General features: G+C 38.2%; 56 protein-coding genes, 1 other RNA gene and 1 riboswitch. Of the genes, 24 read left to right on the top strand and 33 right to left on the bottom strand.

What is annotated here, in order from left to right; translation table 11 throughout:
* The first annotated feature begins 5 nt into the window (after positions 1–5).
* From AC5YDM_RS02160 to AC5YDM_RS02145, 4 genes are all read left to right on the top strand, one after another.
* Positions 6–704: an HAD-IA family hydrolase gene (locus AC5YDM_RS02160; protein ID WP_496150495.1), complete on the top strand. Its 699-nt coding sequence runs from the start codon at positions 6–8 to the stop codon at positions 702–704.
* The gene (locus AC5YDM_RS02155) at positions 688–1125 is read left to right on the top strand and encodes an RNA-binding S4 domain-containing protein (protein ID WP_496150494.1); all 438 of its coding nucleotides are present in this window, start codon (positions 688–690) and stop codon (positions 1123–1125) included. The genes AC5YDM_RS02160 and AC5YDM_RS02155 overlap by 17 nt, the downstream gene beginning before the upstream one ends.
* A 146-nt stretch (positions 1126–1271) precedes the next feature.
* Complete coding sequence (recA, locus tag AC5YDM_RS02150; RefSeq protein ID WP_496150493.1) at positions 1272–2315, top strand: recombinase RecA; 1044 nt, start codon at positions 1272–1274, stop codon at positions 2313–2315.
* 75 nt (positions 2316–2390) lie between these two features.
* Positions 2391–3074 carry a regulatory protein RecX gene (locus AC5YDM_RS02145; protein ID WP_496150492.1) on the top strand — a complete coding sequence of 228 codons (684 nt, stop codon included), beginning with the start codon at positions 2391–2393 and terminating at the stop codon, positions 3072–3074.
* Between the two features lie 114 nt (positions 3075–3188).
* On the opposite strand, the gene ffs is transcribed toward AC5YDM_RS02145, so the two are convergent.
* Positions 3189–3285: signal recognition particle sRNA small type (ffs, locus tag AC5YDM_RS02140), an RNA gene on the bottom strand.
* A gap of 285 nt (positions 3286–3570) precedes the next feature.
* On the opposite strand from ffs, the gene AC5YDM_RS02135 reads away from it, so the two are divergent.
* Positions 3571–4395 (top strand): YbgF trimerization domain-containing protein, encoded by an 825-nt coding sequence (locus AC5YDM_RS02135; RefSeq protein WP_496150491.1) that lies wholly within the window; start codon positions 3571–3573, stop codon positions 4393–4395.
* Between the two features lie 148 nt (positions 4396–4543).
* Here AC5YDM_RS02135 and lpxA read toward each other — a convergent pair whose 3' ends face one another.
* The 12 genes from lpxA to rimO form a co-directional block, all read right to left on the bottom strand.
* Positions 4544–5332 carry an acyl-ACP--UDP-N-acetylglucosamine O-acyltransferase gene (gene lpxA / locus AC5YDM_RS02130; protein WP_496150490.1) on the bottom strand — a complete coding sequence of 263 codons (789 nt, stop codon included), beginning with the start codon at positions 5330–5332 and terminating at the stop codon, positions 4544–4546.
* The gene (fabZ, locus tag AC5YDM_RS02125) at positions 5329–5814 is read right to left on the bottom strand and encodes a 3-hydroxyacyl-ACP dehydratase FabZ (RefSeq protein ID WP_496150489.1); all 486 of its coding nucleotides are present in this window, start codon (positions 5812–5814) and stop codon (positions 5329–5331) included. The genes lpxA and fabZ overlap by 4 nt, the downstream gene beginning before the upstream one ends.
* 2 nt (positions 5815–5816) lie before the next feature.
* On the bottom strand, positions 5817–6887 hold the full coding sequence (lpxD, locus tag AC5YDM_RS02120) for a UDP-3-O-(3-hydroxymyristoyl)glucosamine N-acyltransferase (RefSeq protein WP_496150488.1): 1071 nt from the start codon (positions 6885–6887) through the stop codon (positions 5817–5819).
* A gap of 3 nt (positions 6888–6890) precedes the next feature.
* On the bottom strand, positions 6891–7370 hold the full coding sequence (locus AC5YDM_RS02115; protein ID WP_496150487.1) for an OmpH/Skp family outer membrane protein: 480 nt from the start codon (positions 7368–7370) through the stop codon (positions 6891–6893).
* 60 nt (positions 7371–7430) lie between these two features.
* Positions 7431–9938, bottom strand: coding sequence for an outer membrane protein assembly factor BamA (bamA, locus tag AC5YDM_RS02110; protein ID WP_496150486.1), 2508 nt, complete (start codon positions 9936–9938; stop codon positions 7431–7433).
* A 38-nt stretch (positions 9939–9976) separates the two neighbouring features.
* Positions 9977–11332: an RIP metalloprotease RseP gene (rseP, locus tag AC5YDM_RS02105; protein ID WP_496150485.1), complete on the bottom strand. Its 1356-nt coding sequence runs from the start codon at positions 11330–11332 to the stop codon at positions 9977–9979.
* A 1-nt stretch (position 11333) separates the two neighbouring features.
* Positions 11334–12527, bottom strand: coding sequence for a 1-deoxy-D-xylulose-5-phosphate reductoisomerase (gene ispC / locus AC5YDM_RS02100; protein ID WP_496150484.1), 1194 nt, complete (start codon positions 12525–12527; stop codon positions 11334–11336).
* Positions 12528–13352, bottom strand: coding sequence for a phosphatidate cytidylyltransferase (locus AC5YDM_RS02095; RefSeq protein ID WP_496150483.1), 825 nt, complete (start codon positions 13350–13352; stop codon positions 12528–12530).
* Positions 13352–14104: a polyprenyl diphosphate synthase gene (uppS, locus tag AC5YDM_RS02090; RefSeq protein ID WP_496150482.1), complete on the bottom strand. Its 753-nt coding sequence runs from the start codon at positions 14102–14104 to the stop codon at positions 13352–13354. Before uppS ends, AC5YDM_RS02095 begins: the two co-directional genes overlap by 1 nt.
* Before the next feature lie 8 nt (positions 14105–14112).
* The gene (gene frr / locus AC5YDM_RS02085; protein ID WP_496150481.1) at positions 14113–14667 is read right to left on the bottom strand and encodes a ribosome recycling factor; all 555 of its coding nucleotides are present in this window, start codon (positions 14665–14667) and stop codon (positions 14113–14115) included.
* A 78-nt stretch (positions 14668–14745) separates the two neighbouring features.
* Positions 14746–15474 (bottom strand): UMP kinase, encoded by a 729-nt coding sequence (gene pyrH / locus AC5YDM_RS02080; RefSeq protein WP_496150480.1) that lies wholly within the window; start codon positions 15472–15474, stop codon positions 14746–14748.
* Between the two features lie 57 nt (positions 15475–15531).
* Entirely contained in the window at positions 15532–16875 is a 1344-nt protein-coding gene (gene rimO / locus AC5YDM_RS02075; protein WP_496150479.1) for a 30S ribosomal protein S12 methylthiotransferase RimO, read from the bottom strand.
* Between the two features lie 359 nt (positions 16876–17234).
* On the opposite strand from rimO, the gene glnL reads away from it, so the two are divergent.
* Both glnL and glnG read left to right on the top strand, forming a co-directional pair.
* Positions 17235–18344: a nitrogen regulation protein NR(II) gene (gene glnL / locus AC5YDM_RS02070; protein ID WP_496150478.1), complete on the top strand. Its 1110-nt coding sequence runs from the start codon at positions 17235–17237 to the stop codon at positions 18342–18344.
* Complete coding sequence (glnG, locus tag AC5YDM_RS02065) at positions 18331–19827, top strand: nitrogen regulation protein NR(I) (RefSeq protein WP_496150477.1); 1497 nt, start codon at positions 18331–18333, stop codon at positions 19825–19827. Before glnL ends, glnG begins: the two co-directional genes overlap by 14 nt.
* Before the next feature lie 63 nt (positions 19828–19890).
* On the opposite strand, the gene prpC is transcribed toward glnG, so the two are convergent.
* Both prpC and prpB read right to left on the bottom strand, forming a co-directional pair.
* Positions 19891–21027: a bifunctional 2-methylcitrate synthase/citrate synthase gene (prpC, locus tag AC5YDM_RS02060; RefSeq protein ID WP_496150476.1), complete on the bottom strand. Its 1137-nt coding sequence runs from the start codon at positions 21025–21027 to the stop codon at positions 19891–19893.
* Positions 21028–21031: 4 nt separating this feature from the next.
* Complete coding sequence (gene prpB / locus AC5YDM_RS02055) at positions 21032–21916, bottom strand: methylisocitrate lyase (protein ID WP_496150475.1); 885 nt, start codon at positions 21914–21916, stop codon at positions 21032–21034.
* Positions 21917–22129: 213 nt separating this feature from the next.
* On the opposite strand from prpB, the gene AC5YDM_RS02050 reads away from it, so the two are divergent.
* Both AC5YDM_RS02050 and argF read left to right on the top strand, forming a co-directional pair.
* A complete protein-coding gene (locus tag AC5YDM_RS02050; RefSeq protein WP_496150474.1) occupies positions 22130–22783 on the top strand; it encodes a TetR/AcrR family transcriptional regulator in 654 nt (217 codons plus the stop codon).
* A gap of 126 nt (positions 22784–22909) precedes the next feature.
* Positions 22910–23824, top strand: a complete 915-nt coding sequence (gene argF, locus AC5YDM_RS02045) for an ornithine carbamoyltransferase (RefSeq protein ID WP_496150473.1) — start codon at positions 22910–22912, stop codon at positions 23822–23824.
* 68 nt (positions 23825–23892) lie between these two features.
* Here the strand turns inward: argF and AC5YDM_RS02040 are convergent, their stop codons facing one another.
* On the bottom strand, positions 23893–25185 hold the full coding sequence (locus tag AC5YDM_RS02040; RefSeq protein ID WP_496150472.1) for an MFS transporter: 1293 nt from the start codon (positions 25183–25185) through the stop codon (positions 23893–23895).
* Positions 25186–25600: 415 nt separating this feature from the next.
* On the opposite strand from AC5YDM_RS02040, the gene AC5YDM_RS02035 reads away from it, so the two are divergent.
* Entirely contained in the window at positions 25601–26083 is a 483-nt protein-coding gene (locus AC5YDM_RS02035; RefSeq protein ID WP_496150471.1) for a hypothetical protein, read from the top strand.
* A 46-nt stretch (positions 26084–26129) separates the two neighbouring features.
* On the opposite strand, the gene AC5YDM_RS02030 is transcribed toward AC5YDM_RS02035, so the two are convergent.
* From AC5YDM_RS02030 to argC, 5 genes are all read right to left on the bottom strand, one after another.
* Positions 26130–26483 carry a YnfA family protein gene (locus tag AC5YDM_RS02030; protein WP_496150470.1) on the bottom strand — a complete coding sequence of 118 codons (354 nt, stop codon included), beginning with the start codon at positions 26481–26483 and terminating at the stop codon, positions 26130–26132.
* A 119-nt stretch (positions 26484–26602) separates the two neighbouring features.
* On the bottom strand, positions 26603–28879 hold the full coding sequence (gene clpA, locus AC5YDM_RS02025; protein ID WP_496150469.1) for an ATP-dependent Clp protease ATP-binding subunit ClpA: 2277 nt from the start codon (positions 28877–28879) through the stop codon (positions 26603–26605).
* A 9-nt stretch (positions 28880–28888) separates the two neighbouring features.
* Positions 28889–29317, bottom strand: coding sequence for an ATP-dependent Clp protease adapter ClpS (gene clpS, locus AC5YDM_RS02020; RefSeq protein ID WP_496150468.1), 429 nt, complete (start codon positions 29315–29317; stop codon positions 28889–28891).
* Positions 29318–29330: 13 nt separating this feature from the next.
* Entirely contained in the window at positions 29331–30080 is a 750-nt protein-coding gene (locus AC5YDM_RS02015; RefSeq protein WP_496150467.1) for a DUF6776 family protein, read from the bottom strand.
* Positions 30081–30159: 79 nt separating this feature from the next.
* Positions 30160–31209: an N-acetyl-gamma-glutamyl-phosphate reductase gene (gene argC / locus AC5YDM_RS02010; protein WP_496150466.1), complete on the bottom strand. Its 1050-nt coding sequence runs from the start codon at positions 31207–31209 to the stop codon at positions 30160–30162.
* 238 nt (positions 31210–31447) lie between these two features.
* On the opposite strand from argC, the gene AC5YDM_RS02005 reads away from it, so the two are divergent.
* Complete coding sequence (locus AC5YDM_RS02005) at positions 31448–32098, top strand: hypothetical protein (protein ID WP_496150465.1); 651 nt, start codon at positions 31448–31450, stop codon at positions 32096–32098.
* A gap of 13 nt (positions 32099–32111) precedes the next feature.
* On the opposite strand, the gene AC5YDM_RS02000 is transcribed toward AC5YDM_RS02005, so the two are convergent.
* Positions 32112–32792: a M48 family metallopeptidase gene (locus AC5YDM_RS02000; protein ID WP_496150464.1), complete on the bottom strand. Its 681-nt coding sequence runs from the start codon at positions 32790–32792 to the stop codon at positions 32112–32114.
* Positions 32793–32895: 103 nt separating this feature from the next.
* Positions 32896–33567, bottom strand: a complete 672-nt coding sequence (gene rpiA, locus AC5YDM_RS01995) for a ribose-5-phosphate isomerase RpiA (protein ID WP_496150463.1) — start codon at positions 33565–33567, stop codon at positions 32896–32898.
* 107 nt (positions 33568–33674) lie between these two features.
* On the opposite strand from rpiA, the gene ilvA reads away from it, so the two are divergent.
* From ilvA to AC5YDM_RS01980, 3 genes are all read left to right on the top strand, one after another.
* Positions 33675–35213 carry a threonine ammonia-lyase, biosynthetic gene (ilvA, locus tag AC5YDM_RS01990; protein ID WP_496150462.1) on the top strand — a complete coding sequence of 513 codons (1539 nt, stop codon included), beginning with the start codon at positions 33675–33677 and terminating at the stop codon, positions 35211–35213.
* A 226-nt stretch (positions 35214–35439) separates the two neighbouring features.
* Positions 35440–36096, top strand: a complete 657-nt coding sequence (locus AC5YDM_RS01985; protein ID WP_496150461.1) for a potassium channel family protein — start codon at positions 35440–35442, stop codon at positions 36094–36096.
* Positions 36096–37445: a TrkH family potassium uptake protein gene (locus AC5YDM_RS01980; protein ID WP_496150554.1), complete on the top strand. Its 1350-nt coding sequence runs from the start codon at positions 36096–36098 to the stop codon at positions 37443–37445. The genes AC5YDM_RS01985 and AC5YDM_RS01980 overlap by 1 nt, the downstream gene beginning before the upstream one ends.
* A gap of 99 nt (positions 37446–37544) precedes the next feature.
* Here AC5YDM_RS01980 and AC5YDM_RS01975 read toward each other — a convergent pair whose 3' ends face one another.
* The gene (locus AC5YDM_RS01975) at positions 37545–37868 is read right to left on the bottom strand and encodes a hypothetical protein (protein ID WP_496150553.1); all 324 of its coding nucleotides are present in this window, start codon (positions 37866–37868) and stop codon (positions 37545–37547) included.
* 227 nt (positions 37869–38095) lie between these two features.
* Between AC5YDM_RS01975 and AC5YDM_RS01970 the strand changes: the two genes are divergently transcribed.
* From AC5YDM_RS01970 to AC5YDM_RS01950, 5 genes are all read left to right on the top strand, one after another.
* Positions 38096–38995, top strand: coding sequence for a LysR substrate-binding domain-containing protein (locus AC5YDM_RS01970; RefSeq protein WP_496150460.1), 900 nt, complete (start codon positions 38096–38098; stop codon positions 38993–38995).
* A 91-nt stretch (positions 38996–39086) separates the two neighbouring features.
* Entirely contained in the window at positions 39087–40172 is a 1086-nt protein-coding gene (gene trmA, locus AC5YDM_RS01965; protein WP_496150459.1) for a tRNA (uridine(54)-C5)-methyltransferase TrmA, read from the top strand.
* Between the two features lie 243 nt (positions 40173–40415).
* A complete protein-coding gene (locus AC5YDM_RS01960; RefSeq protein ID WP_496150458.1) occupies positions 40416–40649 on the top strand; it encodes a hypothetical protein in 234 nt (77 codons plus the stop codon).
* Positions 40650–40847: 198 nt separating this feature from the next.
* Positions 40848–41084 carry a hypothetical protein gene (locus AC5YDM_RS01955; RefSeq protein WP_496150457.1) on the top strand — a complete coding sequence of 79 codons (237 nt, stop codon included), beginning with the start codon at positions 40848–40850 and terminating at the stop codon, positions 41082–41084.
* 280 nt (positions 41085–41364) lie between these two features.
* The gene (locus tag AC5YDM_RS01950; RefSeq protein ID WP_496150456.1) at positions 41365–41955 is read left to right on the top strand and encodes a lecithin retinol acyltransferase family protein; all 591 of its coding nucleotides are present in this window, start codon (positions 41365–41367) and stop codon (positions 41953–41955) included.
* Between the two features lie 307 nt (positions 41956–42262).
* On the opposite strand, the gene AC5YDM_RS01945 is transcribed toward AC5YDM_RS01950, so the two are convergent.
* The gene (locus AC5YDM_RS01945; protein ID WP_496150455.1) at positions 42263–43987 is read right to left on the bottom strand and encodes a glutamine--tRNA ligase/YqeY domain fusion protein; all 1725 of its coding nucleotides are present in this window, start codon (positions 43985–43987) and stop codon (positions 42263–42265) included.
* Positions 43988–44153: 166 nt separating this feature from the next.
* Between AC5YDM_RS01945 and AC5YDM_RS01940 the strand changes: the two genes are divergently transcribed.
* The 4 genes from AC5YDM_RS01940 (at position 44154) to nfsB (ending at position 46865) form a co-directional block, all read left to right on the top strand.
* Positions 44154–44663: a peptidylprolyl isomerase gene (locus AC5YDM_RS01940; RefSeq protein ID WP_496150454.1), complete on the top strand. Its 510-nt coding sequence runs from the start codon at positions 44154–44156 to the stop codon at positions 44661–44663.
* Between the two features lie 75 nt (positions 44664–44738).
* On the top strand, positions 44739–45458 hold the full coding sequence (locus tag AC5YDM_RS01935) for a UDP-2,3-diacylglucosamine diphosphatase (protein ID WP_496150453.1): 720 nt from the start codon (positions 44739–44741) through the stop codon (positions 45456–45458).
* A 146-nt stretch (positions 45459–45604) separates the two neighbouring features.
* The gene (locus tag AC5YDM_RS01930; RefSeq protein WP_496150452.1) at positions 45605–46024 is read left to right on the top strand and encodes a hypothetical protein; all 420 of its coding nucleotides are present in this window, start codon (positions 45605–45607) and stop codon (positions 46022–46024) included.
* 187 nt (positions 46025–46211) lie between these two features.
* Positions 46212–46865 (top strand): oxygen-insensitive NAD(P)H nitroreductase, encoded by a 654-nt coding sequence (gene nfsB, locus AC5YDM_RS01925; RefSeq protein ID WP_496150451.1) that lies wholly within the window; start codon positions 46212–46214, stop codon positions 46863–46865.
* Positions 46866–46929: 64 nt separating this feature from the next.
* On the opposite strand, the gene AC5YDM_RS01920 is transcribed toward nfsB, so the two are convergent.
* From AC5YDM_RS01920 to pyrG, 8 genes are all read right to left on the bottom strand, one after another.
* Complete coding sequence (locus AC5YDM_RS01920) at positions 46930–48174, bottom strand: D-amino acid dehydrogenase (RefSeq protein ID WP_496150450.1); 1245 nt, start codon at positions 48172–48174, stop codon at positions 46930–46932.
* Between the two features lie 146 nt (positions 48175–48320).
* Positions 48321–48410: riboswitch (glycine riboswitch) on the bottom strand.
* 82 nt (positions 48411–48492) lie between these two features.
* Positions 48493–49629, bottom strand: a complete 1137-nt coding sequence (gene rodA, locus AC5YDM_RS01915) for a rod shape-determining protein RodA (RefSeq protein ID WP_496150552.1) — start codon at positions 49627–49629, stop codon at positions 48493–48495.
* A 153-nt stretch (positions 49630–49782) separates the two neighbouring features.
* Positions 49783–51042, bottom strand: coding sequence for a D-amino acid dehydrogenase (locus AC5YDM_RS01910; protein ID WP_496150449.1), 1260 nt, complete (start codon positions 51040–51042; stop codon positions 49783–49785).
* A 239-nt stretch (positions 51043–51281) separates the two neighbouring features.
* Positions 51282–52019, bottom strand: coding sequence for a 2-C-methyl-D-erythritol 4-phosphate cytidylyltransferase (gene ispD / locus AC5YDM_RS01905; protein ID WP_496150448.1), 738 nt, complete (start codon positions 52017–52019; stop codon positions 51282–51284).
* Positions 51985–52374, bottom strand: coding sequence for a septum formation initiator family protein (locus tag AC5YDM_RS01900; protein WP_496150447.1), 390 nt, complete (start codon positions 52372–52374; stop codon positions 51985–51987). Before AC5YDM_RS01900 ends, ispD begins: the two co-directional genes overlap by 35 nt.
* Before the next feature lie 675 nt (positions 52375–53049).
* Entirely contained in the window at positions 53050–54339 is a 1290-nt protein-coding gene (eno, locus tag AC5YDM_RS01895; RefSeq protein WP_496150445.1) for a phosphopyruvate hydratase, read from the bottom strand.
* A gap of 44 nt (positions 54340–54383) precedes the next feature.
* On the bottom strand, positions 54384–55241 hold the full coding sequence (gene kdsA, locus AC5YDM_RS01890; RefSeq protein WP_496125932.1) for a 3-deoxy-8-phosphooctulonate synthase: 858 nt from the start codon (positions 55239–55241) through the stop codon (positions 54384–54386).
* Between the two features lie 48 nt (positions 55242–55289).
* Positions 55290–56930: a CTP synthase gene (gene pyrG / locus AC5YDM_RS01885; protein ID WP_496150443.1), complete on the bottom strand. Its 1641-nt coding sequence runs from the start codon at positions 56928–56930 to the stop codon at positions 55290–55292.
* A gap of 228 nt (positions 56931–57158) precedes the next feature.
* On the opposite strand from pyrG, the gene AC5YDM_RS01880 reads away from it, so the two are divergent.
* Complete coding sequence (locus AC5YDM_RS01880) at positions 57159–57557, top strand: internalin (protein ID WP_496150441.1); 399 nt, start codon at positions 57159–57161, stop codon at positions 57555–57557.
* Positions 57558–57671 lie beyond the last annotated feature (114 nt).

Genomic DNA, 57671 nt, shown 5'->3' with positions numbered 1-57671 from the left:
ATTTTATGTCTGATTTAAACAAGCCGATTATCATGTTTGATATGGACGGCACCTTACTCGACCTTGCCTTTGATGATCTGATTTGGAATTACAAACTTCCAGAACGTCATGCGCAAGCACATCAATGTACTTTAGCGCAAAGTCATGACACTTTGTATGCATTCTACCAAGAACATAAGCATACACTATCATGGTACTCATCTCGCTACTGGACGGCTAAAGTCGGTGTTGACGTATTACAATTACAATACGACTTTAAAGATAAAATCGGTCCGCGCACAGGCTGTTTTGAACTCTTAAAAGCGCTGAATAAACAAGGCTATCGTTGCTGGTTACTCACCAATGCAGATTGTGCAGGTTTGAAATTAAAACTTGAAAATGTCGATCTCAGCCCATATTTTGAAGTCATGATCAGTAGTGAAGAAATTGGATACTCAAAAGAGTTCGTAGAATTTTGGCAAATCCTTCAACAGAAACATCCGTTTAATCCAGATAATGCCATGATGATTGATGACACAGCCAATGTACTTCATGGCGCTGAAAATTTTGGAATAGCACATCTTGTTACGATCACACAACCATCAAGTGATCGCCCTGAACGCAAACTCAATGAGCTTGAATACCCTGCTATTAATGATCTCACTGAATTATTAAGCTTATTAGACATGATTGAATCAAAGGAAATAAATGTCAAAACAGCCTGAGCAACCAAACGAATCAATACGCATTGATAAATGGCTTTGGGCAGCTCGTTTTTTTAAAACACGCTCAATTGCCAAACATGCAATTGAAGGTGGAAAGGTTCACCACAATAATGATCGCGTCAAAGTTTCTCGTGAAGTCCGCATAGGCATGGAGCTTACAATACAGCAAGGCTTTGAGAAAAAGACTGTTGTAGTTAAAGCTCTTTCTACAGTGCGCGGTGGCGCACCTGCCGCACAGCTTTTGTACGAAGAGACTGCGGATAGCATTGAAAAACGCGAGTTGCTTTCTTCACAAAGAAAATTGCATAATCTTGCACGACCTGACCATCGACCAAGTAAAAAAGATCGTCGAGATATCAGCAAGTTTAGACAAGAAAACGATCAACAATTTGATCAGCAATGGTCTTATGATGATGAATAGCAGCGCGACAGTTTATGTCGTAGCTAATTAGAATGACATAGAATACAGATTTTTTTTCTGTCACTATAAGCATTGTGGACATGAGACTTTATTTAATACATCCACTTAAGTTATTAGTGATATTACATCGTTTTTGAGGTTATGAGATGGATGAGAACAAAAGCAAAGCGCTAACAGCTGCCTTAAGTCAAATTGAAAAACAATTTGGTAAAAATTCAGTGATGCGTTTGGGTGACAATACCGTTCAAGCGGTAGAAGCGGTATCAACTGGTTCTTTAACCCTTGATATTGCATTAGGTATTGGTGGACTCCCAAAAGGTCGTATTGTAGAAATCTATGGTCCTGAATCTTCAGGTAAAACCACGATGACTTTACAAGCGATTGCTCAATGTCAAAAAGCAGGTGGAACATGTGCGTTTATCGATGCAGAACACGCATTAGACCCACAATATGCTCGTAAGCTTGGTGTCGACTTAGATAACCTTTTAGTTTCACAGCCAGACCATGGTGAGCAAGCACTTGAAATCGCTGACATGTTGGTACGCTCTGGTGCAGTAGATATGATCGTTGTCGATTCTGTAGCTGCACTTACACCTAAAGCAGAAATTGAAGGTGAAATGGGCGACTCTCATATGGGACTGCAAGCACGTCTTATGAGTCAGGCGCTACGTAAAATTACAGGTAATGCAAAACGTTCAAACTGTATGGTGATCTTCATTAACCAAATTCGTATGAAAATTGGTGTGATGTTTGGTAGCCCAGAAACAACAACAGGCGGTAATGCACTAAAATTCTACGCTTCTATTCGTCTTGATATCCGTCGTATCGGACAAGTAAAAGAAGGTGATGAGATTGTTGGTTCTGAAACACGTGTAAAAGTCGTGAAAAACAAAATGGCACCTCCATTCCGTGAAGCCATTTTCCAAATCATGTACGGTAAAGGCGTGAATCATTTAGCTGAATTGGTTGATCTTTCTGTTGCTCAAGAGCTTGTACAAAAAGCAGGTGCGTGGTACTCATACCAAGGCAATAAAATTGGTCAAGGTAAAAACAACGTCATTCGCCATTTAGAAGAAAACCCTCAATTGGCAATTGACTTAGATCGCATGATTCGCGAACGCCTACTCGTGACTGCAAATCCAGCACCTGTAGAGGAAAAAGAAGAAGAACCTGATTTTCTAGATGTTTAAATTCTAATTATCTCGTTAAACTATAAAACGCCCTCTTGGGCGTTTTATTTTATATGCCAGTGAACCAATGACACTATGAATGATTCTTCAAAAGATGCTCAGTTTCCTCAGCTGATTGACTACCAAAAGCTTAAAGAACAGTATGGTGATGAATTTGGCTCCAAAAACTCAGGCTCATCCGATTTATCAAATTCAAATAACTCAGAATTAATATTCAATCATCAACATAACTCAAAAAAATCTAATGATTCCAATGACGAGAATTCTGAAGATAAAGAAAAATCAGACCAAAAGAATAAGCGCCCAGGACTGACAGGTACACGTTTAAGATCCTATGCTTTTGCAGTACTTACACGTAAAGAATATTCTAAAAAAGATCTCATTGAAAAACTTGCTTTATATGCAGAGAATCGTGAAGAAGTACTCACTCTAGTAGAGGAACTCTCAAGAGAAAACTACCAAAGCGATCAACGTGTTGCTGAAATGGTCGTTCGAAGTCAAATAAGAAAAGGTAAAGGACCTAATCGCATCAAACTTGCGTTACGTGCTAAGAGTATAGATAAAGAACTTGCGCAAAATGACATGAATGAAATTGATTGGTATGACGAAGCATATCAATTAAAAGTCAAAAAATATGGTGTTGAAGTCAGCAAAGACCCAAAAATAAAAGCCAAGCAGATTAGATTCTTACAGTATCGAGGGTTTGAAATGGATGCAATTATGAAAGCAATTTCTCGTAAAAATAGAGATGAAGAATAAGAAATAACATTGAAGAATAATTCAAAATTAAATTAAAAAAGTAGATGGGTTTAATGGGTTTGAAAATATTAATTATTATTAAATTGAAGATAATCAGTATAAAACTGGTGGCAACCCCACTAGCAAAACTTCGGCACATCATATTTCTGATACCGTTGCTACCTTCCGGTCCTGGCGGGGTTTTCAGAGTACAATTGCGAAGCCACCAGCGGGGCTACCATTGCAAGATGAGAGTATAGAGATTTTTACAAATCTTGCAAGAGGCTTTTCACAATATATCCAAGTGTTTCATTCATCTGATTATTTTACAAACAAGGTGTTTGAAATTAATACAATCAATCTATCCAACACATGAATGTTCATATATTTATTTGTATAAGAACATTGTAAATACGTATTGCAATTCGATCGTAGGCTGTTTTAAATTGGATAAAATTTTAACTTTCTTATTTAATCGATTTTATAGATTAAACACTTGATATTTTGGATTAATAAAATGCTCATTAAGCATACGCTACTTGCTCTATCACTTACATTCATTAGTATCGGGCAAGTTTATGCCAATATTCCAATCGAATCTCGGGGGTTAAGCCAGAGCAACGCTGGTACTTTCAATACTCCACCAGCGACCACATCTACAGCAAGCAATACCAGTTGGGATTTAATTCAGCAAAATCAACGCCTAGAAAATCAATTACGTGATCTACGTGGAAAAATCGAAGAGCAAGATCATCAAATTGATCAGCTCAATAAAGAGTTAACCAACCGCTATACAGACTTAGATCAACGCCTAGAGCTCTTACAGCAAAAAATCGATCCTACTGATGAAGCCACACCAGAAGGTGAGCCTGAACAAACCACGCCGACCAATGCGACTCCAAACAACACACAGCCTGCGAACAGCCCTACTGCATCAACAGATGGGCAAACAGCAAACAGCAATAATCAAGCTGAATTAGATAAGGCGGCTTACACCGTTGCACTAGAAGCCTATAAACAAGGTGGTGCTAAAAAAGCAATCGCGCCTATGCAAAACTTTGTAAAAAACAACCCGAACAGTATATATACCGGGAATGCGTACTTTTGGTTAGCTGAATTCAATTTAGCTATTGAGCCACCCAATTACGATGAAGCTAAAAAAAACTATGAAACGGTGGCCGCTAAATTTCCAGATTCAGGCAAAGCAGCACGATCACTATATCAACTCTATAGTATTGCAAAAGATGTAAATAAGAATACCCAAACAGCTGAAGTCTATAAAAAGAAGCTCATTACCACTTACCCACAATCTGAAGAGGCAGGTTTCTTTAAAAATAGCTAATTTAGATTGATGTAATAGCTTAAAGACCAAAAAAAAGACATCCTAAGATGTCTTTTTTATTAACTTGGCATTCATTCTAAATTAATCAGTTTTATACTGATTTCAATATCCTGATGAACATTTAAACGCTAGGAAATTTAGATACGACTTAACGCACAATACCACGCTTAGATTCAACCAATGAATTAATCAGCAACTGGACTTCAGCAACATTTGGTAAAATATCAGCCGTAATTTGCTCTATCGCCTGCTCCGTGGTTAAACCTGATTTATAAATCAGCTTAAAAGCATCACGCAAACCATTAATCACTTGCTTAGACCAACCTTTCCGGCGCATACCTTCAAGATTAAGACCAAAAGCATGTGCTGGGTTACCAGATGCCATCACATAAGCAGGAACATCCTTAACAATAAGAGATGCCCCACCAATCATGCTATAAGAATCAATCTTACAGAACTGATGAATACCTGAGTTACCACCCACAATCACGAAATCAGCAATCTGTACATGGCCTGCAACGCCCACATTATTCGCAAAAATATTGTTATTTCCAACAACACAGTCATGCGCAATATGAGTATTGACCATCAATAAATTATTACTGCCCACTTTGGTTAACGACTTATCCTGAACCGTGCCACGATGCAGACTACAATGCTCACGAATTTTATTGTTATCACCGATCTCCAGCCAGGTTTCTTCACCTGCATACTTAAGATCTTGACAAACTTCGCCCACACTTGCGAATTGGAAAATTTCATTCCCTTCGCCTATACGTGTGTAGCCACCAATCACCACATGAGAGTGGATTGTCGTACCTGAACCAATGGTTACATTTGGGCCAATAATCGTGTAAGGACCAATTTTGACGTCTTCAGCAATAATTGCTGAAGCATCAATAATTGCAGTAGAATGAATTAAGTCGTTTTTACTCATGCCTGCTCTAGTTTCTGATGAGAGATAATAATTTCAGCTGTCGCTGCCATCACACCATCAACACTGGCAGTACATTGGTATTTGTAAATGCCGCGTTTTTGCATAATGAGTTCCGATTTTAACACGAGTTGGTCACCCGGAACGACTTGTTTTTTAAAACGAACCTTCTCTGCACCAGCAAATAAGAACAAAGAACCCGGTTGTGGTTTCTCATTGTTCATAATAAAACCAAGCACACCAGAAATCTGTGCCATCGCCTCAACGATGAGAACACCCGGCATAATTGGATAACCTGGAAAATGTCCCTGCATGAACTCTTCGTTTATCGAAACATTCTTATAACCCACAACACTGTTTTCATGTACTTCAGTCACACGATCAATCAGTAAAAATGGATAACGATGCGGAAGATACTCACGAATCGTTTGGATCTGCATTGGTAATTCAGGAACCGCGAAAGGTAAAGTTGAAGACTCAGTCATAATTATTTACGCAAATTTAAAGTTGATTCGATTGACTCGATTTGAGACTGCATATCATCCATTTTTTTCACAAGTTTGGTCAATGGCACATCTGCTAATTGTCGAAGGCGAACGACTGTACGTTTCCAATGATTAGTTTCAAATTGTCCCGTACCTGAAGAATAAGAACCCGGCTCAGAAATATTTTTTGAGACCATTGACATACCAGTCACAGTGACGTTATCAGCAATATTTATGTGCCCAACGATACCAACACCACCTGCAAGTACACAGTTTTTGCCAATCGTGGTACTACCAGCAATACCACTCGTTGCAGCTATAGCTGTATTTTCACCAATGCAAACGTTATGTGCGATTTGCACAAGGTTATCAATAATGACACCACTTTCAATAATTGTGTCATCGAGCGCTCCCCGATCAATACTACAATTTGAACCAATTCGGACATCATTTCCGATACGTACCGAACCAAGTTGTGCGATTCGATTCCATTTCCCTTGATATGGTGCAAAGCCAAAACCTTCACCACCAATCACAGTATTTGCATGGATCCGGACACGGTCTGCAATCTTGGATTTACCAGTTAGAGTGACATGTGAATCGATAAAGCAATCCCGACCAATTTCTACATAATCATCAATTTTAGTATGAGATTGAATAATACTATTCGCACCGACAACGACATTTTCACCAATTACAACATAATGACCAATATAGGCGTCATCAGCAACAATAGCAGAAGGATCGATTTGAGCGGTTGCCTCAATGCCACGCTTAGTGACTTTGGATTCAAAGGCATGCGTCAGAATTGCAAAAGCAAGATAGGGGTTTTTAACAACAATGAAATTTTGATGAGTTGATAGCTTAACTTTCATTTCAGCAGTCACGATTAACGCACCTGCTTGAGAAGATAACGCTTCTTCTAAATATTTTTCAGCATTCACAAATGCAATGTGATGCGATTGTGCTTGGGTTAAACTGGCAAGACCGACCAAATTAAGATTGGATTGACCAATTGGCTCACCCTGAACAAGTTGAGCCAAATGATCGAGTTGAAACTGATTTGATTTCATTGCTTATTTGATTGCATTAACCTTTTGAATCATTTTAGCAGTTAAATCATATTTTGAGTCAAATGCCAATGCAGCATTTTTATTTAAAACCAAATCAAGGCTATTTTCTTGACGAAGCTGTTCTGCAGCTTGTTTTACACGAGCTTCAAAAGTTTTATTCGTGTTTTGAATCGTCGTTTGAACACGTGATTGAACACTTTGCTGCAAGGTTGTGAATTCAGTCATTTTAGCTTGATACTGAGTCTCAATCTGCTTCAGATTTATACCTTGTGTTTGAGATTGTTTTTGTAAAGCAGCCAACTCTTTATTCAACTGTTCAAGTTTAGATGCTTGAGGTTTAATAGATGCCTCTAAACTTGCATTTTGTTGCTTTAAGTACTGACTACTCTCTACCACTTTCTCAAGATCAATAACACCATAACCAGCTGCATTCACTACTGCAGACAATCCAAGCGTTAAAATCGCCAAGCTTAATTTTTTCATTGTTATAACGCCTCTTTCACAAATCAAGTCACATCGATTTCAAATGAGTAGCGATCGTACTTAGAAAGTACGACCGATCTCAAATTGAACATTCTTGGTTTCATCACCCAACTTATCATTTAATGGGAATGCATAACTCAGAGATAATGGACCAATCATAGTAATCCAAGTGAAGCCAACACCTACGCTATAACGCATATTGTCTGTTTTAAAACCATAGTTATCTTTACAATATTGCTTAGCATTTACTGATGGATTTGCAGCATTTAAATACAAATCACCACGTGGAATATCACATTGAGTATCAAAAACTTGTGCACCTTCAGCAAAGATCACCGGACGAACTTGGCGCGCCCAATCACCCTTAAATGGCACAGGAAGCACCAATTCAGTACCAAACTGAACCAAGGCATTACCACCCACTTCCTCAGGATCACGATCTAATTGATTTTGCTCATTGAACGTCACACCAGGATATTTAGGGCCTAAAGTACTGTTATCATAACCACGTACTGAACCATAACCACCTGCATAGTAGTTTTTGTAAAATGGTAAATCATTACCAAAACCCAACTTACCATAACCACGAAGCACAAAGTCCTTACCTAAAGGGAAGAAAGCTTGAGCATCGTAAGTCACTTTTTGGAATTCAACATCACTACCTGGTAGCGCCACTTCAGCATTCACACGATGCGACATACCAGAAGTTGGGAACATAGGTCTATTTAAAGTATTGTATGACCAGCCTAAATTTAGATTATAGGTTAAGAAATCACCTTTAAATTCATTTTCAAAAGTTTCCCAACCTTCATCATTTACACCACAAGTATTCGTAGTCCCATTCCACAACCCTGTTGGGCAATATGTTCCAGTTTGGCCAGTTCCTTTACCACCATTAGCAAGTAAATAATCACGCACATAAGTTGAAACATAAGGACCTGTAGTCACTTCGGTATTATCGATATTTAAGCCGGCACTGACACTTTGATTTTCATCAATTGGATAACCAAATGTTAAACCACCACCAAAACTATCCGTTACATAGTTATTAACGTTGTAATCATCGTCCAGCTTGGTTTTACGGTAATACATATTATAACCGCGACTCACACCATCAATCGTGAAGTATGGATCAGTGACGCTGAGGTTATAATAATCTTGCGTTTCAGAACGCGAGAAATCCATGGAAACACGATTACCCGTACCTAAGAAGTTCGTTTGGCTCAAACCTGCTTGGAAGGTAATACCACCATTTTGTGAATAACCTACCGCTAAAGTACTTGTTCCCGAATGTTGCTCTTCGACATCGACATTCAAATCAATCTGATCAGGTGCACCTGGCACACGAACAGGTTTGACATCCACTTTACTAAAGAAACCTGTACGCTCTAAACGGATTTTGGAAAGCTCAATCTTCTCATTACTTGCTAAAGCGCTTTCCATTTGGCGCATTTCGCGACGTAATACTTCATCAGCAGTCTTGGTGTTACCACTGAAATTAATACGACGAACAGTGACTTGTGAACCTGGATTAATATAATAATTCAATGCAACAGTATTATTCGCATTGTTAATCTCTGGAACAACATTGACTTCAGCATAGTAATACCCAGCATTACCATATTTTCTTTGAAGTAATTGCTTAACAGCATTTACTTTCTCTTGAGAATAGACATCACCATCTTTATAAAGCTTAAGCGCTTCTAAATCTTCGGTTTTATAAAGGGCATCACCTAAAAATTTAGTTTCTGCAAACTTAAACTGTTGACCTTCATTCAATGAAACCTCAATGAAGATACGCTTTTTGTCTTCACTGATATTTAGGTTAGAGTCATTAATTTCAAAATTAATATAACCCTTGTTCAAATAAAGTGCGCGAAGTGACTCTAGACTTGCTGCCATTTTTTCACGCGCATAACGATCATTGCGTGAAATTACCGACATCCAACCACTTTCTTTAACTGCAAAAACTTGCTTAATCTCATCTTCTTTAAAGACAGTGTTACCAATGATGTTGATATCAAATACTTTAGCTGCTTTACCTTCATTAAAATCAACATTCAACTCAACACGGTTATTTGGACGCGCAACTGTCTCAACCTTTACATCAGCATCATAACGACCTTGCTGAACATATTGTTGTTCCAATTCCGTTTCTAAAGTTTGCACTGCAGATTTAGTGAAAATTTCACCCTCAGCCAAACCCATTTTCTTTAAACCTTCCTCCAAAGCTTCTTTTGGAATCAGTTTATTGCCTTTCAAGTTGATTTTAGCAATGATTGGGCGCTCAACCACTTTAAAAACTAAAACATCATTTTCTTTAAATGATTGAATATCATCAAATGCATTAGAGGCATACAAAGCACGAATGGCATTGGCAATTGCAGGATCATTCACACGCTCTCCCGCATTAATTGGCAACATTGCCAAAACATTGGCTTGAGTGAGTCGAACTAAACCATCTACACGCACATCCCGTGCGATGAACTCGTCTGCTGCATATACTTGTTGTACTGTTGCCATTGCGCTAACGAGTGCCAATGGCATAAATAAATGTTTGTGCTGCATGCCTATTGTTTTCCAGTAAGTTAATTTTTCATCAAACGCTATAAACGCATAAAGTCATTAAATATTGCAAGGAACATCATACTTCCTAACAATAACATACCTATTTTTAATCCAACCAATTGTATTTGTTCAGAAACAGGTTTACCACGAATTAATTCAATAAAATAATATACAAGATGCCCACCATCTAACATGGGAATCGGCAACAAATTCAAGATTCCCAAACTCACACTCATGAGTGCCATAAACGAAATGAATGTTTGCCAACCCATTTCAGCACTTTGACCTGCTACTTTTGCAATAGTGATCGGTCCTGATAGATTGTCTAAGCCAATTAAACCTCGAACCATCTTCACGATAGAGCTCAAGATCATTGAAGAAAGCTGACCTGTTTTTTCAACGGCAACCACAAAGGCTTCAGCAGGATTATATTGAATGGTTTGTTTATATTCAGCAGGAATATTGATTTGAGATGTTTGCGCTTGAACGCCCAACATACCCGTTGTATTCCCCATATTGTCACGTTTACCTTGTGGCATCACCTGTAAATTAACCACTTGACCATCACGTAAAACAGAAATAGCCAATAGCTTTTCAGGTGATTTTTGAACCACATCAACCACATCAAACCAATCTTTCATTGGTTGATTATCGATAGAGATAATCTTATCTCCCTCTTTCATCCCTTGGCGTACTGCTGCACCATTATCACTTAATTTGTAAACAACAGCAGGAATAACGGGTCGATATGGTGTAAAACCTAAAATATCTAGTGGTGACTGTGACTGATCTTTTAAGAAATCCTGAATAGGCAGTTGAACATTTTGAGCCTGACCATCACGCAAAGTTTCTAAATGGATATAACCTGTCTCACCTACACGATCAACTAGCGCGTAGTTGAGTTTTTCCCAAGTTGGAGTGTCTTGTCCATCGACAGCCACAATTTTATCACCAGGTTTCATTTGAACAGACGCGGCTGGTGTATTTTCAATCACTTTACCAATACGAGTATTCAATTGTTCTTGCGCAGGTAAAAATAAAATCCAAAATAAAAGCACAGCAAAAATCAGATTAACCAAAGGACCAGCCGCGACAATCGCAATACGTTTCCACGGTGATTGTCGATTAAATGCGTAAGGTAAGTCTTCTGCACTTACATTTCCCTCACGCTCATCCAACATTTTGACATAACCACCGAGTGGTAATGCAGACAGCTGATACTGGATTCCTGATTTTCTTGATGTCCATTTTAAAATCGTGGGACCAAAGCCAATAGAATAAACCAAGACCTTCACGCCAAGTTTTCTTGCAACCCAATAATGACCAAACTCATGAATAGCAATGAGTGGTCCAAGCAGAAGAATTGCAGCGACGATAATAAAAAGGACGTTCATATCAACCACTCAACTTGGCAATATACTGTGATGCAATTTGACGCGATTTTTGATCAATATCGAGAATAATTTCGAGACTATTTGCTGCGATATGTTCAACTTTATTCAAACTATGTTCAACGACCCGTGGAATATCTAGAAAAGCAATTCGTTGATTTAAAAATGCAGCCACAGCCACTTCATTCGCAGCATTTAAAATTGTAGGTGCCACCCCACCTTGACTCATCGCATCTCGGGCAAGTTTAAGCGATGGGAAACGTTGTAAATCTGGTTCTTGAAAGTCAAGCTGAGTATTAAATACATTTAATGCAGGCACATCTGTTTGAATACGCTTCGGCCATGCTAAAGCATGCGCAATCGGCGTACACATATCAGGATTTCCCATTTGCGCCAAAGTTGAACCATCCACATATTGAACCATAGAATGAATAATACTTTGCGGATGGACGACGACTGTAACAAATTGTTCTTCAATTGAAAATAAATGACAGGCTTCAATCAACTCCAAACCCTTATTCATCAGCGTTGCCGAATCGACTGAAATCTTCTGTCCCATCGACCAATTAGGATGCTTACAGGCTTGTGCAGGAGTGACTTGTTGAAGTTGTTCTAAACTATGATTGAGAAATGGACCACCTGAAGCAGTCAATAAAATTTGAGAAACACCTAAGGTCGGCTGGCCATTCTTTTTAATTTCCAAATAATTTTGAGGCAGACACTGAAAAATCGCATTATGTTCGGAGTCTACTGGAAGCAACAATGCATGATGATCACGGGCCGCTTGCATCATAATGTCTCCAGACATTACCAATGCTTCTTTATTCGCCAATAAAACTCGTTTTCCAGCTTTCACAGCAGCCAAAGTGGGTAATAATCCTGCAGCACCGACAATCGCAGCCATAACCACATCAACATCAGTATGCTCAGAGACAGCAATTAACCCCGCCTCATCTGCCAAAATCTCAACATTTTGGATATTTTTTTGTTTAAAAATCGCTTGTAGTTCATCAACTTTAGTTAATGGAACGACAGCGATCTTAGGTTGATACTGTTTGCATATCTCACTTAACTCTTCAATTCGGCTGAACGCTGAAACAGCAAAAACTGAATAATCATCTGGATGTTGATCCAATATTTTTAAAGTACTTTGACCAATTGAACCCGTAACACCTAATATACAAACAGATTGAGACATCTATAAATCTACACCAATAAGTTTTAAAACATAAATACCTGCTGCAAAAATTGGCGCTGCTGCAAGTAATGAATCAATTCGATCAAGTACACCACCATGACCTGGCAACACACGACCTGAGTCCTTAATTCCAGCACGACGTTTAATCATCGACTCAAATAAATCACCCAGTACCGAACTAAATACAGTAATAATCGAAAGAAGAAGGAAAAGTAGATGTTGTGTTAACGACAAATTTAAATAAAGTGACTGAACCACAATGATGATCATTGCCGCAGTAATGATTCCACCAATCAAACCTTCTATCGATTTGTTTGGACTCACTTCAGGTGCGAGTTTACGCTTACCTAATTTACGACCAACAAAATATGCCCCACTATCCGCACCCCAAACAAGCAGGAACAAATACATTAACCACCAAGGTGAACTTGACCACACCTCAAAGATTGCTGTAACGGCAGCACTAATAATGACTAAACCAATAAAATTAAGACTTGGGTTATACCAACCATCATTAGATGGGTAACTTTTCACCCAAAAAAGACTGATTAACCACGTAACAATTGATGCACTCCATAGTAGCAGTGCTAAATCATTAAAATATAATGCTAAACCAGAAAAAAAGGCAGTTAATATGCCAAAGCATCCTGCTTTGATTTTATTCACTTGATCAGTTTGACGTGGCATGAGTTTGAACCACTCATATCCACCTACCCCTGCAGCGACAATCATTAACACCAACATTGGGTAAGGAGATATTGTAGCAAACATACAGCTTAGTACAACAGCAACCAAAACCAAGGCGGTAATTATCCGCTCAAACATTATTCGTTCTCTATTTTCTCTTGTTGAATTTGCTCTGACGTTTTACCAAACCGTCTTTCACGCCCTGAAAACACTCCGAAGGCATGATCCAGTTCTTCCGTGGTAAATTCAGGCCACAAAGTTGGAGTAAAATACAACTCTGCATAAGCGGACTGCCACAATAAGAAATTAGATAAGCGATAATCACCACCCGTACGAATCAAAAGATCCACAGAAGGCAAATCACCCAAACTAATCTGTTGAGCAAACAATTGTTCATCAATTTGTTCAACTTCTAGTTGCTGTTCTTTCACCATTTTCGCAAGATGTTGAGCGGCCTGTGCGATATCCCACATTCCCCCATAACTCACAGCAATGGTCAGTGTCATGTTGGTAAACTTAGCAGTCCTTTCTTCAGCGTGCAACATTAATTCACGCAACTCAGAAGAGAGTCGACTACGATCACCAATAAAACGGAGGGAAATTTCAAATTCGATCATACGAGGGATTTGCTCTCGAATTGTTTCTTTCAACAATTGCATCAGCAAATCAACTTCATATTGGGGACGGTTCCAGTTTTCACTGGAAAAAGCATAAACAGTCAGGGCTTTCACACCCACTTTACGACAATGCTCTACAATAGGGTCAAGGACATTTTTACCTTCACGGTGTCCATCACCTTTTTGCATTTCTTTCTTTTTGGCAAAACGATTGTTGCCATCCATAATGATGGCAACATGTTGAGGAATAATCTGTTCTTCAGAAATGGTCATCCGAGAGATTAAACCTTCATCAATTCAGCTTCTTTAGCAGCCAAACGTTTTTCAACTTCAGCTACAAATTTATCCGTGATTTTTTGAATGTCATCACCAGCACGACGCTCATCATCTTCAGAAATTTCTTTTTCTTTCAACAATGCTTTAATATCACCCAATACATCACGGCGAATGTTACGGATCGCAACTTTTGCATTTTCAGCTTCAGTACGTGCAACTTTCTGCATGTCACGACGTGTTTCTTCTGTTAACGCAGCCATAGGCACACGAATCGCATCAGCACTGATTGGGTTTAAACCCAAATCTGACTCACGAATTGCTTTATCAATTGCAGCAACCATTGAACGCTCAAAAGGCTGAACCAACAATGTACGAGAATCTTCAACACCTACGTTTGCTACTTGATTTAGTGGCACATCAGAACCGTAGTAAGACACCATAACATTATTTAAAATGGATGGATGCGCACGACCTGTACGAACTTTTGCAAAACCATGCTCTAGAGATTCTAGAGTTTTATTCATACGGTCTTCGCTGTCTTTTTTAAGATCGTTAATCATCTGATCTTCCTTACTTAATTTATCTAAAGTGTTGAGCTTAATTCAGGCTAGTATAAAGAGCTTTAACTCTCACGTACATTAGTTTGTAACGTGAGTCCCTTCTTTTTCACCCATAACAACTGAAAGTAGCGCACCAGACTTATTCATATCGAATACTTGCAACGGTACATTGTGATCACGACACAAACAAATTGCTGTCAAGTCCATCACACCAAGCTTCTCATCCAATACTTGATCGAACGTTAATGCATCATATTTCACAGCATCTTCGTATTTGCTTGGATCTTTATTGTAGACACCATCAACTTTCGTCGCTTTAAGAATAAGGTTTGCCTCAATCTCAATACCACGTAAACAAGCAGCTGTATCTGTTGTAAAGAATGGATTACCTGTACCTGCAACAAATACACATACTTCATTGCGCATTAAATGACGAATGGCATCACGGCTTGAGTATGATTCAACCACAGTACCGATTGGCAATGCTGACATTAAACGTGTTTTGATATTACGGCGTACCAATGCATCACGAAGCGCCAAACCATTCATTACAGTCGCCAGCATACCCATTTGATCACCTGTTACACGACCAACTAGACCATCTTTCTGCAATTGGCTACCACGGTATAAATTACCACCACCAACAACAATACCCACTTGCACACCTAAACCAACCAAGTGTGCAATAGATAAAGACATTTGATCGAGTACTTGAGCATCAATACCCATGTCTTTATTACCCGCCAATGCTTCACCAGATAATTTCAACAAGATACGCCCAAAGCGTGGTTTTTTTGAATCTAGCATCTCAAGCTCCGATATCTATTTATTTAATGTATTTTGCGTTGCTGTATGTTGTTTCGATTATGCCGATTTGATTTGAATCAATTCAGCAAATAAATCATATTCATCTGCATCTGTAATTCGCACTTCAAGCAAATCACCTGCTTTAATCAAATTCTTATCGATATCTTCAACAAAAACATTACCATCGATTTCTGGCGCATCTGCATATGAACGTGCAATCGCAACAGGGAATTCTTCATCTAAGTCATCAACCAATACCGTCATCGTTTGACCAATACGTTTTTGAAGCTTAGCAGCAGAAATCGCTTGTTGAACTTCCATAAAGCGTTCATAACGCTCTTGCTTAATTTCTTCAGGCACATGGTCTGGCAAATCATTTGCAGTTGCACCTTCAACTGGCGAATAAGTAAAACAACCTACTCGATCAAGTTGAGCGACTTGCAACCAATCCAAAAGCATTTGGAAATCTTCTTCGGTTTCACCTGGGAAGCCAACAACAAATGTAGAACGTAAAACAAGGTCTGGACATTTTTCACGCCAAACTTTAAGACGATCTAATGTATTTTCACTGTGTGCTGGTCGCTTCATCAGTTTTAAGATACGCGGACTCGCATGCTGGAAAGGAATATCCAAATAAGGCAAGATTTTACCTTGAGCCATCAGATCAATCACGGCATCTACATGTGGGTATGGATATACATAATGTAAACGCACCCAAATTCCTAACTCACCCAGTGCTTCGCACATATCGTAGAATTTAGTTTTAACTGGCTGCCCATTCCAAAAATCAAGTTTGTACTTCGTATCTAAACCGTAAGCAGAAGTGTCTTGGGAGATAACTAAAACCTCTTTAACACCCGCATTTTTCAAAGCTTGCGCTTCAGACAATACCGAACCTACTGGACGAGAAACTAAATCACCACGCATACTTGGGATAATGCAGAACGTGCAACGATGGTTACAACCTTCTGAAATTTTTAAATATGCATAATGCTTTGGTGTTAATCGAATACCTTGTTCAGGCACAAGATCGATAAAAGGATTGTGCTTTGGTGGCTCAGGTACATATTGATGTACTGCTTCCATTACTTCTTGATATGCAGCCGCACCCGTTACTTTAAGAACATTCGGATGCATTGCACGAATTTTGTCTTCATCTTTACCCAAACAGCCCGTCACAATAACACGACCGTTTGCACTCATGGCTTCGCCAATTGCGTCTAAAGACTCTTGTACCGCAGATTCAATAAAACCACAGGTATTTACAACAACTAAATCAGCACCATCATAATCTGACGCTACATCATAACCTTCAGTCTTCAACTGAGTTAAAATTCGTTCGGAATCGACCAACGCCTTAGGACAACCTAAAGAAACAAAACCGACTTTGGGGGATTTCATGAATCTGCACTCCACTATAATGCGCGTATTGTAAGACTTTTCGATTCATAAAAATAGCCGATACGCTATGAGAATATGCAACGCACCAAAATAATTCCGTTTATTTATTAAAATAATATTCTTGCACTCATATGGTGCAAAATGCTATTCATATAAGCTTATTTCTTTTTAAAGCACGCAATGCTGCTTAAAGTTTTTGTCATTTCAATCATAAATGAATAATAAAAGACTCATAACTTAAAGTTGGCTTGTATTTTGCTTTATTTGAGGACGCTTTAAGCAGAGCACTCCCTCTTAATGAGCAATTTTAAAAAGACAGTACTGTGATTGCGCTATTTTAATACAGGATTTTAAAGTAAATGGATCAACGACCACCAATTGACTATCGTCTACTCGTAGATAACTTAGCCACAGCCGTACTCTTGGTCGATGCAGAGCTTAATATCTTTTACCTTAACTCTTCTTGTGAAGCCCTTTTTGACATTAGCTTACTTCGAGCTCAAGGCTCACCTGTACTGAATATCCTTAAAGCGCCGAATGATAGCTTCAATACACATGAAGCCCTCATCAACTCTCTTGAAAATGGACAAGCATACACGCGCCGTGATGCCACTATTACCATCAATTTTAAAGATGTTCATGTCGATTATTCAGTTGCTAGACTGAGCACTGGTAAATCATACCACCCTTTGCTTTTGATTGAGCTTAATCCTATCGATCGAATGCTAAAAATATCCAAAGAAGAAAACTTACTTCAACAACATCAAGTTGCACGACAACTGATTCGTGGTGTCGCACATGAAATTAAAAACCCATTAGGTGGTATTCGGGGTGCAACTCAACTGCTTGCTCGCAGTTTAAATGATCCTCAATATGCAGAATTTACCGATATTATTATTAGCGAAGTAGATCGTTTAAGAAACTTAGCCGATACTATGCTTGGTTCACGGCAACTACCAAGCTACGAGCCTGTAAATGTTCACGAACCTTTAGAACGAGTACGTTCTCTGATTATTAACCAAACTAAAAAGAAAATTAAAATCACTCGTGATTATGATTTATCCCTACCTGATGTACATGCAGATCGAGATCAACTCATCCAAGTGATGCTCAACATCAGCGTCAATGCCGTACAAGCCATGACTGAAAACAAAGAGTTTTTCACAGAAGAACAACCTGAACTCATTTTAAGAACACGTATTCAACGCTTAGTCACCATTAATGGAATCACCCATCGCTCTACAGTTCGTATTGATATTGAAGACAATGGCCCCGGTGTTCCTGAAGAAATCTTAGAGTCAGTATTCTATCCATTAGTGACTGGTCGTGCGAAAGGGACCGGTCTTGGACTCAGTATCGCTCAGAATATTATGCATCAACACAACGGAATGATTGAATGCCAATCCGTTCCAGGAAAAACAATATTTAGCCTTTACATACCTTGGGAGCTTAAACATGTCACGAAATAAAATTTGGGTCATTGATGACGATCGTGCTATGCGCTGGGTATTAGAAAAAACATTCAAAGAAGAAGGTTTTGAAGTTACCAGTTTTGAAGAAGCACAATCTGCACTTGATGAACTCGCGGACAATACACCAGATGTGATCCTCACTGACATTCGCATGCCAGGTATTGATGGTCTAACTTTTCTAGGAAAAGTAAAAGGAAACTACCCTGATCTGCCTGTCATCATCATGACTGCACATTCAGATTTAGAATCTGCCGTTTCAAGCTATCAAACAGGTGCTTTTGAATACTTACCTAAGCCTTTTGACATTGATGAAGCACTTGCATTGGTCAATCGTGCCATCATGCACCTCAACAAATTACAGCAACAAGAATCTGCTAAAACAGTTCAACCGATTCAATCTACCGAGATCATTGGCGAATCACCTGCCATGCAGGAAGTTTTTCGTGCCATTGGACGATTATCACAATCTCATATTACCGTCTTGATCAATGGTGAATCAGGCACAGGTAAAGAGCTCGTTGCTCATGCCCTGCATCGCCATTCACCGCGTGGAAGTAAACCTTTTATTGCTTTGAATATGGCAGCGATTCCAAAAGATCTGATCGAAACAGAGCTTTTTGGGCATGAAAAAGGTGCTTTTACCGGTGCAAACTCACAGCGTCAAGGCCGTTTCGAACAAGCCAATGGCGGAACTTTATTCCTCGATGAAATTGGCGACATGCCATTTGAAACCCAAACACGTTTATTACGCGTATTGGCAGATGGTGAGTTTTACCGTGTCGGTGGTCATATTCCCGTACGCGTAGATGTTCGTATTGTTGCCGCAACCCATCAAGACCTAGAGAAACTGGTGAATGATGGACGTTTCCGTGAAGATTTATATCACCGTTTAAACGTAATTCGCATTCACATTCCAAAACTTGCGCATCGCTCTGAAGATATTCCGATGCTTGCACAGCACTTCTTAGCTCGTGCAGGTAAAGAGTTAGGTGTGAGTCCAAAAATTTTACGCTCTGAAACTGTTGAATATATGCAACAATTGCCTTGGCAAGGCAACGTGCGTCAACTTGAAAATACCTGCCGCTGGTTAACAGTGATGATTACAGGTCGTGAAGTTTATCCTGAAGACTTACCGTCTGAACTTAAACAGCTCCCGATTAATAAATCAGATGATCATCATGTATCTGGAAATTCTGAGCGTGTCGCAGTACAACATTGGGATGAATTGCTAAATCAGTGGGCTATTCAAAAATTAAAAAATGGCGAGATGAAGCTTCTTGATATAGCCACACCTATGTTTGAACGCACATTAATTAATGCCGCCCTCCAACAAACACGTGGGCGTAAACGTCATGCAGCGGAACTACTCGGCTGGGGACGTAATACTTTAACTCGTAAATTAAAAGAGTTGGGCATGGATACGGCTGAAGATGATGAAGAGGAAATAGCGATTCCACTTACTGATTCATCAATAACGTAATAGCAAGGCCAAAATAAATAAAAGCCTCAATTGAGGCTTTTATTTTAACTAAATTTCATCAAATCATGCAGCTTTACGGTCAGCAATTGGTACCACTTTACGTAGTTCAGGACCAGTATAATCTGCACTTGGGCGAATAATACGATTGTCTGCACGTTGCTCCATCACATGTGCAGCCCAACCTGTTACACGAGACATCACAAAGATTGGTGTGAACAGCTTCGTTGCAATATCCATGAAGTGATAAGCAGATGCATGGAAGAAATCTGCATTACAGAATAATTTCTTCTCACGCCACATCACTTCTTCACAACGTACTGATACTGGATAAAGCACAGTATCACCGACGTCTTGCGCTAATTTTTCAGACCAGATTTTAATGATGCCATTACGTGGATCATTATCTTTATAGATCGCATGACCAAAGCCCATAATTTTTTCTTTACGCTCAAGCTTACCCAACATTTCACGCTCAGCTTCTTCAGGAGACGTCCAGTTTTCAATCATTTCCATAGCAGCTTCATTTGCACCACCATGTAGTGGACCGCGAAGTGACCCAATTGCACCTGTAATACATGAATGCATATCAGACAATGTAGATGCACATACACGCGCTGTGAATGTAGATGCATTGAATTCATGCTCAGCATAAAGAATCAACGATACATTCATCACTTGTTCATGCAATTCATTTGGCTTTTCACCGCGAAGTAAATGCAAGAATTGCGCACCAATTGAATCATCATCCGTGTTTTCATTCACACGAACGCCGTCATGACTAAAACGATACCAATAGCAAATGATCGCAGGCAAGGTCGCAAGAATACGATCTGCTACATCTTGTTGTTGATCAAAAGATTGTTCTGTCTCAAGATTACCCAACATTGAAACACCTGTACGCATCACATCCATTGGATGAGAATCCGCAGGAATACGTTCAAGGACTTCTTTAAGCGCTTGAGGAAGCTGACGCAATGATTTTAATTTCGCTTTGTAAGTTGCGAGTTGCTCACTCGTTGGTAACTCACCAAAGAAAATTAAATAAGCGACTTCTTCAAATTGGCAGTTTTCAGCCAAGTCTTGAACATCATAACCACGGTAAGTTAAGCCAGCGCCACTCTTACCAACTGTAGATAATGAGGTTTTCCCTGCCACTTGTCCGCGCAAGCCTGCGCCGGTGAGTACTTTTCCTTCAGCCATTTTTTTAATTCTCCTGCTTAAACAGTTTATCTAATGTATTTTCAAAAGTGTGATAATCCAAAAACTCATACAGCTCTTTACGCTGTTGCATAATGTCTAGCACATTTACTTGCGTGCCATTTTTACGAACGGAATGCATCACTTCCAAAGCTGCTTTTTGCATTGCACGCGTTGCAGACAATGGGTAAAGAACCATTGCAATACCTTGCTCGCCCAATTCTTCTGTAGTGTAGTAAGGTGTATCGCCAAATTCAGTAATATTGGCTAAAACAGGTACACCCACCGCATCACATACAGTTCGATACATAGTGATATCAGTCATCGCTTCAGCAAAGATTGCATCTGCACCAGCTTCCACACATGCACATGCGCGATCAATCACAGCTTGAAGACCTTCTTTTTGCAGTGCATCTGTACGAGCCATCACAACAAAGTTTGAATCTGTTTTCGCATCTACAGCAGCTTTGATACGATCAACCATTTCCTGTTGAGATACGATTTCTTTATTTGGACGGTGACCACAACGCTTCTGCGCAACTTGATCCTCAATATGTACCGCAGCAGCACCAGCAGCAATCATTTGCTTCACAGTACGAGAAATATTGAACGCACCACCCCAACCTGTATCAATATCTACTAATAGTGGTGTCTCAACACGCTCAGTGATACGACGAACATCCTCAAGTACATTATCTAAACTGGTCATACCAAGGTCAGGTAAACCATAGGAATAATTTGCAACACCTGCACCTGATAAATAAATGGCTTTATAACCGACTTGTGTTGCCATCATGGCAGCATAAGCATTCACAGTGCCCATAATTTGTAATGGCTTTTCAATTTCTAATGCTTTTCTAAATCTTAAGCCTGCAGACGTTTGTTCTGTCATATCCTTTTCCACAGTTATTCTATAATTCTCGAGTTTTGAGTATAGCGATAATTTTTTATACGAAAATGACTTTATAGTGCTTTTGCTCTAAAACTTTAGTCATATAAAAATGAATTTTCATTCATTTATTGAGGCTTCTTTATAATCAGATTTTGATTGACAACTTTGCTATAATCATAACAACCCCAAAATACTTGTTGATATTTACTATTTATGATCAATTCATTAGCACAGATTGAATCGACTGGTTGCGATCTTCCGCATACCCGCCGTGGACTTGAGCGCCGTATGGCACTTTTGTTGAGTGCCAATACATTGTTCTTAAAACACGGTTACGATGCTGTTTCTCTAGATGACATTGTTCAACATGCGGGCGGTTCTAAGACTTCGATTTATAAGTATTTTGGCAACAAAGATGGTCTCTTCTCTGCGATCTGCGATTATCGCCGCGAATTGTTTTTTAAAGATATCTGTAGCTCTCATGACCCTGCAACTTTTGACCTTAAGTCTTATTTAATTAATACCCTTTTCAACTTTTATGCACATATTAAACTCCCTGAAAATGTAGCATTTATTCATTTGGTGATGGAACAAGCGCAGCGTAATTCTGAACTTGCCTTAAATATTCACCAAAAAGGTCCCAAAGAGATCCAAGCAGCGATTGCTGTTGCCCTTAAAAATGCTCACAACAACGGTGTAATAGTCTGTGAACAACCGCTTCATTCAGCACAATTTTTCTTTGGAATATTAAGAAATATCGAATGGCAAATTATTATGGGAATTCCAATCACTGAAACCGACGAAGAAATAACCAATTACATCACTTATTGTGTTGAACGCTTCTTAGACGCTCATCAAAAAGTCTAGTTTTTTTGCAATTCTTTTATCTTATAGTATATTAGTCGATTCTTTGATTTTCCTACCAACCAACAATCAATTGTAGTTATTCAATACCCGATTTGGCTTTGAAGGTACAATTATTGTGGAGTAACCATGGCTCTACGACATTTTCTTACTTTACGTGACCTTTCTACTGCAGAATTAAACCGCATCATCGAACGTGCGATTGAACTTAAACGCATGCAACATAATCATGATGTCTACCAACCTCTCGTTGGTAAAGTAATGGGAATGATTTTTGAAAAATCGAGTACGCGTACCCGCGTATCGTTTGAAGCAGGTATGAGCCAATTTGGTGGTAGTGCTATTTTCCTATCATCACGCGACACACAGTTAGGTCGTGGTGAACCTATTGAAGATTCTGCACGTGTCATTTCAAGCATGCTTGATATCGTAATGATCCGTACCTTTGGTCATGACATCGTGACTCGTTTTGCCGAATACTCTAAAGTACCGGTGATCAATGCATTAACCGATGACCATCACCCTTGCCAACTTTTGGCAGACGTTCAAACATTTGTAGAACATCGTGGATCAATTGAAGGCAAAACTGTGGCTTGGATTGGTGATGGTAACAACATGTGTAATTCTTATATTGAAGCAGCGCATATGTGGGGCTTCAAACTTAAGATCGCCTCTCCTAAAGGCTATGAACCTAAACCTGAGTTTCTCGCTGAATTTGCACATTGTGCAGAAGTGGTAGATTCAGCTGAAGATGCTGCTGTCAATGCTGATATGATCGTCACTGACGTATGGGCGAGTATGGGGCAAGAAGAAGAGCAAAAAATTCGTGAAAAAGCATTCGCTGATTATCAAGTCAATGAACGCCTCATGGATCTTGCACACGCGGATTGCCTATTCATGCATTGCTTACCTGCACACCGTGGCGAAGAAATTTCTGAAAACATGCTTGATCATAAAAATGCTGTGGTTTGGGATGAAGCTGAAAACCGCCTACATGCACAAAAAGCATTGGTTGAATTTTTGATTAATGAAAATCTGAAATAATTTTTATCCAATATAAGCGATAAAAAAGCCCACAATCATGTGGGCTTTTTGATGCACTTCATTTTTAATTAATGATCATCTTTCAAATATTCAGGTTCTTTAGGTAATTTCAAACTACATAAGAAACAAATAATCAGCATCACAATCACATAAATAAAGAAGGTGTTTTCAATGCCTGCTGATTTGAATTGCAATGCAACGGATGGCGCAGAACCACCGAAAATTGCATTACCTACTGCATAAGAGAAACCCACACCCAATGCACGCACATGCGGTGGGAACATCTCAGCCTTAACAATCCCACCAATGGAAGTATATAAACTCAGCAATAACATCAAGAAGATTAATAATGCAGCAACCATCATTGGAGTATCACTAAAGTAACGCATACCAATCGCCATCACTGGATAGATTGAGATTGCCATGAGTGAGCTAAACAATAACATACATAGGCGTCGCCCAATGCGATCAGACAAAGCACCAAAGAAAGGCTGCGCAACCATCAATACAAAAATACAGCCCGTCATGATGAGTCCGACTGTTTTTGAATCCATTCCAATATTGGTCAGGTACGTTTTAGAATAAACCGTAATCACATAAAAACTTAAAGAACCTGCTGATGTATAACCAACAACAAGTAGGAATGTTTTCCAATGGTTTTTAAAGAGCTCTCTTAAAGTACCTGATTCCTCTTTATCACTATCTTCAGTCGACAGCGTTTCTTCCAAGCGACTACGCGCCAGTAAAGAAATAATTGCTGCCACACCACCGATTACAAATGGAATACGCCATCCACCATCAAGTAATTGCTGTTCTGACATGAACGCTAAGAACAGAACACCCAATAGACTTGCTAAAAGTTGACCACCCGTTAACGTGACATATTGAAAAGATGAGAAAAACCCACGCTGTCCTTTCAGCCCTAACTCACTCATATACGTAGCAACAGCACCGTACTCACCACCTACCGATAAGCCCTGCATTAAACGCACTAAAAGCAAAAGGAATGGCGCTGCCATACCCACTTGCTCATAGGTCGGGAGTGCCGCAAATAAAAATGAACTGACAGCCATCAAACAAATCGAGATAACCATCGACTTTTTTCGACCATGCTTATCTGCAATGCGTCCAAACAACCAACTACCAATTGGACGCATAAAAAAGCTTGCTGCAAATACACCCCAAACGTAAATCGCCTGAGTAGATGAGTCCATATCTGGCGCGGTTAGCGCTTTAGTAAAATAAACTGCGAATACTGCATAAATATAAAAATCAAACCACTCGACCAAATTCCCCGAGGCAGCACCCACGATGCCTTTTATTCGACTTGATTTTTCTTGCTTGGTATAGACCTGACCCATATATGCATCCTTGTAGAAATATTATGTGCAAAACATGGAAATTGGGATCATCATTTTTATGAACCGTATTTTATAAACCACAGTGCTCTAAAACTATCTTTTATATTTCCGACTGTTATATTTCATTTGAAAAATTATGGGACATAAAAACAACTCAATTCCACGACCAAATATTGATCTCAAAAAAAATTAGATACAATATATTTATCGTAATAAATCAATACAAAATAATCACAAAAAGCTTGTAGAACGAATAAATATCGCCTTTGCTAGTAAATTAAATAATTTTTTTAATATATTTTTCAATTAATTAAAATCAATATTTCCACACTACTTCAATAGAATATTTTTATTCTCGCTTCGAGTCATTTATGCCTATAATAAATCCATAAACTGAATAAGTGATTGAGGGATTATGCGCCTACTATCTTTGGCTTTAGCAATTGGCTGTTTGACCATGACGAGTACTGTCTATTCTGCAAATGAAAAAGGAACTGAATTTGATCAATATCTGCTTGAAAAAAATATTTTAGATCCTCAATTTAAAATTAAGAACAAAACTGCCCTAGATGAAATTTTACTTGCGATGAGTGAAGAGGATTCACGTACCCTTCCGTATCAAGTTGATCAAAATATGATTATGGAAAAGATGAATTCAACATCTAACCACATTCAAATCGAAGGTGTTATTACAACTTCAGACTTTGAGCAATTTGAAAAAGATGTCGGAACTAAAGCTGTAAAAACTTTAATCAAAAAGAATTCATTGCAAAATTGTGATTTACTTTTTGAACATACTTTTCAGCGTGTCAATCCTTACGACTTAAATCTGAAACTTGCATCGAGCGATCAAGTCTATGATATCAATATTAAAAATACCGAGTGCACGTTCAAATAATTCTTGTTTTATCTCTTTTATTTCATCTTACAACCACAAGGCTAATTTATCGAATCAAACCTTGTGGTTGCAATATAATTAATGCCGCTCCGACCAGTACTACTGCTCCACCGATAATATCCCAGCGTGTTAAATCAACTTGATCAACAAATCTCAACCACAGCAATGCACTAAAAATATAAATACCACCATAAGCCGCATAGATACGACCAGATGCAGTAGGATGCAATGTCAATAACCATACAAATGCGGCAAGTGCCAAAACTGTAGGAACCCAATACCAATGGCTTTTACCTTGGTTCAGAATCAAATATGGAAAATAACACCCTAAAATTTCCATTAGTGCCGTCACAAAAAACAATGCAAAGGTCGAGATAATTTTTGTGACCTGAAATTCCATGATGCCCAAACTCTCATTTAAGTTGAATAAAACAATGTGTTAAGGTTTTTTGCTTAAAATTACATTGTGCTCAAAATAAAATAGCCCGTGAATGCACGGGCTATTTTATTTAATAATGATTAAGCGGGTTCAGCAGTTTGATCTTCAAAAACTTCAAGTTTCAAACCAACAGCTTTACCATTTTCTTTTTTCGCTGTGACTGAAACATTACCGCCATTTTCAGCCAACTCACCAAACAGAATCATTTCAGCCAAAGGTTTCTTCAAGTGCTCTTGAATCAGACGCTGCATTGGGCGTGCGCCCATTAAACGATCATAACCTTGCTCAGCCATCCAATCACGTGCAGATTGATCAACATCAAGTACAACTTGCTTATCATCCAACTGCGCTTGAAGTTCAGTTAAGAATTTATCCACCACCGACTCAATCACCGTCGTTGGCAACGCTTTAAACTGAATCACACCATCTAGGCGGTTACGAAATTCAGGAGAGAATGCTTTTTTCATCGCCTCTTGATTGTCATTACTGTTGTCTTGCTCAGTAAATCCAATACTTGTACGAGAAATACTTTCCGCACCAATATTCGTCGTCAACACAATAATCACATTACGGAAATCTGACTTACGACCATTATTATCGGTCAATGATCCATGATCCATGACTTGAAGTAATAAGTTAAAAACGTCAGGGTGTGCTTTTTCAATTTCATCTAGTAAAAGCACACAATGTGGATTTTTATGAATTGCATCAGTCAGTAATCCACCTTGATCATATCCAACATAGCCCGGAGGTGCACCAATTAAACGTGATACCGCATGGCGTTCCATATATTCAGACATATCGAAACGAACCAACTCCACACCAAGCAGTTTAGCCAGCTGTTTCGTTACTTCAGTTTTACCCACGCCTGTAGGACCTGCAAATACGAAATTACCGACTGGTTTATCTGGTGCTTTCAAACCTGCACGAGATAATTTGATTGCAGATGCAAGCGCTGTAATCGCTTCATCTTGACCAAATACAACACGTTTTAGATCACGTTCGATATTTTCAAGAACCGATTTATCATCTTTAGAAACAGTCTTAGGTGGAATACGTGCAATTTTAGACACTATATCTTCGATGTTTTCAACTGTGATGACAGTGCCATCCTGCTCAGCTTTCAAACGACGTTGAGCACCCGCTTCATCAATCACATCAATTGCCTTATCAGGCAAGAAACGATCATTGATAAATTTAGCAGATAATTCTACAGCTGAAACTAAAGCCTTATCTTCGTATTCCACATGATGGAATTCTTCGAACTTAGACTTCAATCCACGAAGAATATCAATTGTTTCGGTAATTGATGGCTCATTCACATCAATTTTTTGGAAACGGCGTGATAGTGCGTGATCTTTTTCAAATACTTGACGATATTCTTGAAATGTCGTCGAACCGATGCAACGTAAAGTTCCATTTGCCAATGCCGGTTTAATTAAATTAGATGCATCCATTGTGCTACCCATGCTTGAACCAGCACCAATAATCATATGAATTTCATCAATAAATAACACTGCATCGGGTTTCTTTTTCAATGCATTTAAAAGTTGTTTCAAACGCTTTTCAAAGTCACCACGGTATTTAGTACCCGCAACCAATGAACCAATATCTAAACTGAAGATTTCAGCATGTTCCAAAGGTTTCGGCGCCTTACCATTCACGATCAACCAAGCTAAACCTTCCGCAATTGAAGTTTTACCTACGCCTGGATCACCCACGAGCAGCGGATTGTTTTTACGGCGACGACATAAAATCTGTGCTGCGCGCTCAATTTCTTTTTCACGACCAATTAAAGGATCGGTTTTACCCTTTTGCGCTTCGACATTTAGGTTCACCGTATAAAGCTCTAGAGGTCCTGCATTTGCAGAAGCACCCGACTCACCATCAAGGTCTTCAACCTCTTCCTCAACTTGAATTTCTTCCTTACGACCACCGTGAGAAAGATATTGAGTCAATGTCAAACGATTAATTTGATGACGTTTAAGTAAATAAACTGCAAATGAATCACGTTCTGAGTACATTGCAACTAGAACATCTGCACCCTCAACAGTACGATCTCCACCACTCGATTGCACATGAAAAATCGCGCGTTGCAAAATACGGTCAAAGCTTTCTGTTGGATGAGGCGCTTGTTCGCTATTTTCACCCAATTTAGGGGTATGTTGTTCTACATACTCTTCTAATTCTTTACGTAGGCTTACAATTTCCGCACCACATGCTTTCAAAGCATTTACCGCAGAGTCATTGTCTAATAATGCTAATAATAAATGTTCTACTGTAAGAAACTCATGTCTCTTTTGACGAGCCATGCTTACAGCCAAACGTAAAGAAACTTCTAATTGACGACTGAGCATGAGATCCCCTTATTCTTGTGGCTCGATTTGACAAAGTAATGGATGACCTTGTGAGCGAGCATAATTATTAACTTGAGTGGCTTTGGTCTCGGCGATGTCTCTTGGATAGACACCAGCAATACCTTTTCCTTCATAATGTACTGTTAGCATTACTTCGGTTGCTTGGTCAAGATTCAATCCAAAGTATTGTTGTAAAATTTCAATTACAAAATCCATTGGTGTGTAGTCATCGTTAAGTAAAACTACATGATATAAAGGTGGACGTTTAAATTGTGGTGGTGCTGTTTCAACTGCCAAATCACCATCGGAATGATCTGGATCTACATCGTTGTTTTGCGAATCGCCTAAGCGTGGATTAAAGTGCCAATCAACATAACCAGTTTGGTGAAATGAGGATTTAATTTCATTTAAGCTCATATGACGCTTGTTTCTTCGCATAATTAAAAATCTACTACTGAGAATTTGCAGCAGCTTGCGGGACATCCGCAGCCAATGCAGGACTGTTTTCTATTGCTTTCCCACGCCCCCAACTAAAGCGCTTAGTCACAGGGGTAGAACCTTTCACACGAATTTCAATAAACTGAGGAGTAAAGCCTTTAGGCATAGTCCAACGACCAGTTAAACGCTGAAAATCTTCAAAGTTATAACGATTTTCAGAAATCGGCACAACCAATACTTCAGTGCCTTGAATTAAACGTAATTCAATCTCACCCGCAGCGCGGCGCTTATTCGGGCTGACTTGAACCAAATCAACCTGATACTCATAAATATTTTCAGGTAATGGTAAAATCGCAAGGTTTTGTACAGTTAAACTTAATCCACCACGTTGTCGAAGCACTTCACGATAAATCGCACTCATTCCTTCAACTTGCACTTTATCTGCCTTCGCTTGATTAAATGAAGCAAACAAATCATTTGAATTACCAACTGCAACATCACGCTCTTGGACTGCCAAATTCAAATTTTTATTGAGTTCAGACAATTCATGCTTTTGTTTCGCAACCACTTCGACCAATTGCTCAGCATCAGCATCATAACCTACTACAGTTAATCCTTGGCGATGACCGACCGTATAACCTAACAATACGCTACCTGCGCAAAGAACAACACCACCCACCAACAGTGGCATATTTCCTTTTAAGAACGACTTTTTAGTCTTCTTATTCGGTTGCGGTAAGTTATGAATTTCTGCGTTAGACATCGTTATCTCTAAATATTATTAGTATCAAAACACACATTTAACGCTAAAGTTAAATGTGTGTGAAGTTGAAAAGCGTTTTTTATGGTAATAATCCGATGCCTTGTAATCCAGCATCTTCTGCAAAGCCAAACATTAAGTTCATATTTTGAACCGCTTGACCTGCTGCACCTTTCACCAAGTTATCTTGCACAGACAATACCACCAACTTCTTAGGTTGAGGTTTGTACAACGCAATACGTAATTGGTTTGCACCACGTACAGAACGTGTTTCAGGTGAACTATTTGCTGGCATCACATCGACAAAAGTTTCATTCGCATAGAATTGCTCATATAAACTTTGTAAATCAGCTTGATCACCTGCATCAGTTAAATCCACATAAATCGTACTGAGCATACCACGAATCATTGGTACCAAATGTGGAACAAATACAATGTGATCAAACACATCTTTTAGACCTGAAATATTTTCTAAAGCTTCAACAATTTCAGGCTGATGGCGATGCCCTGCCACACCATACGCTTTAAAGTTATCTGCATTTTCAGAGTAGATCATACCCAAGCTTGCTTTACGACCTGCACCTGACACCCCTGATTTTGCATCAATGATAATGCTTTCAGGTTTCACAAGTGTTTCAGCTTGCTTAAATAATGGCGCAAGACCTAATTGAACCGTCGTTGGGTAACAACCTGGGTTACCAAGCACTTCGGCTGTTTTGATCTTTTCACGATTGAGTTCAGACAAACCATAGACTGATTCTTTTAACAACTCTGGACAAGCATGCTGCATACCATACCATTTTTCGAATTGTTCAAGATCTTGCAAACGGAAATCTGCTGCCAAATCGATGACTTTGGTATTTGCAGCCACTAATTCTTCTGCATGTTTCATGGCCACGCCATGTGGAGTTGCAAAGAACACAACATCACATTTTTTAAGTGCATCAATATTTAAATCTGAATAGCAAAGATCAGTATGTCCGCGTAAGCTTGGGAACATATCATCTACACGGCGACCATCTTCAGTTCGAGATGTTAATACATCTACACGTACGTTTGGGTGTCGTAGTAAAAGACGTAACAATTCGACGCCTGTATAACCTGTACCACCTACAATACCAACTGAAATCACGATCTTTACCTCTATTCAAATGTATCCATTTCAAGTGGATTAGTATGACAGGAAGTTAATGCTTTCAAAACCATTTTAATATTTTTAATAATTCCAAGCATGCACTAGGGTCAATTCAAAAAACAAAATCATTTAAATTTATGCGACACAATTAGACGCATCTTATTCATTTCACCTTTAATATGAAAAATTTAATTAGTAAATTTAATAAACAACTTAAGTAAAAATGAGAAATTTTATGCAAGAAACTATAGATCTATTCAAATTAGCATTTGAACATTCTTCTCCAGCTTTTATTTTTTTAGCAATTTTAACAGCTATAACATTTAAAGCAAAAAACATACTTTACAGCTTCATAGAAATTAAGGATTTGTCGAAAAAAAGATTAATTCAAAAATACGAAACTTTATCAAACTTTACTGAGAAAAGTTTCTTACAGTCACCCTTAAAGGAAAATTATCAACGTCTATGTGAAGAATCACAAATTCATGCGTTAATAGGTTGTCAGTATTGCTCAAAAGACATAGCAAATTTTATATTAAGTAGAAAAGATATCAACAATGCACTTAACACTTACCATAGAGTTAAAAATGAAATAATTGTCCAAAACTCTGTTGTTACACCAAAACACAAATTTGGTAAATTTAGAATCAATTTCAATTTATTTTTCGGAAATATTTTTTATATCACTTTAAGTATGCTTGCATTTTTACCACTATTGTTTCCAAGTCTTTCAATCATTTTCAACACACCACTAAATATAAATTTTAACTTAGAGATATTTGTAGGATTAACACTCTATATTATTAGTATTTTTTCATTTGCTTTATTTCTACTCAATGAAAGTTTCAAACCTAAACTTGCAAAAATATTTTGTGAACTGCCGTAAATAAATATTTTAATCACCACCACCACGGCATCGAACTTGTTTTCAATATTTTTCGATGCTGTTGATAATTCGCATCATGCTTCGCAACTTCAGCCCAAAAATTCTGACCATGATCAAAATGCTTGGTATGTGCCAACTCATGTACAGCAACATAACGTGCAATTTCTTGCGAAAAAAGCACCAAACCACTATTCAACATAATGTCATGCTTAGACGTACAACTCCCCCAACGGGTCTTCGGCTGACGAATAGCACATTGACCAAAAGGCAAATCACACTCTTTTGAAATTTGGCTTAAATAATGAGGTAAATAATCTTTAGCATACTGAATAACAAAAGCCTTTAAATAAACGTCAGGCTGTCTATCCGAAATACTCAAATGCAATGAATCGCGATTTAAAATAAAATTTTGCTTTTGTGTTGTATAAGAAATCTGTAAAGGCTGATTTTGATTAAACAATTGTAATTCGGTAGGAAGAACTTTGGATTCATTCTTTTGAATGACCTGACTTTGCTGTTTATTCCAGGTTTCAAGCAACCAACTTTCAGATTGATCAATAAATTTTTGAATTTGAGATTTGCTACAAAATACAGGTGCAGTAAGGCGGATTTGATGCGGTTCAACGCGCAGTCTTAAGCGTGTAGATCGTACATTTCGAATGATTTGAATTTCGGGAAGATCTGCTAAAGTCATCGTATTATTTTTCAAAACCCTATTGATTCAATCTCTTCTTATTTTTAGAAACCTCCTTTATATGTTAAAGGAGGTCTTTAGCTTACTAATAAATTTTTATAGATTAGATCGCAGTACGTTCTTCAATACCATTGTCTGTAGCAACCACAGCAACATCTGCTTTATTGATTGCAAAAATACCGTTACACACGACACCTGGGATATCATTGATATCTTTTTCAAGTTGTAAAGCATTTAAAATATTCAAGTTATGAACATCTAAAATCACGTTACCATTATCAGTGACTACGCCTTCACGGTAAACAGGATCACCGCCCATAGATACAATTTTACGTGCTACAGCAGAACGTGCCATTGGAATCACTTCAACAGGAAGTGCAAAACCACGACCCAGTTGATCAACCCATTTAGAATCATCTACGATACAAACAAATTTCTTCGCGATAGAAGCCACAATTTTTTCACGTGTAAGCGCAGCACCGCCACCCTTAATCATGTGCATGTGACGATCAATTTCATCTGCACCATCAACATACGCGTCTAAACCGCCTACATGATTCATATCTAGCACTTCAATGCCAAGTTTTTTAAGGCGTTGTGCAGTCGCCTCTGAACTTGCAACAGCAGCTTCAAGCTGAAGTTCTGGTAACAATTCGATTAGGAAGTTTACAGTACTTCCTGTACCAACACCCAAAATACCGCCTTTAGGCAAGTGTTTTAAAGCCGCTTTAGCAGCAGCTTGTTTCTTTTCATCTTGGGTTGCATACAGACTCATAACTTGGCTCAACTATTTTTTGACATTTGATGCTGATTTTACAGCCCAAATGCACAGGGGTTTGTTACAATAAAGCCCTATTTTAAACTGTTAGATGGAAAATTAACATGCTGTCTCGTTTGGTTCGACAAATATTACAAGCAACAGTCTACGATGTTGCAATCGAAACCCCACTCGAATCAGCGCCACGAATTAGTGAAAAGCTCAATAATAACATTCGCTTTAAACGCGAAGATTTACAACCTGTCTTTTCTTTTAAGCTACGCGGTGCTTATAACCGTATTAGCCAACTTCCTAAGTCTCAGTTAGAACGTGGCGTTATTACCGCTTCAGCAGGTAACCATGCACAAGGCGTGGCATTGTCTGGTCAAAAACTGGGAATTCGCGCGATTATTGTGATGCCTAAAACCACACCTGATATTAAAGTTCAGGCGGTGAAACGCTTAGGTGGTGATGTGGTATTGCACGGTGATTCTTTTGATGTTGCCAATAAATACGCCATTCAACGTGCCAAAGATGAAGGGATGACTTTTATTCCACCCTATGACGATGAACTCGTTATGGCAGGTCAAGGAACTATCGGTAATGAAATTTTACGTCAATGGCGTGATGTCGATTATGTATTCGTTGCTGTAGGCGGTGGTGGTTTGATTGGTGGCGTTGCGGCATACCTTGGTGATGTTGCACCCCATGTCAAAGTGATTCCTGTTGAATATGATGAATCGGCATGTCTAAAAGCGGCTTTTGAATCAGGTGAACGTGTTATTTTGCCTTCAGTGGGTCTGTTTGCCGATGGTACAGCTGTGGCTCAAATTGGTGAAAAGCCATTCGAAGTGATTCAGTTGATGAAATCGGATAATTCAGGCCCGATCGTTGAGCGTGAAGTGGTTTTGGTCAATACTGATGAAATCTGTGCTGCAATTAAAGATACCTATGACGAATGTCGTAGCATTGTAGAACCTTCAGGTGCAATGGCTTTAGCAGGTATCAAAAAATACGTGGCTGAACACGGTTTAGAAAATAAAAATCTCGTGTCGATTGTCTGCGGCGCAAATATGAACTTTGACCGTTTACGCTATATCGCAGAGCGTACTGAGCTTGGTGAACGTAAAGAAGCGATTTTTGCTGTCACCATTCCTGAAGAAAAAGGTTCATTCTTAAACTTCTGCCGTGCCTTACAAGGGCGAAACATTACTGAGTTTAACTATCGTGCAAGTCATTCTTCAGCGGCTCAAGTCTTTGTTGGCATTAGCCTAAAAGGTGGTGAGAAAGAACGCCATGAAATCTTCGACACTTTAAAATTCCATTATGATGTCGACGATTTGTCTGATGATGAAGTTGCAAAATTGCATATTCGTTATTTGATCGGTGGTCATGCAGATATTGAAAACGAACGTTTGTTCCGTGTGGAGTTCCCTGAACGTCCAGGTGCATTACTGACTTTCTTAGAACGTCTTGGTCCCACACATAACATCACCCTGTTCCATTATCGTAATCACGGTGCTGCTGAAGGTCGTGTCCTTGTGGGTCTTGAAGCAACAGATGCTCAACAAAACCCAGATGGTTTGATTGAAACTCTGGAAAGCATTACTTATCCATATGATGAGATTACCAATAACTTGGGTTATCAACGTTTCTTAAAATAATCATTTATTCATCCTACTTGTTAAAAGAGTCTTTTATAAGGCTCTTTTTTATTTCTTAGATTTAGTTTCTTAAATTTTATCTCTCCGATTTGAATTTTAAAGAATACTTTCAAATACACTGCAATAGAAATTTGTGGCATAAATCTATCAAATTCAGGTTCAAAAATATAAACTCACTTCAAAGATATAAAACCAATTTTGAATTCGAATTAGGAATATTGTAAATATGGCATTATTTGCTGTCATAGGTCTTGGTAGTTTTGGAGCAACCGTTGCACTCGAACTGACACATTTAAAACATGATGTAATCGGCATCGATACTGAGAAAAAATTCGTTGAGAATATTTCGGATTCAATTAGTCATGCGGTGATCGCCGATGCCACTGATGAGCATGTGCTTGAAGAGCTCAATATCAAAAACTGTGATGCAGTTTTGGTTGCGATTGGTGATGATATCGAAGCCAGCATCTTATGTGTTCTACACTTAAAAAATTTAGGTGTTCAAAAAATTCTAGCCAAAGCCAAATCTAAATCACATCATATGATTTTGTCGCATCTGGGTATTGAACAAATTATTCACCCTGAGGAAGACATGGGGATTCGAGTTGCTCAGTCCTTAAGTTACCCAATGGTGCGTCGTTATATGGCGCTGAACGATGATCATTTTATTGTTAAAATTGAAGTCGAAGAACATTTAAAAGGTATTGAATTTAAGGAAATCGTAGATCATACCGATGGCGTTACCCCTTTATTACTACAACGTGGCACACACATTATTTATGATGTTGCGCCTGGACTGTTATTACAAGCGGATGATATTTTAATTATCGAAGGCCCTGTAGATCGTCTACGCAAACTGTCATCGAGATTTAAACAAAAATGATGAAGTTTTATTCGAGATTGGTCAACAAACAAAGCAATAGCATCAATCTCAGTCCACCAAGCTTATTGGCATTGGGCTTTCTAAGCTTCATTATTCTCGGATCTATTTTACTCAAATTACCTTTTTCTCATCATGGTGACATCAGATGGCTAGATGCCATTTTCACCGCCACATCTGCAGTCACCATTACTGGATTATCTGTGGTGAATATCGGTGAAGCATATACCACACTTGGACAGTTTATTATTATGCTGCTAATTCAATGTGGTGGCTTAGGTTTCATGACTTTTGCGATTCTCGCCGCACTCAGCCTTTCCACAAAAATTGGCTTAAAACAACAAGTCATGGCACAAGAAACCATTGGTCAAACCAGTTTAGCCAATGCCACATTTACCATGAAAGGTGTGTTGTTATATTCCTTATTTTTTGAAGGCATAGGAACCATCATTTTAACGATAGCATGGATGCCTACTTACGAGTTTAAGCAAGCGCTGTTCTATGCTGCCTTTTATAGTGTTTCAGCCTTTAACAATGGTGGATTCTCACTCTTCCCGAATAGCTTAATGAGCTTTTCAGGGCAATACATGGTGACCTTAACCATCAGTATGCTTTATATCATTGGCGGCATTGGCTTTGTCGTGCTCATGGATATTAAGCGATGCCATTCTTGGAAAAAACTATCAGCAAACAGTAAGTTAATTCTTTCTACTATCGCTGGAATCAACTTATTTGCGTTCATCGCAATATGGAGTATTGAGGCAAACAACCCTCTTACACTTGCCCCAATGTCTGTTGGTGATCAAGCTTTAAATGCATGGTTCCATGCCACTGTGCCACGCTCTTCAGGATTTAACAGTATTGAAGTGAGCAATATGAGCGATCCCGCAACTTTGGTGACGATGTTATTGATGTTTATTGGCGGAGGTTCACTCAGTACTGCTGGCGGTATTAAAGTGGGTACATTTATCATTATGGTTTTAAGCGTCATTACCTTCTTAAGGCGTTCTGACGAGTTACGTGTCTTTAAACATTCCATCCCTGCTACAACCACCTATAAAGCATTGGCCGTTGTTTCCATTACTTCGATGTTGATTTTTATTGGTTTCTTTAGCCTACTTATCTTAGAGCCAAACAAAAGCTTTTTAGATCTAATGTTTGAAGCAGTCTCAGCCGCCTGTACAGTTGGATTATCCCGTGGGATCACCGCAGAATTACAACCGATGAGCCTAATGATTCTAATGCTGCTCATGTTTACGGGACGCTTAGGACCTCTCACCCTTGCTTATTTGATTGCAACGCCGAAGAAAAGTCGTTTAAGCCATCCCAAAACTGAGATTCAGATTGGTTAAATGTAGATTGAGCTTAATCTCAATAACACATATCCATAAAAAGCTTGATCGACTAAAACTAAGATCAAGCTTTATTTCAGCATATTTTATTTGATTGAATTATTGGCTAAAACCAGTATAACGATAATATCCATCTACGCCCAAATCAGCTTTATAAATCACAAAAGATGAATATGTTGAAGCTTGGATTTCACTGAAAACCTGCGTATTTTCATCATTGGCATGAATTTCATCGACTGTTTTTTGCATCGTCGATTCAAACTCATCTGAGATATATTCAAAACCTAAGTCCATCGCAATAAATAAAGTATGCTCACAGGGTTGAATATACTGTTCTTCCTCCCAATTCAACACAGCATGCTGACAAATTGGGCAAAGCAGATTCTCATGAGGCGTTTGAACTTCAATGATTTGAAATGACATATGCAGGGCTTTAAGTAAATGAATTGAATTCCGCATATTTTAACGACTCACTTTGTAATTGAGTAGTCATAAATAGACTTTAATCTCTAAGTGCTATAAGCCCGCTAAAAGCATAGGAAAGCACCAATCAATTTGAAAAATATAAATTAAAAAACAAAGTTAATATTGACCTCATGCAACAATATTTCATTTAATAGCCAAATTGTTGCAACAATGGAATGGGAAAAATGCTGTCAGACTTAGATGATTTTTATTGTTATGCCCTTGTCGTTGAACATGGTGGCTTTAGTGCAGCTGAACGTGCAACAGACATTCCCAAATCCAAACTCAGTCGTCGTGTTTATAATTTAGAAGAAAGTCTCGGCGTTCGCCTCATTCAACGCAGTTCAAGGCATTTTGCAGTCACTGATATTGGTATGAATATCTATAGACATGCCAAAGTCATGATGAATGCCGCCCAATCTGCACATGATCTTGTAGATCATCTAAGTGAACAACCGCGTGGCTTAATTAAGGTTAGCCTACCTGTCACAATCGCACAAAGTGAAATGGCGAAAGTACTGCCTGAATTTTTAAAGCTTTATCCTGAAATCAAAGTTCAACTGATCGTCAGTAATCGACGTGTTGACATTATCAATGAAGGCATTGATGTTGCTTTGCGTGTCCGTTCAAGTCTGGACGATGATCCGAGTTTAATTATTCGAAAATTTGAAAATATTGAACAACACCTGTTCGCAAGCCAAGCATACTTAAATGAATTTGGCATGCTTAAAAAACCTGAAGATCTTACACAGCACCGCATTCTCAGTATGGTAGATGAACTGACTGATCAGCAAATGGTCTTAAATAGTGATGACAACCAAACCATCAAAGTGAAAATTAATCCCGTGCTGATGGGTTCTGACCTGATGATGTTGGCTGATCTAGCTAAGCAAAACTGTGGTATCACTCTGCTTCCTGACAATATCGTTGAAGATTATGTTGCCTCTGGAAAATTAGTCAAAGTGCTCCCTGAATGGAAAGCACCTCATGGTATTTTTCATGCAGTCTATCCATCAAGACGCGGTTTACTTCCAGCAGTGCGCGTATTCATTGAGTATTTAGTTGAACATCTCACCAAAAGATAATCGATAACTCAATTCAAGCTAAGTTTATGCAGAAAAAGTGGCTAATCTTTGATACCATCGCCACTGCTCTGTGCTAGTTCTTTTTTATTTTATGAATTCATCTTACCAACAACAGCTTGATGCCAAAATTGATCGCATTCGTTCACAATTTGCAGAATATAATCCTCCTGAATTAGAGGTTTTCGCCTCTCCTGAAATGAATTTCCGCATGCGTGCTGAATTTCGTATTTGGCATACAGAAGACGATATGTTCTATGCAATGTTTGAACGTAGCGAAGATGGACAACACAAAACCGTTGTTCGCATAGATGAATTTCCAATTGCAGATAAAAGCATTAATGATTTAATGCCGGTTTTGCTCGAAGCACTAAAATCTAAAGACATTCTTTCTAAACGCTTATTTGAAGTTCATTTTCTAAGCACATTGAAAGGCGAAATGCTGGTTTCAATGATCTATCGTTCAACATTGAAAGAAGATTGGGAAATTGCGGCTAAAGCCTTAGCCGAAAAACTCAATATTAAAGTGATTGGACGTAGTCGTGGTCAAAAAGTGATTTTGAGTGATGAGTTCGTTGTGGAAGAACTCCAAGTTTTTGATCGTACATTTAAATATAAACAAATCGAAAGCAGCTTTACTCAGCCCAATGCTGTGGTCTGCCAAAAGATGCTTGAATGGGCTTGTTCAGGTACTGAAAAATCAGACAAAGACCTGTTAGAACTTTATTGCGGAAATGGTAATTTCACTCTCCCTCTGTCACTCAAGTTTAACCGCGTTCTTGCTACTGAACTGGCTAAATCTTCTGTATATGCAGCACAGTGGAATATTGAACAGAATCATATCCACAATATTCAAGTAGCTCGTCTGTCTGCTGAAGAGTTTACGCAAGCCTATAATGCTGAACGTGAATTCAGACGTTTGCAAGAAGCTGAAATTGATATTCAATCTTATGACTTTGAAACAGTGTTTGTTGATCCTCCACGTGCAGGAATCGACGATGACACATTGAAGCTCTTACAAGGTTTTGAAAAAATCATTTATATCTCATGCAACCCTGATACTTTACATGACAACCTGAAAAAATTGAGTCAAACACACCGCATTGAAAAGTTCGCTATGTTTGACCAGTTCCCTTATACGCACCACGTAGAATCTGGCGTTTTATTAGTTAAAATTTAAACAATTTATTTCATGACTTAAGAAAGCTACATATTTGTAGCTTTTTTATACTGCAAATTTTACTAATTTAAAATCAACTACATATAAAATATCAAGTCATTAAATTGTCATAATTTCGTTTATATTGATCTTTGTTATCGAAATAACGATTGTTAAAATGAGACGTACAGCACATTTTAGCTCTTGTTTTATATTTTAGATTGGCTATATTTCACTCTATGTTAGGTTGTATATGAAGGCTCTATGAGTTTTTGGCAAAAGTTGTTTTTAAACACACCACAGCAAAATGAACATAAAAATCAGATTGCTTGTGTTGAAAATGATTGTTCTTGTAAAACGAATGATCAACTAATCGAAGCTTTGCAAAAAGCAACTGATGAAGATGTCATTTTCGGGATCAAGAAAGTTTTAATGTCTAGAGGCTATAATCGTAAAGATTTATTGGCTTTGATCCAACCCAAACCACCTATTCAGTAAACTCAAAGCAGTGACTGAATCAAGAAAAAGCACTTATTTATAAGTGCTTTTTTATTTCAATTTTTTTCTTAAACCACTCATTTTGATCATAAAATTAGCAAAAAATTTTGTTATTATTTATTTGCATATTTTTAAATCAATACTCTGAATAAAAATAAGCACCAAATCATAAATCTATCATTTTCTAAGGATTAAAAAATGAAAAAACATTCATTACTTCTAATTTTAAGTTCGGGGATCATTTTGAGTGCATGCAGCCAAATGCCATCAGAATGCGAAAAGGCATGGGATAATATGGAAAAATTGGCAATTGAAAGTGGTATACCTGAAGATGCGGTTAAAGCTCAAAAAGATAACTTTGTGCTACAAATTAAAAACATGTCAAAAGAAGAAGCTATTCAAAGCTGTAACATGCAAAACTCATTTTTAGAATGAGCTATATGACACGAACTATTCAACAATAGGATATCTCAAACAACTTTAAGCATGTTATGTAATCTTTCCGCTTGAGATATCCTACCCATTCATTATTATCAAATAAATTTTTCTTTATCTAACAGATTTGGATGTCGATCATTTATGAACACAACTGGCATTAAACACCCCTTCTTGGTCTATAAAATCATGTTTAATTCACTTGTATAATGCTTATATTTGCTATAATCAGTTATCAATTTTCAATAAAAATGTGCAATCCCCTTTATTGGAATTCAATATGCAATTCAAACACGCGAAAAAGTTTAGAGTCGGCAATCATTTGATTGTGAATCATTTTGGCTATAGCCATCATGGAATCTATGCGGGTAAAGGACGTGTCATTCATTACTCTGGATTTGCACATTTATTTAAAAAACATCCGATTGAAATTACTTCGATTCAACAATTCGCTCGTAATAAAAGAATTACGATCAGAAATTATGACTTACCGAAATACAAAGGTCGTATTGTCGTCAGACGTATGCGCACACGGATGCATGAGAACAACTACCACCTCATTATCAATAATTGCGAACATCTATGTAGCTGGGCGATCACAGGCGTAGAATCTAGCCCTCAAGTCATTAAGATGATGAGCCGTTTAACCACGATTGGCTATATCAGCTCGTTAATGAGCTATCTCAACAGTCTATTCCTCACATTAGCAACCACTTGTTTTGCCCTAGTTTTCTATATCAAGAAAAAATTAAATGAACAGAAAAAGCTCAACAAACCTGTTTATATCGCACTTAAACAAAGACAACTCAAAAATTTGCAAAAAAAAGCCCCGCTTAAGCGGGGTTTACAGGAAAACATAGTTTCAAAATGAACCTTTCGGCTCTCCATCAATATGCGTGTTTATAATTTTAATGTCAACTCAAATTACTGTTTTTTAACATTTTAATATAGCTTAAATATTTTTTAAACATAACTAATTACCCATATTAAATCCTTAAATTTTCACAACTTAGTTGTCATTAATATGTCATAAACTAGGATTTAAAATTGAATTTTCACATGAATTTAAAGGCTTTTATTTACATAGAATTACGTTGTAAACATCAATATAGACAATACGCGCCAATAAAAAACCCCATCCGAAGATGAGGTTCTCAATATAAAAGCTTTAAAAAAACTTACTTCGCTGGTTTAAAGCTATCCTTTAAGTCAAGGATACGGTTAAACACTGGTTTCGCTGAAGTATGATCGTGTTGATCTGCAACAAAGTAGCCTTCACGCTCGAACTGGAAACGATCTTCTGGTTGAGCTTGTGCTAAAGCAGGCTCAATCACTGCTTGAACGATTTTCAACGATTCAGGATTTAAATGTTGCAAGAAGTCGTCATCCGCGTCTGGTGCAGCTTCATTAAACAGTCGGTCATAAATACGAACTTCCGCTTGTACACCTTTGGTTGCAGACACCCAATGAACTACACCTTTGACCTTACGTCCTTCAGGATTTTTACCTAAAGTTTCAGGATCGATTGAACATTTCAGCTCAACCACTTCACCCTTGGCATCTTTAATCACTTCATCGCACTTGATTACATAGGCATGGCGTAAACGTACTTCACCTTCTGGAATTAAGCGCTTAAAGCCTTTCGGTGCAATTTCTTCAAAATCTTTACGATCAATATAGATTTCTTGGGTCAATGGAATAATACGTTCGCCCATGTCCACGTTTGGATGACGTGAATGGGTTAAATCCATATCTTCAGGCAAATTGGTCAAAGTCACTTTAAGTGGGTTTAACACTGCCATACCACGTGCTGCCGTATTTTCCAAAGACTGACGAATACAGAATTCAAGCATTGCCACATCAACAATACTGCCATCGACTTTGGTCACACCGACACGTTTACAGAAATCACGTAAGCCTTCAGGTGTGAAGCCACGACGGCGCATACCAACTACGGTTGGCATACGCGGGTCATCCCAACCATTGACATAGCCACCTTCAACCAATTTACGTAATTTACGCTTAGAGGTAATGGTGTAATCCACATTTAAACGGCTTGATTCGTACTGACGTGGTACTGATGGAGATTTAACTTTCTCAACCACCCAATCGTAAAATGGACGATGATCTACAAACTCTAAAGTACACAGTGAATGCGTCACACCTTCAATCGCATCTGACAATGGATGTGCATAGTCATACATTGGGTAGATTTTCCAAGTATCGCCTGTCTGATGATGCTCAGAATGCAAAATGCGATACATGATCGGATCACGCATATGCACGTTTGGTGAAGTCATATCGATTTTGGCACGAAGGACCGCTTGTCCTTCACCCAACTCACCATTACGCATTTGCTCAAAGCGCGCTAAGTTTTCCTCTACAGAGGCATCACGTTGTGGTGAATTCTTACCTGGGTCAATAAAGTTACCGCGATTGAGCTTAATTTCTTCAGGTGATTGTAAATCGACATAGGCATCCCCTTGTTGAATCAGTTGTACGGCCCATGTGTACAATTGATCAAAATAACTCGATGCATAGCGTGTTTCGCCATTCCAGTTAAACCCTAACCATTTCACATCACTGGCAATACCATCGACATATTCTTGTTCTTCGGCATCTGGATTGGTATCATCAAAACGTAAATTACATAAACCTTGATATTCATCTGCAATACCAAAATTTAAGCAAATCGCTTTTACATGACCAATATGAAGATATCCATTTGGCTCTGGTGGAAAACGTGTCACAACTTGTTGTGTACGACCTGCAGCTAGATCATCCGTAATGACTTGACGTACAAAGTCTAAGCCCGGCTGTTGTTCTTGCTGCGCAGCATCGACAGATTGATTTTGTGTTGTCGGGTTATTTGGCAGGGATGGAACAACATCATTCGGCTTCATAGTTGATAAATCACTTCTATAAGATAAAATAGGATAATTAAAACGCTATTTTTTGTTTATTAACAAAGAAAGTAACGTTTTTGCTTGCCTTGTAGTTTACAGTTTGCTTATGCTTCTCTCAACCACAAACCCATGGCTTTTTTGTCCATGATCAGGAGATTATAGAATGAGTTTTCCTCAAGTCGAATTAAACACCAATAAAGGACGTATTGTTCTTGAACTTAACTCTGAAAAAGCGCCTAAAACTGTTGAAAATTTTTTAGAATACGTTCGTGATGGTTTTTATGATGGCGTTATCTTCCACCGTGTTATTGACGGTTTCATGATCCAAGGCGGTGGCATGGATGAAAACTTCAAAGAAAAAGCAACGCGTGACTCTATTGAAAACGAAGCTGACAACGGTTTAACCAATGATTTGGGTACAATCGCAATGGCGCGTACTCAAGCTCCTCACTCTGCTTCTGCTCAATTCTTTATCAACGTTGGTAACAACGGTTTCCTTAACCACTCTGGTAAAACAGCTCAGGGTTGGGGTTATGCAGTATTTGGTAAAGTAACTGAAGGTCTTGAAGTAGTAAACGAAATCAAAGGCGTTCGTACAGGTAACCGTGGCTACCATGCTGACGTTCCTTTAGAAAACGTTGTAATCGAATCTGCTAAAATCATTGCTGAGTAATCCCTCCTAAGTAGCACTATTCCGCAAGTCCCTTTAATAAAGGGACTTAGGGATATTCCAAAATAAGGAAAAAAAGTGACCTATCTGTTTATTTCAGATTTACATTTGTCACCTGACCACCCTCGACTCGTTCGGGGGTTTTTAGCTTTATTGGAACAATATAAAAACAGCAATACCCAACTCTATATTCTAGGTGATTGGTTTAATGCATGGATTGGAGATGATGATTCTTCAGATTGGCTAGACCAAATTGTGAATGAACTTCAACTATTTACTGAATCTGGTAATCGCATATTTTTCCAAGTGGGTAATCGTGATTTTGCACTAGGACAGAAGTTTCTAGATCGTTTTAATGGAGAATTGATTCCAGAGGTTGATTATTTAACAATCGGACAATTAAAAATCCGAATTGAACATGGTGATGCCCTCTGTACTGACGATATTTCTTATCAAAAATTTCGTAAAATCATTAGAAACCCTTTCATATTAGGTTTTTTAAAAAGCACACCCCTAAGTTTCCGTAGAAAGCTGGCAAATGGTTTTCGTAAAAAAAGCCATCAAGCCAACCAAATGAAAAGTTATGACATCATGGATGTAAATCAACAAGCAGTTGAACATGCGATGCATGATGTGGACATTTTGATCCACGGTCATACACATCGCCCTGAAATTCATGATGTGCATGGGAAAAAAAGAATTGTACTCGGTGATTGGCGAGCAAATAGCACTGAAATTTTAGAAATAACTTTAGAAACGACAAATCAAGAATTAAAACTTAAAACTTGGGTATATTAATTTAAATTGAATACTTCAAGCTAAAACCGTAGCATCATAAATTCTTTAATTTCGCGTTATTCAACCTAAGATTGCGTAAATTAAACTTGAATTGATCTGAAAATTACACATACTTCATTCCTAGTTTATATAACACTGAGTTCACCATGTCTGCATTTAATAACATTACTGTCGAAAACCACGATGACAATAAAGTTTCATTACTTATTGATGGAAAACCAATTTCTGAAAAATTTGGGGTACAATTTGAAAGTAGTATTGTCGATGAACTTAAAGCACTAGAAGATGGCAAGGCATTACAACTCTTCGATCAATTTATTTTCTCTCATGGTGATCACAATTTCGAGCATAAATATCGTTATGTAACGAGCATTATCAAAACAGGTTCAATCTTTAAAATTCAAACCAACTTCGTTTACCGCATTACAGCTGAAGATAAACCACCAATGGAAAATGCGATTACCAATCAAGGTAAACTTTTAACTCCTGAAGAAATTCAAGAATTTATCAGCAAAAATGTTAAAAAAGCTATGCTGGAATACACCGACTTAAAATACGCATATTGATTTGAACTTGCTTTCAACTAAGCTGAAGAACCATTACTCTGAAGAACAATAGTGCTCTTCAGATTTTTTATCACTTTTACATCAATTCTTACTTATTTATAAATCTATACAACGATATTCACTCTTATTCATTGCAAGCATTTCATATTGAATTAAAATAAAATTTATTATTGTCGAGATGATCACTATGGATTTGTTGAATATTTCTAAAACACGATATACCACTAAAGCTTACGACCCTTCTAAGAAAATTCCTCAACAACAATTTGATCGCCTTATACAAATCCTTCGCCTTGCGCCATCTTCGATCAATATTCAACCATGGCATTTTTTTATCATTGAAAATGATCAAGCCAAACAACGTATTGCGAAATCACTCGTCGGCAAATATGCTTATAATGCCCCTAAAATCTTAGATTCATCACACAGTATTTTGTTTTGTACCAAAGCCGATATTACGGAAAATCATTTAACAAATTTATTAAATCAAGATGATCAAAGTGGTCGTTTTAAAGACCAAACTGCAAAACAAGCACAGCAAGATGCTCGAACAGGTTATGTAGACTTTTATCGAAATGAAAAAGGTGACATTCAACGTTGGGCTGAAAATCAAACCTTTATCGCACTTGGTCAAACTTTATTGGCTGCAGGTATTGAAGGCATTGATGCCACTCCGATTGGTGGATTTGATGAACAGATTATTAGTGAAGAATTAGGTTTAGTTGAAAAAGGACTCATACCTTCTGTATTACTCGCTTTAGGCTATCGAAGTGAGCAAGATTTCAATGCAAAACTACCTAAGTCTCGATTAAATCAAGATGATATTTTCACGGTACTTTGAGTTGTTTTAAGTTTTAGATTCATAAAAAAGGCATCTAAAGATGCCTTTTTGATTATTAAGCCTTTTAAACTGGATAAGCAGTTGCAATTTCTTGACTAATCATAGCGGCAGTTGCCGCTGACAAAGTCCAACCTAGATGACCATGTCCTGTATTGTAAAAAACACGCTCACGGTTACCACGTCGAACAACCGGCATCATATTTGGCATCATGGGTCTTAAACCTGTCCACGGAATACAATGCTCAGTAGAAATATCAAAATTTTTATTGGTCCAATCAATCAGAGGTTGTATCCGATCTGATCGAATATCACGGTTATAACCATTAAACTCTGCTGTTCCTGCTATACGCAAACGATCTGCACCCAACCTTGAAGTCACGATTTTTGCACTTTCATCAAGCAAACTAACCCACGGTGCATTTTCAATACTATGCTGATCATCTAATTGCACTGTAATCGAATACCCTTTGACTGGATATACATTGACACGGTCACCGAGTTGATTCGCCAATTGATAACTTCCAACACCACCACACACCAATACTGCATCTGCTTCCAAATGTTCAATGATTGCCGAATTTTGCAACATATTCTCAGTACTTTGATGATACTTAATCAGCACTTTATTTTGTGTATGTTCAACATCGACAACTTCCATACCAAATAAGTAATTCACGCCATTTTTTTTAGTTACATTGGCAAGTCCTGTAGTGAATTTATGAATATCTCCTGTTGCATCACCTGGGCAATAAAATCCACCATAGTAATTGCCAGTCAGGCTCGGCTCAATTTTTCGAATTTCATCTAAAGTGACTGCATGACGTTCCAAACCACCTGTACAAAGCATATCGTTCACACGAGTTGCAAAGTTATAATCCTGTTCTGAATGATAGAAATGTAAAATCCCTCTTTTCTCTAAATCAAAATCGATATTTTCTTGTTCAGCAATGCTAAATAATCGTTTTCTAGCTAAAAGTGCCAATCGCACCGTTTCATGTGTATTCGATTCATAATGTTTGATATTTCCAAGGAACTCCATCAACCAAGCATATTTATGCACACTAAATGATGGATTTAACAATAATGGGGCATTTTTTTGAGTCATCCATTTAATGCCTTTCAGCACTGTTGATTTTTGATTCCAGACTTCTGCATTACACGCTGATAATTGCCCACCATTGGCAAATGAAGTTTCCATAGCTGGAAAGAGATGACGGTCTATGACAGTGACTTGATAACCCATTTGAGACAGTTCATAGGCAGAGGTCACACCTGTTATACCTGAACCAATAATAACCACATGTGGCATAAACACACTCCTTGGAATTCCTTCCAATATATGCCCCATCTGTCACTGTACCTGAGAGCTTCGAATCAGATTCAATCCATTTGAATCTATCCATCCCCTTCGGTGAGCCTTATTTTTCCTAAAAAAGGCTTCTCTCCAGATGTTATATGATTATTACAGTCCTTTTGCCTGAGAGATTCCGGGGTCGTTGCTCCTTCGGCGTGTTCACAGAAGAACATCTCTCCTGCAATAATCTTTCATTGTTATAGTGCAATGTATATGCCATATCAAAATAAATAGTAAGGAAACAAAAGTAACAAATCATTTAAGACTCTTAAATTAACGATGGGTATGAATTGACATCACAATTCCCATACCTGCTAAGGTTGCAATGACCGCTGTACCACCATAACTCATGAGTGGCAATGGATCGCCTGTCACAGGTAAAACTCCACTGACCATACCCGCATTTAATAGCACAAAAAAGAAGAAGGTTAATGCAGTTGCACCCACATACAATCGTCCAAAACTATGGAACGAGTTCAAAGAAATGAATAAACAACGCAGAATAATCGCTGTGAACAAAATGAATAAGGTTAAAACACCCAAAAAACCAAACTCTTCAGCGAGAGTCGACATAATAAAATCAGTGTGATGTTCAGGTAGATAACCTAGGTGAGACTGAGTCCCATCGGTAAATCCTTTACCTACCAATCCTCCAGAACCAATGGCAATTTTAGATTGAATAATATTCCACCCTGCACCTAAAGAATCTGCTTCAGGGTCGAATAATGTGACTATTCGTTTCTTTTGATATTCCTGTAAAACAAACATCCAAGCCAATGGGGCTAAAGCAGCAAATGCACCAAATCCACCCAAAATAATGCGCCAAGATATACCACTTAAAAAAATGACAAAAATTCCCGGAATAATCAATCCAATATTAAGATCGGGTTGTAATACAACCAAGACAAAAGGAATCATCATCAAAAACAGCGCAATGATAACGTGGCTTAATTTAGGAGGAATTGTTTTACGTGAAAAATACCATGCCATCATCAATGGCATAGCAAATTTCATAATTTCGCTGGGTTGCATACTTCCGAGCCCAGGAATAGAGATCCAACGCTTTGCACCCAATCTAACTTCACCAACCACCAAGACCAAAGCCAACAATACAATTGAAATTGCATAAAGATACGGGCTAATCACTTGATAAACTTTGGGCGGAATCTGTGCAAATACAATCAGCACAATAAATCCGATAACAAAGCTCGAAGCTTGGCGGGCTAACATACTGCCATCTTCTGAAGTTGCACTATAAACGATAATTAATCCAAATAAGGCGTTAAGCACCAACAGCAATAATAACCAAGGATCAAGATGCACTCGATCCCAAAAAGATGACTTGGAATTAAAACTTCGGCCATCACGTAAAGCGTGACGTAAAAATTTATACTGTTGGGATGGTTCCATTAACTCGATATTTATTTTCAATCATTAAGCCACATTATATTGAAAATGTGGCTCGAATAATCATAAGACTCATGAATATAATTCAGTTATTGCTTCTAAATTATTGAACTACCCCACCAATAGTATTACTGACGCTACTGATTGAGAACTGATTCAGGATTCATATCTAAAAATATTCAAATCATCAGATTCAATCACAGGTTTCTTCTGAGAAATAATATCGGATAATAGCTGTGCAGAACCGCATGACATCGTCCAACCCAGTGTTCCATGCCCTGTATTGGTATATAGATTTTTAACAATTGTTTTACCTACGATTGGCGTCCCATCTGGAGTAGCAGGTCTTAAACCAGTCCAAAAATGAGCATCCGAAATATCGCTCGCATTTGGAAATAACTGTTGCAATACCATAATTAAAGTATCTTCACGTGTGGTATTGAGACTTCGATCATAACCATTGATTTCTGCCATTCCTCCTACGCGGATACGATCATCAAAACGAGTTAATGCAATTTTATAACTTTCATCCAAAATGGTTGAAATTGGTGATTTAGACTCATCCAATATTTTTGTGGTAATTGAATAACCTTTTAGAGGATAAACGGGTGCATCAATACCAATCAATTTCAGCATTTCATGGCTATAGCTTCCAAGTGCCATAACATAGGCATCGCCTTTAATTTGTGTTCCATCTTTCAACACAATCGCTTCAATCTGATCATTACTCTTAGAAATCGATTTGATATGAGTATTAAATAAAAACTGTACACCCTGCTTTTTCGCAATTTCAGAAAGCTGTGTGGTAAATTTCTGACAATCTCCAGTTTGATCATTTGGAAGACGCAGTCCTCCAACAAAATCAACAGTTGCATGCGCCAATGCAGGTTCAACTCTAATCACACCCTCTTTATCTAAGAGTTCAAATGGAACATTTTCTTCTTTTAATACTTCAGTATCTTTACCTGCGATATCGAGTTGTTCTTGTTTACGAAATAATTGCAAAGTTCCCAGCTGTCTTTCATCAAAATGGATTTGCGTATCTTTTCTTAACTGATCCAAACAATCACGGCTATATTCAGACAGTCGAACCATACGCTCTTTATTGATTTGATAACGATTAATATTACACTCTGCCAGCATCCTTATCATCCACTGATATTGATACATATCTCCTGTCAGCTTGATTGCCAAAGGTGAATGATGTTGAAACATCCACTTAAAGGCTTTTAAAGGTACACCTGGTGCAGCCCAAGGAGATGCATAACCTGGAGAAATTTGACCTGCATTGGCAAAGCTGGTTTCTAAAGCCACATTCGGTTGACGATCAATCACCGTAACCTCATGTCCTGCTTTAGATAAATAGTACGCGGTGGTGGTTCCGATCACACCTGCACCCATGACAACTACATGCATACAGCACCTCACTAGGATTATTATCGTTTTAAATGACAGTTTTATTGAATTACTTGCAACCTGAATCTCAAAATCACTCCGAGATTTAGGTTGAGATTTTCCTTATCTATAAATCAAACTATGCTTAATGAGCTATAGTTTCAAGTTTATTTGTGATTAAAAATTCTCATAAAAAAAGGCAGTTCACTATATGCATGAAATGCCTTCAATTTACTTTTTACAAACACTTTTTTTATAAACTAGATATTTTGAGATTGGATAATCAGCTGAGCTAAATCTAAATCTTCGGGATAGGTAATCTTAATATTGTCAGAACGCCCCATCACAACTTTGACTTTCTCACCCATATGCTCTAAAGCGCTCGCTTCATCAGTAATGCTAATTTGATCTTTTAAAGCCTGTTCAATGGATGACTTTAACAAGCCAATCGTTGAAATTTGTGGGGTTTGCGCTTGCCATAATTCATCACGACTCACTGTTGTTTCAATACTATTTTCATCTTCTGAATTGATTAACTTAGGAACTCGCTTTAGCGTATCTCTAACTGGAGTCGCTAAAATAGCACTACAATTTTCATTGAGTGCTGTTTGAACAAGCTCAATGAGATTTTCAGTACTGACGCATGGACGTGCCGCATCATGTACAAAAACCAAATCATTCGGATCTGCAAAATCAGTTAAAAAATTAAGTGCATTTAAAACAGAATTGACCCGTTCTTGACCACCATGACAAAACAAAGCTTTATCCGAATTTCTAAAACTTAAAGTTTGTGCAAAGTCATCATTTTCAGCAATTGCCAACACATAGGCAGTCAGTGGCAACTCATTCAGACGGTGCACAGTATGTTCAATCACTGTTTTTTCTTGGATGGTTTGATACTGTTTTAATTGTGTTTTTGAAAAACGATTCCCTGAACCTGCGGCAGGAATAATAGCCCATAACTTACGGTTGTTCAGATTCAGTTGAAGCTCGTTCATTGGTTCTTACATCTACTTGTGCAGTTGGATCAATATAAATCGGTTTGTAGTTGGTACTTACCGTACTCATTTGGACGAAAGTTTCATGTGGCTTAATCAGACCTAGATCTAAACGTGCATGTTCCTCAATGGCTTCTACACCATTTTTTAAGTCATACACTTCAGCCGCCAAAATGCGGTTTCTTTCTTTTAGTTCTTCATTGGTTTCAATTTGTTGTTGAATATTCTGAACTAAAGCTTGATGAGGGAAATAACCACCTTCTCCAAACCAAAAACGATATTGAAAAACTGCAATAATCAATATCGCAGCAATCAAAATCACTTTACTTGAAGTTGTTTTAAAGACATCTAACATGTATTTTGGTCTTATTTAACAGCATTTATTTAAAGTGATAATATACATCAAATAATTTTCATGAAGAACACTAAACTGTAGCAAAACTGCAAAACTCGCACAAAATATTTACGAGTAATACTTTTACGATAAATTCATGTTAAATAACAAATTAACTAAACTATGTTTTTATTTACTAAACACTTTCCGACTTGTCAAAAACTCAAATTAAATAAGATATTCAATTTATGCCCTATCCTTCTGGAATCTCTGTGCTATTAAGAATACTTACTGCTACGGTACTCATCATTTTCATCTTATATATACTGATTTCTTGCGAGAAACAAAAAAGAGTTAATGGTATTGTTCAAAATAATGAATTTTGTGGATTCTATGTCGGTTATTATGAAAAGAGAACATCGCGCAGTGCGACGAAAACAAAATATATTGAAATTAAAAAAAATAATTCGATAGAGAGTTTTTTAATAAATTTCCAAACCACTGGATTAAATCATTTGATCCAAGACCAAGAGATTTGTCTCTCCTATTACCACAACCTTTTTAGTGAAAAGTCTACGATTCATATAAAAACTAAACCCTAGCAAATTGATAATCAACCATCAAAAATAGCTGAACGACAATAAAAAACCACCCCTTTCAGAGTGGTTTTTTACAATCTAAATCAATAATTTAATATTAATTTAAACCTTTAAATTCTGCTTTACCGCGGTAAGCAGCATTGGTTAATTCTTCAATACGAAGCAATTGGTTATATTTTGCTACACGGTCAGAACGGCAAAGTGAACCAGTTTTGATTTGACCTGCTGCTGTACCCACTGCCAAGTCAGCAATTGTTGAATCTTCAGTTTCACCAGAACGGTGAGAAATCACTGTAGAGTAACCATTTGCTTTAGCAAGGTAGATCGCATCTAAAGTTTCAGTCAACGTACCGATTTGGTTGTATTTAATCAGAATAGAGTTACCTACTTTCTCATTGATACCACGTTGTAAAATTTTAGGGTTTGTAACGAATAAATCATCACCAACCAATTGGATTTTGTCGCCAAGGATTGAAGTTAGATAAGACCAACCTTCCCAATCAGACTCATCCAAACCATCTTCAATCGAGATAATTGGGTATTGATTTACTAAACCAGCTAAATAGTCAGAGAACTGGTTGCTAGTGAATGCTTTATTGCCTTCACCTGCAAGGATGTACTGACCGTTTTTGTAGAATTCTGAAGATGCACAGTCAAGCGCAAGCATGATGTCAGAACCAGCTTTGTAGCCTGTTTGACCAATTGCTTCAAGAATAACAGTAATCGCTTCTTCGTTAGAACGAAGGTTTGGTGCAAAACCACCCTCATCACCAACTGCAGTGTTTAAACCTTTTTTGTTTAAAACTGATTTTAAAGAATGGAAAATTTCAGCGCCGGCACGTAAAGCTTCAGAGAATGAAGAGAAGCCCACTGGCTCAATCATAAATTCTTGAATATCAACGTTATTGTCTGCGTGTGAACCACCATTGATGATGTTCATCATTGGTACAGGCATTGTCAAAATTGATTGACCACGTAAGTCAGCGATGTATTGGAAAAGAGGAATTTTCTTTTCGTCTGCAGCAGCACGCGCAGCAGCTAATGACACGGCTAAAGTTGCGTTTGCACCTAATTTTTCTTTATTTTCAGTGCCGTCTAAAGCGATCATCGTGTTATCGATGTCTTTTTGTTCGAAAACTGATTTACCAACCAATGCATCACGGATCAGCGTGTTTACATTGTTAACCGCAGTTTTAACGCCTTTACCTAAGTAACGAGCTTTATCGCCATCACGAAGTTCTAAAGCTTCACGAGAACCAGTTGAAGCACCAGATGGTGCACATGCACGGCCAACTACGCCAGATTCTAAGATTACGTCTGCTTCGATGGTTGGGTTACCACGAGAGTCCAAAATTTCACGTGCACGAATGTCAACGATTTGGCTCATGAACAATTCCTCAGTTGATTAATAACGAGATGCTAAAATTAGCATTAATGAGTATCTAATTTTTTGAAACCTTTCACCAAGGTATCCAATTCTTTCAGTTGCGCCAAGAATGGCTCAAGTTGCGACATACGTAGCGCACAAGGACCATCACATTTCGCTTTATCTGGATCAGGATGCCCCTCAAGGAACAATCCAGCAAGACCTGTTGCCATACCTGCACGAGCAAGTGTCGAAATCTGCGCACGACGACCGCCCGCTGAGTCAGCACGACCACCCGGTGTTTGAAGCGAATGTGTCACATCAAAAAATACAGGGACATTCATTTCTTTCATGGTGTCAAAGCCAAGCATATCTACAACCAAGTTGTTGTAACCAAATGCTGAGCCACGCTCACATAAAATTAATTTGTCATTTCCTGCTTCCAAGCACTTATTCATAATATGACGCATTTCATGCGGTGCAAGGAATTGAGCTTTTTTAATGTTGATAATGGCATCTGTTTTTGCCATCGCTTCAACAAGATCAGTCTGACGACTAAGGAAGGCTGGTAGCTGAATAATATCAGCTACCTCAGCAACAGGCGCTGCTTGATACGGTTCATGTACATCGGTAATGATCGGAACATTAAACTGCTTTTTAATGTCAGCTAACCATTCAAGACCCTTTTCAAGACCTGGGCCTCGAAAAGAAGTTAAGCTTGAGCGATTGGCTTTATCAAAACTTGCTTTAAATACATATGGAATATCTAAACGTGTGCAGATATCAATATATGTTTCAGCAATTTCAAAAGCCAAATCTTTTGACTCAAGTACGTTCATTCCGCCGAATAATACAAATGGCAAGTGATTTGCCATTTGTATATCGCCTAAACGTACAATTTCTTGTGGTTTTAGTTGCGACATTTAAACTTCCTAGTTTGTTCCTAAACGATCAAGACGTCGATACAGTCATTATTTAGTTTTAACATACTGCTGTTTTGCAGCATCGATAAAGCTAGCAAATAATGGATGCCCATCGCGTGGTGAACTTGTAAATTCCGGATGGAATTGTACAGCAATAAACCAAGGATGTTCAGGAATTTCAACAGTTTCTACTAAACGTTGTACTGGTGAATAACCTGAAATTTTCATTCCTTTCTCTTCTAGAGCTGGAATGAAACGGTTGTTCATTTCGTAACGATGACGATGACGTTCAACAATCTCATTTGAACCATAAACCTGAGCTGTTTTGGTACCTTCAACCAATTCAGATTTTTGAGCACCCAAACGCATCGTACCGCCAAGATCAGACTCAGCACTACGTTGTTGAACTTCACCACGTTCATCTAACCATTCAGTGATTAAACCAATCAATGGAGACTTCGTTGAACGGTTAAATTCAGTAGAAGTTGCATCTGCAATACCCGCAACATTACGTGCATATTCGATTACAGCCAATTGCATACCTAAACAAATACCAAGGAATGGCACTTTGTTTTCGCGAGCAAATTGAATCGCCTTCATTTTGCCTTCTGTACCACGTTCACCGAAGCCACCTGGAACTAAGATTGCATCAGCATCTTTCAATACTTCTGCGGCATCTTGGCTTTCAAGTTCTTCTGCATTTACGTAGTCAATCTGAACTTTAACGAGGTTTTTCACACCAGCGTGTAAAAGTGCTTCGTTTACAGATTTGTATGCATCTGGAAGTTCAACGTATTTACCGACCATTGCAACACGTACTGTATATTCAGGGTTCAATAAAGACTGAACAACATTATCCCAATCAGTTAAATCTGCTTCAGGTAAGTCGTTATAGCCAAAACGCTCACAGATAAGATCATCAACGTCTTGTTCATAGAATGTACGTGGAATTTCATAAATCGTACGAGCATCTTTACATACTACAACTGCACGCGCTTCTACGTTAGTGAATAACGCAATTTTACGTTTAGTGTCTGCATCAACATCGTATTCAGTACGACAAATCAAAATATCTGGCTGAATACCAATCGACAATAACTCTTTTACAGAGTGTTGAGTCGGCTTAGTTTTAAGCTCAGCAGCTGATTTGATATATGGAAGCAAAGTAAGATGCATTAGCATGGTGCGTTTATGACCAAGCTCAACCATCAACTGACGTACAGATTCCATGAATGGGAGAGATTCAATGTCACCTACTGTACCGCCGATCTCAACGATCGCAACGTCATAACCTTCACCAGCGCGAAGTACGCGCTCTTTAATATTATCCGTAATATGTGGAATAACTTGAACTGTACCGCCAAGATAGTCACCACGACGTTCTTTGTTTAGAACATCTTGGTAAACACGGCCTGAAGTAAAGTTATTTAACTTAGTCATTTTTGCACGACGTAAGAAACGTTCGTAATAACCCAAGTCTAAATCAGTTTCAGCACCATCCTCAGTGACAAAAACCTCTCCATGTTGGAATGGGCTCATTGTCCCTGGATCGACATTAATGTATGGATCCATTTTGACCATGGTAACTTTTAAACCACGGGCTTCTAAAAGTGCAGCAACTGAAGCAGCTGAAATACCTTTACCTAGTGATGAAACTACACCACCAGTCACGAAAATAAAATGGGTCATTGGGTTTCTCGTACAATCAAGCCTAATTCGGCCTACAATGTTGCGCAATTTTACTTTACCTTGTACCAATAAAGCAAAGTCAATCCGCATCAATTCAAAGAACAATAAACAATTGGTTATTCTATCATCATTTCCAATAAAGATTTAGTCAAACTTAGGGTGATTTCATCATGTGAATTTGCTGTTATACTACCGACATCAATTTATCAAGTTTTGTTTTGAGCGATTATGAATAAGAAACTTTTAATTGCTGGTGCGATTGCAACTGCATTGGTTTTAACAGCATGTGTAAAAAAAGAAGAACCTAAAGAACCAGAACAGGAAACAACAACTGAAGAAGTTCAACAACCTGTTCAAGTTGATCCTGTAGAGCCGACTGAAGTTGAAATTCCACCTGCTCCTGTGTCTGTAGAGCACCAAGAGTCGAATAACACATCAGCTACGATTACTCGTGAATATCGCGATGCGCCTGCTGCTCAGGAATCAAATCCAGTTCCTAAAGCTGAACCTAAGCCTGCTGTAGAAAAACCGACTCCTTCGCCTAAAGCGAACTCTGAGACTGGTCAATCTGAAGATGATGCAGTTGCTGCTGCCATTGCTGCTGCTACGCCTGCTTTAGATAACTAATTTTTTAGATTTATCTGATGTAAAAAACCGAGCTATATGTCTCGGTTTTTTATTTTTAAATTAATATTCATAAAAAGGATCAAATAAAATCCAGAGGTTCATCTTTTGAGCTAA

It is taken from the genome of Acinetobacter sp. CY81 (assembly GCF_059515925.1).
The sequence above is the reverse complement of the archived record's forward strand: the minus strand, read 5'-3'. Positions and strand labels throughout refer to the sequence as shown.

What these genes read in the sequence shown, in the direction of transcription:
- AC5YDM_RS02160 (WP_496150495.1), top strand. Translation starts at nt 6, where the DNA reads ATGTCTGATTTAAACAAGCCGATTATCATGTTTGATATGGACGGCACC.
- AC5YDM_RS02155 (WP_496150494.1), top strand. Translation starts at nt 688, where the DNA reads ATGTCAAAACAGCCTGAGCAACCAAACGAATCAATACGCATTGATAAA.
- recA (WP_496150493.1), top strand. Translation starts at nt 1,272, where the DNA reads ATGGATGAGAACAAAAGCAAAGCGCTAACAGCTGCCTTAAGTCAAATT.
- AC5YDM_RS02145 (WP_496150492.1), top strand. Translation starts at nt 2,391, where the DNA reads ATGAATGATTCTTCAAAAGATGCTCAGTTTCCTCAGCTGATTGACTAC.
- AC5YDM_RS02135 (WP_496150491.1), top strand. Translation starts at nt 3,571, where the DNA reads ATGCTCATTAAGCATACGCTACTTGCTCTATCACTTACATTCATTAGT.
- lpxA (WP_496150490.1), bottom strand. Translation starts at nt 5,332, where the DNA reads ATGAGTAAAAACGACTTAATTCATTCTACTGCAATTATTGATGCTTCA.
- fabZ (WP_496150489.1), bottom strand. Translation starts at nt 5,814, where the DNA reads ATGACTGAGTCTTCAACTTTACCTTTCGCGGTTCCTGAATTACCAATG.
- lpxD (WP_496150488.1), bottom strand. Translation starts at nt 6,887, where the DNA reads ATGAAATCAAATCAGTTTCAACTCGATCATTTGGCTCAACTTGTTCAG.
- AC5YDM_RS02115 (WP_496150487.1), bottom strand. Translation starts at nt 7,370, where the DNA reads ATGAAAAAATTAAGCTTGGCGATTTTAACGCTTGGATTGTCTGCAGTA.
- bamA (WP_496150486.1), bottom strand. Translation starts at nt 9,938, where the DNA reads ATGCAGCACAAACATTTATTTATGCCATTGGCACTCGTTAGCGCAATG.
- rseP (WP_496150485.1), bottom strand. Translation starts at nt 11,332, where the DNA reads ATGAACGTCCTTTTTATTATCGTCGCTGCAATTCTTCTGCTTGGACCA.
- ispC (WP_496150484.1), bottom strand. Translation starts at nt 12,527, where the DNA reads ATGTCTCAATCTGTTTGTATATTAGGTGTTACGGGTTCAATTGGTCAA.
- AC5YDM_RS02095 (WP_496150483.1), bottom strand. Translation starts at nt 13,352, where the DNA reads ATGTTTGAGCGGATAATTACCGCCTTGGTTTTGGTTGCTGTTGTACTA.
- uppS (WP_496150482.1), bottom strand. Translation starts at nt 14,104, where the DNA reads ATGACCATTTCTGAAGAACAGATTATTCCTCAACATGTTGCCATCATT.
- frr (WP_496150481.1), bottom strand. Translation starts at nt 14,667, where the DNA reads ATGATTAACGATCTTAAAAAAGACAGCGAAGACCGTATGAATAAAACT.
- pyrH (WP_496150480.1), bottom strand. Translation starts at nt 15,474, where the DNA reads ATGCTAGATTCAAAAAAACCACGCTTTGGGCGTATCTTGTTGAAATTA.
- rimO (WP_496150479.1), bottom strand. Translation starts at nt 16,875, where the DNA reads ATGAAATCCCCCAAAGTCGGTTTTGTTTCTTTAGGTTGTCCTAAGGCG.
- glnL (WP_496150478.1), top strand. Translation starts at nt 17,235, where the DNA reads ATGGATCAACGACCACCAATTGACTATCGTCTACTCGTAGATAACTTA.
- glnG (WP_496150477.1), top strand. Translation starts at nt 18,331, where the DNA reads ATGTCACGAAATAAAATTTGGGTCATTGATGACGATCGTGCTATGCGC.
- prpC (WP_496150476.1), bottom strand. Translation starts at nt 21,027, where the DNA reads ATGGCTGAAGGAAAAGTACTCACCGGCGCAGGCTTGCGCGGACAAGTG.
- prpB (WP_496150475.1), bottom strand. Translation starts at nt 21,916, where the DNA reads ATGACAGAACAAACGTCTGCAGGCTTAAGATTTAGAAAAGCATTAGAA.
- AC5YDM_RS02050 (WP_496150474.1), top strand. Translation starts at nt 22,130, where the DNA reads ATGATCAATTCATTAGCACAGATTGAATCGACTGGTTGCGATCTTCCG.
- argF (WP_496150473.1), top strand. Translation starts at nt 22,910, where the DNA reads ATGGCTCTACGACATTTTCTTACTTTACGTGACCTTTCTACTGCAGAA.
- AC5YDM_RS02040 (WP_496150472.1), bottom strand. Translation starts at nt 25,185, where the DNA reads ATGGGTCAGGTCTATACCAAGCAAGAAAAATCAAGTCGAATAAAAGGC.
- AC5YDM_RS02035 (WP_496150471.1), top strand. Translation starts at nt 25,601, where the DNA reads ATGCGCCTACTATCTTTGGCTTTAGCAATTGGCTGTTTGACCATGACG.
- AC5YDM_RS02030 (WP_496150470.1), bottom strand. Translation starts at nt 26,483, where the DNA reads ATGGAATTTCAGGTCACAAAAATTATCTCGACCTTTGCATTGTTTTTT.
- clpA (WP_496150469.1), bottom strand. Translation starts at nt 28,879, where the DNA reads ATGCTCAGTCGTCAATTAGAAGTTTCTTTACGTTTGGCTGTAAGCATG.
- clpS (WP_496150468.1), bottom strand. Translation starts at nt 29,317, where the DNA reads ATGCGAAGAAACAAGCGTCATATGAGCTTAAATGAAATTAAATCCTCA.
- AC5YDM_RS02015 (WP_496150467.1), bottom strand. Translation starts at nt 30,080, where the DNA reads ATGTCTAACGCAGAAATTCATAACTTACCGCAACCGAATAAGAAGACT.
- AC5YDM_RS02005 (WP_496150465.1), top strand. Translation starts at nt 31,448, where the DNA reads ATGCAAGAAACTATAGATCTATTCAAATTAGCATTTGAACATTCTTCT.
- AC5YDM_RS02000 (WP_496150464.1), bottom strand. Translation starts at nt 32,792, where the DNA reads ATGACTTTAGCAGATCTTCCCGAAATTCAAATCATTCGAAATGTACGA.
- rpiA (WP_496150463.1), bottom strand. Translation starts at nt 33,567, where the DNA reads ATGAGTCTGTATGCAACCCAAGATGAAAAGAAACAAGCTGCTGCTAAA.
- ilvA (WP_496150462.1), top strand. Translation starts at nt 33,675, where the DNA reads ATGCTGTCTCGTTTGGTTCGACAAATATTACAAGCAACAGTCTACGAT.
- AC5YDM_RS01985 (WP_496150461.1), top strand. Translation starts at nt 35,440, where the DNA reads ATGGCATTATTTGCTGTCATAGGTCTTGGTAGTTTTGGAGCAACCGTT.
- AC5YDM_RS01980 (WP_496150554.1), top strand. Translation starts at nt 36,096, where the DNA reads ATGAAGTTTTATTCGAGATTGGTCAACAAACAAAGCAATAGCATCAAT.
- AC5YDM_RS01975 (WP_496150553.1), bottom strand. Translation starts at nt 37,868, where the DNA reads ATGTCATTTCAAATCATTGAAGTTCAAACGCCTCATGAGAATCTGCTT.
- AC5YDM_RS01970 (WP_496150460.1), top strand. Translation starts at nt 38,096, where the DNA reads ATGCTGTCAGACTTAGATGATTTTTATTGTTATGCCCTTGTCGTTGAA.
- trmA (WP_496150459.1), top strand. Translation starts at nt 39,087, where the DNA reads ATGAATTCATCTTACCAACAACAGCTTGATGCCAAAATTGATCGCATT.
- AC5YDM_RS01960 (WP_496150458.1), top strand. Translation starts at nt 40,416, where the DNA reads ATGAGTTTTTGGCAAAAGTTGTTTTTAAACACACCACAGCAAAATGAA.
- AC5YDM_RS01955 (WP_496150457.1), top strand. Translation starts at nt 40,848, where the DNA reads ATGAAAAAACATTCATTACTTCTAATTTTAAGTTCGGGGATCATTTTG.
- AC5YDM_RS01950 (WP_496150456.1), top strand. Translation starts at nt 41,365, where the DNA reads ATGCAATTCAAACACGCGAAAAAGTTTAGAGTCGGCAATCATTTGATT.
- AC5YDM_RS01945 (WP_496150455.1), bottom strand. Translation starts at nt 43,987, where the DNA reads ATGAAGCCGAATGATGTTGTTCCATCCCTGCCAAATAACCCGACAACA.
- AC5YDM_RS01940 (WP_496150454.1), top strand. Translation starts at nt 44,154, where the DNA reads ATGAGTTTTCCTCAAGTCGAATTAAACACCAATAAAGGACGTATTGTT.
- AC5YDM_RS01930 (WP_496150452.1), top strand. Translation starts at nt 45,605, where the DNA reads ATGTCTGCATTTAATAACATTACTGTCGAAAACCACGATGACAATAAA.
- nfsB (WP_496150451.1), top strand. Translation starts at nt 46,212, where the DNA reads ATGGATTTGTTGAATATTTCTAAAACACGATATACCACTAAAGCTTAC.
- AC5YDM_RS01920 (WP_496150450.1), bottom strand. Translation starts at nt 48,174, where the DNA reads ATGCCACATGTGGTTATTATTGGTTCAGGTATAACAGGTGTGACCTCT.
- rodA (WP_496150552.1), bottom strand. Translation starts at nt 49,629, where the DNA reads ATGGAACCATCCCAACAGTATAAATTTTTACGTCACGCTTTACGTGAT.
- AC5YDM_RS01910 (WP_496150449.1), bottom strand. Translation starts at nt 51,042, where the DNA reads ATGCATGTAGTTGTCATGGGTGCAGGTGTGATCGGAACCACCACCGCG.
- ispD (WP_496150448.1), bottom strand. Translation starts at nt 52,019, where the DNA reads ATGAACGAGCTTCAACTGAATCTGAACAACCGTAAGTTATGGGCTATT.
- AC5YDM_RS01900 (WP_496150447.1), bottom strand. Translation starts at nt 52,374, where the DNA reads ATGTTAGATGTCTTTAAAACAACTTCAAGTAAAGTGATTTTGATTGCT.
- eno (WP_496150445.1), bottom strand. Translation starts at nt 54,339, where the DNA reads ATGAGCCAAATCGTTGACATTCGTGCACGTGAAATTTTGGACTCTCGT.
- kdsA (WP_496125932.1), bottom strand. Translation starts at nt 55,241, where the DNA reads ATGTCGCAACTAAAACCACAAGAAATTGTACGTTTAGGCGATATACAA.
- pyrG (WP_496150443.1), bottom strand. Translation starts at nt 56,930, where the DNA reads ATGACCCATTTTATTTTCGTGACTGGTGGTGTAGTTTCATCACTAGGT.
- AC5YDM_RS01880 (WP_496150441.1), top strand. Translation starts at nt 57,159, where the DNA reads ATGAATAAGAAACTTTTAATTGCTGGTGCGATTGCAACTGCATTGGTT.